Origin of the sequence: Nocardia araoensis NBRC 100135, assembly GCF_000308435.1 — a bacterium.
Lineage (GTDB): Bacteria > Actinomycetota > Actinomycetes > Mycobacteriales > Mycobacteriaceae > Nocardia > Nocardia araoensis.
In genome coordinates, this window is record NZ_BAFR01000206.1 from 56136 (window position 1) to 112203 (window position 56068).

The 56068-nt window shown below is 68.9% G+C and carries 55 protein-coding genes and 1 riboswitch (1 of these 56 running past the window's edge); of the genes, 26 read left to right on the plus strand and 29 right to left on the minus strand.

The window, feature by feature from the left end; genetic code table 11:
- The first annotated feature begins 21 nt into the window (after positions 1–21).
- Together ON21_RS27680 and ON21_RS27685 are read left to right on the plus strand one after the other, a co-directional pair.
- Positions 22–1266: a KasA/KasB family beta-ketoacyl-ACP synthase gene (locus ON21_RS27680; protein ID WP_039802551.1), complete on the plus strand. Its 1245-nt coding sequence runs from the start codon at positions 22–24 to the stop codon at positions 1264–1266.
- Between the two features lie 153 nt (positions 1267–1419).
- The gene (locus ON21_RS27685; RefSeq protein ID WP_039802553.1) at positions 1420–2214 is read left to right on the plus strand and encodes a thioesterase family protein; all 795 of its coding nucleotides are present in this window, start codon (positions 1420–1422) and stop codon (positions 2212–2214) included.
- Positions 2215–2340: 126 nt separating this feature from the next.
- Here the strand turns inward: ON21_RS27685 and ON21_RS27690 are convergent, their stop codons facing one another.
- A complete protein-coding gene (locus tag ON21_RS27690) occupies positions 2341–3567 on the minus strand; it encodes a helix-turn-helix domain-containing protein (RefSeq protein WP_039802555.1) in 1227 nt (408 codons plus the stop codon).
- Positions 3568–3799: 232 nt separating this feature from the next.
- Here ON21_RS27690 and ON21_RS39700 point away from each other — a divergent pair, with 232 nt between their 5' ends.
- The 4 genes from ON21_RS39700 (at position 3800) to ON21_RS27710 (ending at position 5532) form a co-directional block, all read left to right on the plus strand.
- A complete protein-coding gene (locus ON21_RS39700) occupies positions 3800–4069 on the plus strand; it encodes a hypothetical protein (RefSeq protein WP_039802557.1) in 270 nt (89 codons plus the stop codon).
- Positions 4070–4139: 70 nt separating this feature from the next.
- Entirely contained in the window at positions 4140–4334 is a 195-nt protein-coding gene (locus ON21_RS27700) for a hypothetical protein (RefSeq protein WP_039802559.1), read from the plus strand.
- 124 nt (positions 4335–4458) lie between these two features.
- A complete protein-coding gene (locus ON21_RS27705) occupies positions 4459–5259 on the plus strand; it encodes an inositol monophosphatase family protein (protein ID WP_039802561.1) in 801 nt (266 codons plus the stop codon).
- A gap of 87 nt (positions 5260–5346) precedes the next feature.
- Positions 5347–5532: a hypothetical protein gene (locus tag ON21_RS27710; RefSeq protein WP_157170986.1), complete on the plus strand. Its 186-nt coding sequence runs from the start codon at positions 5347–5349 to the stop codon at positions 5530–5532.
- 254 nt (positions 5533–5786) lie between these two features.
- On the opposite strand, the gene ON21_RS27715 is transcribed toward ON21_RS27710, so the two are convergent.
- Entirely contained in the window at positions 5787–6563 is a 777-nt protein-coding gene (locus ON21_RS27715; protein WP_039802565.1) for an MBL fold metallo-hydrolase, read from the minus strand.
- 51 nt (positions 6564–6614) lie between these two features.
- On the opposite strand from ON21_RS27715, the gene ON21_RS37410 reads away from it, so the two are divergent.
- Positions 6615–7001: a MerR family transcriptional regulator gene (locus ON21_RS37410; protein ID WP_157170987.1), complete on the plus strand. Its 387-nt coding sequence runs from the start codon at positions 6615–6617 to the stop codon at positions 6999–7001.
- A gap of 76 nt (positions 7002–7077) precedes the next feature.
- Here the strand turns inward: ON21_RS37410 and ON21_RS27720 are convergent, their stop codons facing one another.
- Complete coding sequence (locus tag ON21_RS27720; protein WP_039802567.1) at positions 7078–7485, minus strand: VOC family protein; 408 nt, start codon at positions 7483–7485, stop codon at positions 7078–7080.
- Between the two features lie 57 nt (positions 7486–7542).
- Entirely contained in the window at positions 7543–8187 is a 645-nt protein-coding gene (locus tag ON21_RS27725; RefSeq protein ID WP_039802569.1) for a TetR/AcrR family transcriptional regulator, read from the minus strand.
- An 85-nt stretch (positions 8188–8272) separates the two neighbouring features.
- Here ON21_RS27725 and ON21_RS27730 point away from each other — a divergent pair, with 85 nt between their 5' ends.
- Positions 8273–9355, plus strand: coding sequence for an epoxide hydrolase family protein (locus ON21_RS27730; RefSeq protein WP_039802572.1), 1083 nt, complete (start codon positions 8273–8275; stop codon positions 9353–9355).
- A gap of 106 nt (positions 9356–9461) precedes the next feature.
- Complete coding sequence (locus ON21_RS27735; protein ID WP_039802574.1) at positions 9462–10085, plus strand: NAD(P)-dependent oxidoreductase; 624 nt, start codon at positions 9462–9464, stop codon at positions 10083–10085.
- A gap of 23 nt (positions 10086–10108) precedes the next feature.
- Here the strand turns inward: ON21_RS27735 and ON21_RS27740 are convergent, their stop codons facing one another.
- Positions 10109–11245, minus strand: coding sequence for a GTP-binding protein (locus tag ON21_RS27740; RefSeq protein WP_039802576.1), 1137 nt, complete (start codon positions 11243–11245; stop codon positions 10109–10111).
- Between the two features lie 89 nt (positions 11246–11334).
- Between ON21_RS27740 and thiD the strand changes: the two genes are divergently transcribed.
- Positions 11335–12180 (plus strand): bifunctional hydroxymethylpyrimidine kinase/phosphomethylpyrimidine kinase, encoded by an 846-nt coding sequence (thiD, locus tag ON21_RS27745; protein WP_039802578.1) that lies wholly within the window; start codon positions 11335–11337, stop codon positions 12178–12180.
- A 156-nt stretch (positions 12181–12336) separates the two neighbouring features.
- Here thiD and ON21_RS27750 read toward each other — a convergent pair whose 3' ends face one another.
- On the minus strand, positions 12337–13083 hold the full coding sequence (locus ON21_RS27750) for a TetR/AcrR family transcriptional regulator (RefSeq protein WP_245562758.1): 747 nt from the start codon (positions 13081–13083) through the stop codon (positions 12337–12339).
- A 110-nt stretch (positions 13084–13193) separates the two neighbouring features.
- Here ON21_RS27750 and ON21_RS27755 point away from each other — a divergent pair, with 110 nt between their 5' ends.
- From ON21_RS27755 to ON21_RS36095, 4 genes are all read left to right on the plus strand, one after another.
- A complete protein-coding gene (locus ON21_RS27755; RefSeq protein ID WP_051021409.1) occupies positions 13194–14456 on the plus strand; it encodes a bifunctional glycosyltransferase family 2/GtrA family protein in 1263 nt (420 codons plus the stop codon).
- Positions 14453–16597, plus strand: a complete 2145-nt coding sequence (locus ON21_RS27760) for a glycosyltransferase family 39 protein (protein ID WP_039802580.1) — start codon at positions 14453–14455, stop codon at positions 16595–16597. Before ON21_RS27755 ends, ON21_RS27760 begins: the two co-directional genes overlap by 4 nt.
- Before the next feature lie 284 nt (positions 16598–16881).
- Positions 16882–17247, plus strand: coding sequence for a hypothetical protein (locus ON21_RS27765; RefSeq protein ID WP_039802582.1), 366 nt, complete (start codon positions 16882–16884; stop codon positions 17245–17247).
- A 418-nt stretch (positions 17248–17665) separates the two neighbouring features.
- Positions 17666–19006: a glycosyltransferase 87 family protein gene (locus tag ON21_RS36095; RefSeq protein ID WP_051021410.1), complete on the plus strand. Its 1341-nt coding sequence runs from the start codon at positions 17666–17668 to the stop codon at positions 19004–19006.
- On the opposite strand, the gene ON21_RS27775 is transcribed toward ON21_RS36095, so the two are convergent.
- The 7 genes from ON21_RS27775 to ON21_RS27805 are packed head-to-tail and all read right to left on the minus strand — an operon-like array spanning position 18977 to position 28059.
- Positions 18977–19591, minus strand: coding sequence for a TetR/AcrR family transcriptional regulator (locus tag ON21_RS27775; protein ID WP_039802584.1), 615 nt, complete (start codon positions 19589–19591; stop codon positions 18977–18979). The genes ON21_RS36095 and ON21_RS27775 overlap by 30 nt on opposite strands.
- A 5-nt stretch (positions 19592–19596) precedes the next feature.
- Complete coding sequence (locus ON21_RS27780) at positions 19597–20373, minus strand: enoyl-CoA hydratase family protein (RefSeq protein ID WP_039802586.1); 777 nt, start codon at positions 20371–20373, stop codon at positions 19597–19599.
- 10 nt (positions 20374–20383) lie between these two features.
- Complete coding sequence (locus tag ON21_RS27785; protein WP_051021411.1) at positions 20384–21598, minus strand: acyl-CoA dehydrogenase family protein; 1215 nt, start codon at positions 21596–21598, stop codon at positions 20384–20386.
- Positions 21595–23592 (minus strand): acetyl/propionyl/methylcrotonyl-CoA carboxylase subunit alpha, encoded by a 1998-nt coding sequence (locus ON21_RS27790; RefSeq protein ID WP_039802588.1) that lies wholly within the window; start codon positions 23590–23592, stop codon positions 21595–21597. The genes ON21_RS27785 and ON21_RS27790 overlap by 4 nt, the downstream gene beginning before the upstream one ends.
- 8 nt (positions 23593–23600) lie before the next feature.
- On the minus strand, positions 23601–25199 hold the full coding sequence (locus ON21_RS27795; RefSeq protein ID WP_039802590.1) for an acyl-CoA carboxylase subunit beta: 1599 nt from the start codon (positions 25197–25199) through the stop codon (positions 23601–23603).
- The gene (locus ON21_RS27800) at positions 25196–26347 is read right to left on the minus strand and encodes an acyl-CoA dehydrogenase family protein (RefSeq protein WP_039802592.1); all 1152 of its coding nucleotides are present in this window, start codon (positions 26345–26347) and stop codon (positions 25196–25198) included. Before ON21_RS27800 ends, ON21_RS27795 begins: the two co-directional genes overlap by 4 nt.
- A complete protein-coding gene (locus ON21_RS27805) occupies positions 26344–28059 on the minus strand; it encodes an acyclic terpene utilization AtuA family protein (RefSeq protein ID WP_039802594.1) in 1716 nt (571 codons plus the stop codon). The genes ON21_RS27800 and ON21_RS27805 overlap by 4 nt, the downstream gene beginning before the upstream one ends.
- Before the next feature lie 179 nt (positions 28060–28238).
- Between ON21_RS27805 and ON21_RS39340 the strand changes: the two genes are divergently transcribed.
- A complete protein-coding gene (locus tag ON21_RS39340) occupies positions 28239–28397 on the plus strand; it encodes a CG2302 family histidine operon protein (RefSeq protein ID WP_169332738.1) in 159 nt (52 codons plus the stop codon).
- A gap of 13 nt (positions 28398–28410) precedes the next feature.
- Here the strand turns inward: ON21_RS39340 and ON21_RS27810 are convergent, their stop codons facing one another.
- From ON21_RS27810 to ON21_RS27825, 4 genes are all read right to left on the minus strand, one after another.
- On the minus strand, positions 28411–29331 hold the full coding sequence (locus tag ON21_RS27810; protein WP_086006494.1) for an adenylate/guanylate cyclase domain-containing protein: 921 nt from the start codon (positions 29329–29331) through the stop codon (positions 28411–28413).
- A 354-nt stretch (positions 29332–29685) separates the two neighbouring features.
- Positions 29686–30447, minus strand: a complete 762-nt coding sequence (locus ON21_RS27815) for an ABC transporter permease (RefSeq protein WP_039802596.1) — start codon at positions 30445–30447, stop codon at positions 29686–29688.
- Positions 30447–31421 carry an ABC transporter ATP-binding protein gene (locus ON21_RS27820; RefSeq protein ID WP_039802668.1) on the minus strand — a complete coding sequence of 325 codons (975 nt, stop codon included), beginning with the start codon at positions 31419–31421 and terminating at the stop codon, positions 30447–30449. Before ON21_RS27820 ends, ON21_RS27815 begins: the two co-directional genes overlap by 1 nt.
- 221 nt (positions 31422–31642) lie before the next feature.
- Positions 31643–32335, minus strand: a complete 693-nt coding sequence (locus ON21_RS27825) for a MerR family transcriptional regulator (RefSeq protein ID WP_039802598.1) — start codon at positions 32333–32335, stop codon at positions 31643–31645.
- Positions 32336–32419: 84 nt separating this feature from the next.
- Here ON21_RS27825 and ON21_RS27830 point away from each other — a divergent pair, with 84 nt between their 5' ends.
- On the plus strand, positions 32420–32872 hold the full coding sequence (locus tag ON21_RS27830) for a DUF6194 family protein (protein WP_039802600.1): 453 nt from the start codon (positions 32420–32422) through the stop codon (positions 32870–32872).
- Positions 32873–33022: 150 nt separating this feature from the next.
- Positions 33023–34000 carry an aldo/keto reductase gene (locus tag ON21_RS27835; protein WP_373281158.1) on the plus strand — a complete coding sequence of 326 codons (978 nt, stop codon included), beginning with the start codon at positions 33023–33025 and terminating at the stop codon, positions 33998–34000.
- A 170-nt stretch (positions 34001–34170) separates the two neighbouring features.
- Here the strand turns inward: ON21_RS27835 and ON21_RS27840 are convergent, their stop codons facing one another.
- Genes ON21_RS27840 through thiO form a run of 3 tightly spaced genes read right to left on the minus strand, consistent with a single transcriptional unit; the run spans position 34171 to position 36231 of the window.
- The gene (locus tag ON21_RS27840) at positions 34171–34950 is read right to left on the minus strand and encodes a thiazole synthase (RefSeq protein ID WP_039802604.1); all 780 of its coding nucleotides are present in this window, start codon (positions 34948–34950) and stop codon (positions 34171–34173) included.
- A complete protein-coding gene (gene thiS / locus ON21_RS27845; protein WP_039802606.1) occupies positions 34943–35161 on the minus strand; it encodes a sulfur carrier protein ThiS in 219 nt (72 codons plus the stop codon). The genes ON21_RS27840 and thiS overlap by 8 nt, the downstream gene beginning before the upstream one ends.
- Positions 35158–36231 (minus strand): glycine oxidase ThiO, encoded by a 1074-nt coding sequence (gene thiO, locus ON21_RS27850; RefSeq protein ID WP_083880935.1) that lies wholly within the window; start codon positions 36229–36231, stop codon positions 35158–35160. Before thiO ends, thiS begins: the two co-directional genes overlap by 4 nt.
- Before the next feature lie 57 nt (positions 36232–36288).
- Here thiO and thiE point away from each other — a divergent pair, with 57 nt between their 5' ends.
- Positions 36289–36987 carry a thiamine phosphate synthase gene (thiE, locus tag ON21_RS27855; RefSeq protein WP_039802608.1) on the plus strand — a complete coding sequence of 233 codons (699 nt, stop codon included), beginning with the start codon at positions 36289–36291 and terminating at the stop codon, positions 36985–36987.
- 9 nt (positions 36988–36996) lie between these two features.
- Here thiE and ON21_RS27860 read toward each other — a convergent pair whose 3' ends face one another.
- Positions 36997–37689: an NUDIX hydrolase gene (locus tag ON21_RS27860; RefSeq protein WP_039802610.1), complete on the minus strand. Its 693-nt coding sequence runs from the start codon at positions 37687–37689 to the stop codon at positions 36997–36999.
- A 184-nt stretch (positions 37690–37873) separates the two neighbouring features.
- On the opposite strand from ON21_RS27860, the gene ON21_RS27865 reads away from it, so the two are divergent.
- From ON21_RS27865 to ON21_RS27875, 3 genes are read left to right on the plus strand one after another with little or no spacing between them, the layout of a single operon-like run.
- Positions 37874–39238, plus strand: coding sequence for a GlnX family signal transduction membrane protein (locus ON21_RS27865; protein WP_039802672.1), 1365 nt, complete (start codon positions 37874–37876; stop codon positions 39236–39238).
- Positions 39235–40206: a glutamate ABC transporter substrate-binding protein gene (locus ON21_RS27870; protein ID WP_039802611.1), complete on the plus strand. Its 972-nt coding sequence runs from the start codon at positions 39235–39237 to the stop codon at positions 40204–40206. The genes ON21_RS27865 and ON21_RS27870 overlap by 4 nt, the downstream gene beginning before the upstream one ends.
- Before the next feature lie 7 nt (positions 40207–40213).
- Positions 40214–43111, plus strand: a complete 2898-nt coding sequence (locus ON21_RS27875) for a serine/threonine-protein kinase (RefSeq protein ID WP_245562760.1) — start codon at positions 40214–40216, stop codon at positions 43109–43111.
- Here ON21_RS27875 and ON21_RS27880 read toward each other — a convergent pair.
- Entirely contained in the window at positions 43108–44313 is a 1206-nt protein-coding gene (locus ON21_RS27880; protein ID WP_039802613.1) for an acetate kinase, read from the minus strand. The genes ON21_RS27875 and ON21_RS27880 overlap by 4 nt on opposite strands.
- Positions 44314–44415: 102 nt before the next feature.
- Entirely contained in the window at positions 44416–46488 is a 2073-nt protein-coding gene (pta, locus tag ON21_RS27885) for a phosphate acetyltransferase (protein ID WP_039802675.1), read from the minus strand.
- Positions 46489–46854: 366 nt separating this feature from the next.
- Between pta and ON21_RS27890 the strand changes: the two genes are divergently transcribed.
- Positions 46855–47361: a nitroreductase/quinone reductase family protein gene (locus tag ON21_RS27890; RefSeq protein ID WP_039802615.1), complete on the plus strand. Its 507-nt coding sequence runs from the start codon at positions 46855–46857 to the stop codon at positions 47359–47361.
- Between the two features lie 67 nt (positions 47362–47428).
- Here ON21_RS27890 and fgd read toward each other — a convergent pair whose 3' ends face one another.
- Complete coding sequence (gene fgd, locus ON21_RS27895; protein ID WP_039802617.1) at positions 47429–48439, minus strand: glucose-6-phosphate dehydrogenase (coenzyme-F420); 1011 nt, start codon at positions 48437–48439, stop codon at positions 47429–47431.
- A 220-nt stretch (positions 48440–48659) separates the two neighbouring features.
- On the opposite strand from fgd, the gene ON21_RS27900 reads away from it, so the two are divergent.
- Positions 48660–49418: an HAD-IIA family hydrolase gene (locus ON21_RS27900; RefSeq protein WP_174372213.1), complete on the plus strand. Its 759-nt coding sequence runs from the start codon at positions 48660–48662 to the stop codon at positions 49416–49418.
- A gap of 51 nt (positions 49419–49469) precedes the next feature.
- Here the strand turns inward: ON21_RS27900 and ON21_RS27905 are convergent, their stop codons facing one another.
- Positions 49470–49916 carry a MarR family winged helix-turn-helix transcriptional regulator gene (locus ON21_RS27905; protein ID WP_039802620.1) on the minus strand — a complete coding sequence of 149 codons (447 nt, stop codon included), beginning with the start codon at positions 49914–49916 and terminating at the stop codon, positions 49470–49472.
- Positions 49917–49974: 58 nt separating this feature from the next.
- On the minus strand, positions 49975–50598 hold the full coding sequence (locus tag ON21_RS27910) for a type 1 glutamine amidotransferase family protein (RefSeq protein WP_039802679.1): 624 nt from the start codon (positions 50596–50598) through the stop codon (positions 49975–49977).
- An 87-nt stretch (positions 50599–50685) separates the two neighbouring features.
- On the opposite strand from ON21_RS27910, the gene ON21_RS27915 reads away from it, so the two are divergent.
- Together ON21_RS27915 and ON21_RS27920 are read left to right on the plus strand one after the other, a co-directional pair.
- Positions 50686–51138 carry an RpiB/LacA/LacB family sugar-phosphate isomerase gene (locus tag ON21_RS27915; protein ID WP_039802622.1) on the plus strand — a complete coding sequence of 151 codons (453 nt, stop codon included), beginning with the start codon at positions 50686–50688 and terminating at the stop codon, positions 51136–51138.
- Between the two features lie 82 nt (positions 51139–51220).
- Positions 51221–52780, plus strand: a complete 1560-nt coding sequence (locus ON21_RS27920) for a serine/threonine-protein kinase (RefSeq protein ID WP_051021412.1) — start codon at positions 51221–51223, stop codon at positions 52778–52780.
- Positions 52781–52791: 11 nt separating this feature from the next.
- On the opposite strand, the gene ON21_RS27925 is transcribed toward ON21_RS27920, so the two are convergent.
- The 3 genes from ON21_RS27925 to ON21_RS27935 all read right to left on the minus strand — a co-directional run bounded on the left by ON21_RS27925 (position 52792) and on the right by ON21_RS27935 (position 55063).
- Positions 52792–54006 (minus strand): O-succinylhomoserine sulfhydrylase, encoded by a 1215-nt coding sequence (locus tag ON21_RS27925; RefSeq protein WP_039802624.1) that lies wholly within the window; start codon positions 54004–54006, stop codon positions 52792–52794.
- Complete coding sequence (locus ON21_RS27930; protein WP_039802625.1) at positions 54003–54419, minus strand: rhodanese-like domain-containing protein; 417 nt, start codon at positions 54417–54419, stop codon at positions 54003–54005. The genes ON21_RS27925 and ON21_RS27930 overlap by 4 nt, the downstream gene beginning before the upstream one ends.
- A gap of 14 nt (positions 54420–54433) precedes the next feature.
- A riboswitch (SAM riboswitch) is annotated at positions 54434–54550 on the minus strand.
- Between the two features lie 63 nt (positions 54551–54613).
- Complete coding sequence (locus tag ON21_RS27935) at positions 54614–55063, minus strand: Rv0361 family membrane protein (protein ID WP_039802682.1); 450 nt, start codon at positions 55061–55063, stop codon at positions 54614–54616.
- A 379-nt stretch (positions 55064–55442) separates the two neighbouring features.
- Here ON21_RS27935 and ON21_RS27940 point away from each other — a divergent pair, with 379 nt between their 5' ends.
- Positions 55443–56068 carry the beginning of an FAD-dependent oxidoreductase gene (locus tag ON21_RS27940; RefSeq protein ID WP_039802627.1) on the plus strand. It continues 763 nt past the right edge of the window, so only the first 626 of its 1389 coding nucleotides appear in the window; the start codon lies at positions 55443–55445; its stop codon lies beyond the right edge, outside the window.

Genomic DNA, 56068 nt, shown 5'->3' on the forward strand with positions numbered 1-56068 from the left:
GGTACAGGTATTCATGACATCGTGACTGTAACAATCGCTTCAGAAACTCGGGATTCGGTCGTGGTCACCGGATACGCGGCGACCACGTCGCTGGCCGATGACATGGACACGACCTGGTCCGAATTGCTGGCGGGGCACAGCGGGATCGGCGCGCTCGAGGACGATTTCGTGGCCGAGTACGACTTGCCGGTCCGCATCGGCGGCAAGTTGCGGTCACAACCCGGCGCGGAACTGAGCCGGGTCGAACAGCGCAGGCATTCCTACGTCGAGCAGATGGCACTGGTGCTCGGCCGCCGGGTCTGGCGCGCGGCGGGCGCGCCGGAGGTTGACGGCGACCGCTTGGCGGTGGCCATCGGCACCGGGCTCGGCGGGGGCGATGCGCTGATCTCCGCGGTCGACGCGATGCGCGCGGGCGGCTACCGCAAGGTGTCGCCGATGTCGGTGCCGATGGTGATGCCGAACGGTCCGGCCGCCACCGTCGGGCTCGAGATAGGTGCCAGAGCAGGGGTTTTCGCGCCGGTCTCGGCGTGCTCGTCGGGTTCGGAGGCGATCGCGCACGCCTGGCGGCTGATCACCACCGGCGAGGCGGACGTGGTGGTGGCGGGCGGGGTCGAAGGACACATCGACGCCGTGCCCATCGCGAGCTTCGCCATGATGCGCGCCATGAGCACCCGCAACGACGAACCCGAACGCGCGTCCCGCCCGTTCGACCGGGACCGCGACGGGTTCGTCTTCGGCGAGGCCGGCGCGCTGCTGGTGCTCGAGTCCGAGCGGCACGCACGTGCGCGCGGCGCGACCGTGCACGGGCGGGTACTCGGCGCGGGCATCACTTCCGACGCCTATCACATCGTCGCCTCCGAACCGGAGGGGCTCGGCGCGGCCCGCGCGATGCGCAAGGCCATCGACACCGCGGGACTGCGCGCTTCGGACATCCAGCATGTGAACGCCCACGCCACGTCGACCTCCATCGGCGACGCCTCGGAGGCCAACGCGATCACCTCCGTCGTACCCGACGCCTCGGTCTACGCTCCGAAATCCGCGCTCGGTCACTCGATCGGGGCGGTCGGCGCGTTGGAATCGCTGATCACCATGCTCACCCTGCGGGATCAGGTCGTCCCGCCCACGCTGAACCTCGACAACCCCGATCCGGAGATCGATCTGGACATCGTCGCGGGAACGCCGCGCACTCAGCGCATCGATTACGCGCTGAACAACTCGTTCGGGTTCGGCGGTCACAACGTCGCGCTCGCGTTCGGCCGGGTCTGAGGACAAGTCCCGTTATGGTGCGGGTTACCGTCGTTGTACAACCGACCGATCGGCCCGAAGGACGGACAGCGACGTGAGCGAGCGCCAGCGAACGAACCGAGGACACGGCACAAGGCCGCGGACCGGGAAGCCGAGCGCCGGAGCAGCGCAGTCATGAGTGACGCCTTCTACCTCCCCGATCCCGATCGGCCGGACCGATTCGTCTCCACCGAGCTCACCCGCGGCCCTTGGTCGCCGGACGCCCAGCACGCGGGCCCGCCCTCGGCGCTGCTCGGCCACGTGATCGAGCGGTGCGAGCCGCGGCCGGGGTTCCAGGTCGGCCGGGTCGCGGTCGAGATCCTCGGCCCGGTGCCGCTGGAACCGCTCACCGCCCGGGCGCGCGTCGCACGTCCCGGCCGCAGCGTCGAACTCATCGAAGCGACGCTGTCCACCGAGCGCGGGCCGGTGATGCGGGCGAATGCCTGGCGATTCAAGCTGGCCGAGCCGGAATTGCCACTGCCGAACCACTTCTTGCCGACCGGCACCCGCCCTGGCCCGGAGCAGGCGGACGCGCCCGAGCCGTTCCCGTCCACCCAGCCGATCGGCTTCCACACCGCCATCGATTACCGCTTCGTCAGCGGATCCTTTGCCGAGCCCGGCCCGGCGATCTGCTGGATCAGGATCAAGCACCCGATCGTCGCCGGAACCGATCCGAGCCCGCTGGAGCGCACCCTCGCGGCCGCGGATTCCGGCAACGGCGTCAGCGCGGTCCTGGACTGGTCGAAGTACCTGTTCATCAACACCGACCTGACGGTCACCCTGCACCGCCAGCCCGCGGGCGAATGGGTCTGCCTCGACGCCGTCACCTACCCCCAACCCCATGGCATAGGTATGGCGGAATCAGCGCTCTACGACGAAAAGGGCCCCTTGGGCCGCAGCACGCAAACCCTCTTCCTCGGCACCCGATAACCGAGGCAGACCCACTCGGCGTTCGTCACCGACGCGTTCACGGACGGGTCTGGATCTGCTGGATTGCCCAATCTTGTGGTTGTAGCTTCGACGCGACTGACAGCCGTCAGGGCGAGAGGTCGGCAGCTACACGAGTACGCCGACGCGGCGGCTCAGGTTCCGCACGTCGCGGCTCATCCCCGTCGGCGGGTGCTGCACCAGGTCGTGGATCATCTCCCGCGCGAACCCGTTGTATCGAATGGTCTCCGGCGCTGTCTGCTCCGACCTCTCCAGCATCGCGAACACCGCTGCGGACTCCCGCCGCTGCGCATGTGCCCGTGCGACCTCGATGTAGTGGCGGCTACGGCGCGGCACCGACACGATCGTCTCCGCATCCACATTCCCCGCCGCACGAAGAGCCTCTGCCGAACGCCGCAGCTCCACACCGAGCGTCGTCGCATGGGCCGTCATCACGGGCATGGAAAACGATGACTGCACATGCCGATACTCTCGACCCAGATTGCGGGCCATCGCGTCGGCCGACTCCCAATGCGCCCACGCCTCCCCATAGCGGCCGCGGCGACCGTGCACATACGCGGCTTCGGCTTCGAGAGCACCTGCGATCCCCCGCCAATCATCCGGTGTCTCATCCCTGCTCAGATAGGGCTCCAACTGGCCCAGCGCATCGCGGATCAGGTCGAGCGCTTCCTCCCAGCGGCCGGAGTCCCGCAGCGCCTGCGCCATCGCCCATGTGCTGCACGCGATCACATACGGATCATCGGCTTCGAAGCCCTCGTTCATGGCACGGTCGGCGACCAGCCAGACCAGTTCGGGCGCAGGCTGATAAGCGACGAAGAAGTCCGCGAGCTGATACACACCTGCGAGCACACGACGCGCTTCTCTACGACCCGCCCCTGGAATGCGCGCCGCCTGCTGCGCGTCGCGGATAAGGCCGGGCAGCAGCGCCCCCAACTGGGTGCGGTGGTCGGGGCTACTGTGGCGAATCTTCCACGCCTGAGCCAATCGGATCGCCAGGTGCTCGACGCTGGCCGGGCGTGGGCTCGATGTCATCCGGTAGTCGGTGAGTGCGCGACGCACCTCGGCGAGCGCTTCATGTTGCGCACCGGCGAAGACCGCCACCGACACCGCATGTCCGTTGCCGGTCAACTCGGCTAGGTCCTTCACCTCGAGAGCTTGCGCGATTCGCAGCAACATCGGCAGCTTCGGAGGTTGAAGGCGACCTGCCTCAACAGCTTTGATCCACTCCGCCGACCGGCCGACAAGTCCGGCCAGGACAGGCCGCGACATGCCCGCACGCTCCCGCAGGGCCTTGATCCGCTTACCGACAGGTGCTTCATCCCAGGGGTCCTGCATGGCGCCCTCCTACGCGACGTGCCCGTGTGAGTAAAGAGTATCGGACCAAATGCGAACGGATGGTACGAAATGTACCCGGCCCCGCCTGGCGCATCCCTACCGTAAGTCGCAGCACTCGATATCGGGTCCACGACCACGACACCGGACTCCAGGTCGTAAACGGTTCAACCGAAAGCCACCCGCATTGAGTGCCTATTCGATTCGACAGAACAAACGCGCAAGGGGGTATCAGATGTCCGCGGATATTTCAGCGGTTTTGATTATGGTTGCCGCCGTCGTGGGCGGATTCATTCTCTTGTTTTGGGTGCTGCCATGGATGATCGACCATCGGCCCCAGGAGCCCGATCACGCCGCACCATCCATTCCCTACCCTGTGGATGAAGCCCACTTGGTCATGCAAGACCACCTCGACTGCGACGCCACCTCATGCGAGGCGCGGGCGCACGCCGTTCGCGTACTGCGTGAGGCGGGGCGCATGGTGCCCGCGAGGGACGACCGATGATTGCCCGGCGGGTTACCTGGGGAGCGGATCTACTTGCGGGCGTCTCGAGCACCGCATCGGTGGCGATGACATGAGCGAACCCATCGGGATGATGCAGTCGCACATCGACGGCTCGATGTACATCGTGGGCCCGGATGGAATGCCATACACGGCTGAGGAGTACCTCGACCTGCTCAGGGAAGCGAACGATCGGTCACCGGAGCATCTTCAGCGCATCGCCGACGCAATCCGGGAATGGGCAGGTCTATCGAATGACACTCGGTGAAGCGAACCCACGGAAAGGTCGAGATCTGTCGCATCGACTAGCCGTTGCCAATCCGGGCAGATAAATTGCAGGCCATGCGGCAGTCCGAAAGTAATGTCGTCCAGCGCTAGGAGGTCGCTCCGGTATGACAGCGAGTCTAATCGAATTACTCGAAATCGCTCGTTCGGCCGTTGAGCGGGGGGCTGAACTTCTCCACACCGCCGATCGAGGAACCATCCACACCAAGGGCGATCGCGACTACGTAACCGGCCTGGACCATCGAATCCAAGATGACATCAGGCGGTATCTGGCCGACGCGACACCCGAGTGCGGGTTTCTCGGTGAGGAGCTCGATGACAGGTCGCCCGCACACAAGGCGCGGTATATGTGGGTTCTGGATCCGATCGACGGAACATCCAACTTCATTCACGGGCTGCCGCTGTGCGCTGTATCGCTGGCTCTCGTGCACAACGGCGAACCGGTGATCGGAGTCATCGGCGCACCGTTCCTCGGCCTGGAGTACTACGCGGCCGTTGAGCGCGGCGCGTGGAGCAATGACAAGCCGATCCGAGCTAGCGACACCAAAACTCTCCGCCAAGCGATCGTTTCCATCGGAGACTATGCGGTCGGGCAGGGGGCGGAGCCGGAGAACGAGCGCCGCATCGCTCTCACCGCCGCGCTGGCGGCAACTGTCGAGCGGGTACGAATGTTCGGATCCGCCGCCCTCGATCTGGTGTGGGTTGCCGAGGGGCGGACCGACGCCTGCGTCATGCTGTCCAACAAGCCTTGGGACACGGCGGCCGGCGTGCTCATCGCCCGGGAGGCGGGCGCTGTTGTCCTCGACTCGAGCTCTCGCCGCCACAGCCTCGACTCTCCGGACACGATCGCCGTCTCGCCCGCCATCGCCGACGAACTCATGAACTTGGTCAACGAATCGATCTATTGATCCTGACGAGCCCGACCAGGAGCAATTTTGATTATCGCCGCCGCCGTTGTGGGCGGATTCATTCTCTTGTTTTGGGTGTTGCCATGGATGATCGACCCTGAGCCTCAGGAGCCCGAGCACGCCGCACCATCCATTCCCTACCTGGTGGGTGAAGCCCATTCGGCCATGCAAGACCACCTCGACTGCGACGCCACCTCGTGTGGGGCGCGGGCGCACGCCCTGCGCGTGCTGCGTGAGGCCGGGCGCATGGTGCCCGCGAGGGACGACCGATGATCGCCCGGGTTACCCGAGAGCAGACCTACTTGCGCGAGATGGGTTCGCACGGTGGCGATGTCGAGTTAGAAGAAAAGGAAAATTGACAGCATCGAGGGGGTCGAGCATGGGGTCGATTTCGACCGATCACGATGCCGTCGTCGTGGAGTCGAATGCGATCCGGGATGCAGACCATTTTTTGGTGCGGCGAAGGTGCTCCGTCCGAGCGAGGACGTCGGCCTTGGTGGCAGTGGGCTGGCGGCTGGGGAACCACCTCAGTCGCCCACCGCCGCGATACCCGGGTCGTGTGCGTTGACGAGCCGAACCGACCCCTCTGCGGCCAGTTCGGCCAGCAGCCGCTGCGTGTGCAGTCTTGCTACTTCATCGTGCTGCGTAGACGCGGCGAACGCCTCGACCGCCGCGGGTGCGGTGCAAGCGAGTTGGGCGTGGTGGTGGATCGCATCACCGACGTGCAGAAGTTCCCGACCGGCATTTGGGTCGGCGATCACTACGCCGGCGTGGCCCGGCGAGTGGCCCGGCAGAGCGACCAGCCGGACCGATTCCGGAATGTCTTCCAGCGTCCAGGTGGAAAACCCCCGCCAATCGGCAGCCGGCTTCGGTGTCGGAGCCCACAGCACCCCATGGGACCACTGTGCGGGGATGACTCGGTCCTTGCCCTCGTCGACTACGGCTCGGCACGCGGGGCTGGCGTGCACGCGCACCCACGGGAAGTCGGCCAGGCCGCCGACGTGGTCGCGGTGGTGGTGGGTGAGGACCACGTCGGATAGATCGCGCGGATTGCGCCCCAACGCCTTCACCTGGGCCAGCAGGGTCTCGCTGGGGTCCAGCGCCGGGTTGACGCGGCTCAGCCAGTCCTGCCCCAAACGTTCCTCGGGAGACTCGATGTCCTTGTGGCCGATACCTGTGTCGACAGCGACCAGGCGGTCGTCCACCTCGATGAGCAGGCAACGGCAGATGAAATGAGGAACGCCGAAGACAGCCTCGCCGCCGGGGACGTTGAGGGTTCCGCAGTTGATTTCATGGATTTGCACTCACCAGATGCTAGAAGTTCGTGTCGACACGAAGTCAACGACAATGGTCCCGTGCCCAAGGAACTACTGAGCATCGGTGACGCCGCCGAGTACCTCGGGGTATCGACCCACCTTCTGAGACATTGGGAAACCGTGGGAATAGTCACCCCGCATCGCACAGCGGCCGGGGCTCGACGTTACGACGCGCAATCACTGGATGCACTATCCATCGCCCTCAGGTGCCAACAGGCGGGCATGCCGCTCGACGTGATCGCTCGCCTGCTCAATGGCGACCGCGGACAACGCCGACAGCTGGTCGCCGAGCAGCGCGAGGCAATCAACCGGCAACGCGCCCGACTCGCACAGACCGCCAACTACCTCGACCATGTCTTGGAGTGCTCGCATCCGATCGTGCGTGATTGCCCCGCATGCCGGGACTTCGCGGCATCAACGTCCTGACCCGCAACAACTAGGGAGGCGGTCGGGCAGGAGGCGCTGCCGGAGAACGAGCGCCGCATCGCCGGTCGAAATCAGGTCACGGGCGGGTCGAGATCTGCTGGACCCCCCAGCCGTTGCCGTCCGGGTCGGTGAAGAAGAAGAATCCGACGTTGTCCAAGGGGTCCGGCATGGGGGTCGGGTTTTCCCCGAGGACTTGGATTTCGGTGACCTCGACGCCGCGCGAAGTCAGCTCCTCGTGGGCTTTGCGCAGGTCGTTGACCACGAGTTGCAGGCCTTGTTGCGATCCGGGCGTCATGTCCGGCACAGCGCCCTTGCCGATCACGACCGAGCAGCCCGAGCCGGGCGGGGTGAGTTGCACTATGCGCGCGTCCTCGCCGATCTTCGTATCGTGGTCGACGGCGAAGCCCAGTTGCTCCGCGTAGAACCGCTTGGCCCGGTCGATGTCCGACACGGGCACGATCACGACCTCGAGCGTCCAGTTCACGGCACTTCCTTTCGGTGGACTATTCGTACCAGTGCGGACGGGTTCACACCGGGAGATTCATCGCCGTGCCCAACGCCAGGAGAACTCGTCGGGCGCGGGTGGCGGGCCGGGGAGTTCGCCGTCGGCGCTCAGTCCGGCCAGCAGCATGGCGAGTACGCGGCGGCGCAACTGGGCGGTGCGCTCCGGACTCGGGACCGCGACGGCCGCGCAGGACTCCAGAATGAGGCCCAGATCTTGCGGGGTGACGTCGGGACGCAGCTTGCCGGTGGCGTGGACGCGGCGGACGATCTCCTCGGTCGCTTCGCCGGAGCGCCGCACGTCGGGCAGCATCGAATCGTCAGGGGTGAAGGTGCCCGCAAGGTGCACGGTGAGCGAGTGGACGTCCGCGTCCACCACGCGCTCCAAGAAGCCGACGAGTCCGCGCCACCCGTCCGGATCCTCCAGCGCCGCTTCGGCTTCCGCGTTGTACCTGCGCAGGCCGCCATGGCAGAGCGTGCGCAGCAGCACCTCCTTGCTGGGATAGCGGCGGTAGAGCGCGCTGATCCCGACGCCGGCGCGTTCGGCGACGGCGGAGATCGGGGCCGTGGCGTCGGCGAGGAACACCGCGCGGGCGGCCTCCAGGATCAGCCCGTCGTTGCGGGCCGCCTGCGCCTTACGGCCGGGTAGACCCTTCTGAGCTGGGGCGTCGGATGTCTTCGGCATGGATCAAGGATATCACTTGAAACGGAATGATCCGTTCTGATACAGTTCAAACAGAACAGAGCATTCCGTTTCAAAGGAGCCGCACATGACCGCGATCACCCCCTTCCGCATCGACATCGACCAGGCCGAGCTGGACGACCTGCGCGACCGGCTCGCGCGCACTCGCTGGGCCGAGCAGATCCCCGGCTCGGGCGACACCTACGGGGTGAGCGTCGAGCGGGTGCGTCACCTGGTCGGATACTGGCGCGACGGGTTCGACTGGCGCGCGGTCGAGAACGCGGTGAACGCCTACCCGCAGTTCACCACCGAGATCGACGGTCAGAACATCCACTTCCTGCACGTGAAATCCGCGCGAGAGGACGCCTTTCCGCTGATCCTCACGCACGGCTGGCCCGGCACCTTCGTCGAGTTCGTCGGCATCATCGAGCCGCTCACCGCGGCCGGATTCGATCTGGTGATCCCCTCGGTGCCGGGCTACGGATTCTCCGGTCCCACCACCGAGGCGGGCTGGAACGATGCCCGGATCGCCCGCGCCTGGGCGGAGCTGATGCGGCGGCTCGGGTACAGCCGCTACGGCGCGGTGGGCAACGACGGCGGATCGCAGATCTCGCCGCAACTCGCACGCGTGGCGCCGGAGCACGTGGTCGGCGTGCACGTCACGCAGGTGTACTCGTTCCCCTCCGGGGATCCGGCCGAGCTGGCCGATCTCGACGAGGACGAGCAGCGGTCGCTGGCCACCCTGGACTGGTTCGTGAAGAACAAGATGGGCTTCAACGTGCTGCAATCACAGCAGCCGCAGACGCTGGCGCATGCGATCACGGATTCGCCCGCCGGACTGGTCGGCTGGAACGGGCAACTGCTCGGCCCGGACCTGGACGACGACTTCGTGCTGACCAACATCGCGATCCACTGGCTCACCCGCACCGCGGGCTCGGCGATCCGGCACTACTTCGAGAAGGACAAGGCCGAGCACCCCACGGCGCCGAGCACGGTTCCGCTCGCGCTGTGCGGCTCCACCGGTGACTTCCACGGCATCCGGCGCTTCGCCGAGCGGGACCACAACATCGTCTCGTGGCGCACGCACGACGTGTTCACCCACTACCTGCACCATGTGGCGCCCGCGCTCATGGCGGAGGAGATCACGGAGTTCTTCGCCCCGCTGCGCTGAGACAGTCGCTTATGGCATCGAGAGTCGCGGCCATGGTTCGTCTCGATTCCCGCTGATGTACTGGATTCATCAACAGCACAACAGCTTTCGAACCAGGAGAGAAACCATGAGAATCGCGGTCTTCGGAGCCACCGGTACCGTCGGTCGTCTCGTCGTCGAGCGGGCGCTGCGGGAGGGTCACGAGGTGACGGCCTTCACCCGCAGCGCCTCGAGCGTCACGCAGCGGCACGAGCGGCTGCGCGTCGTGGAAGGCGATGTGCTGGACACGAATTCGGTGCAACGCGCGGTGGAGGGGCAGGACGCGGTGCTGGTCTCGCTCGGCAACGGCCGCAACGGCGTGGTTCGGGCCGGGGGAACAAAAGCGATCATCGACGCGATGCGGCGCACCGGCGTGAAACGACTGATCTGCCAGACGACGCTCGGCGTGGGCGACAGCAGGGGCAACCTGAACTTCCTGTGGAAGTACGTGATGTTCGGGCTGCTGCTGCGCCCCGCCTACGCCGATCACGTCGTTCAGGAGGAGCACGTCATGGCCAGCGACCTGGATTGGACGATCGTGCGGCCCAGCGCGTTCACCGACGGCCCGGCCACCGGCAGCTACCGGCGCGGGTTCCCGGCGGACGAGCGCGGGCTCACCCTGAAGATCGCCCGCGCCGACATCGCCGAGTTCATGATCGAGCAATTGACCGACACCACCTACCTGCGCCAAGCGACCGGCATCTCGAATTGAGCGCACCGTGCGGGGAGCAAACCTCACACGTGCTCGTGTAGTTCGCCCCAGGCCGGGAAGGGATCGGGATACTCCGCCCAAGCGCCCGGCCCGTCGGCGAACTCCGCATCCGTGAGCAGCGCGCCGTCCAGCAACGCGCGCACCTTGTCGCAGTCCAGCTTTATCCCGATGAACACGATCTCCTGCCCCGGCGGCACCTCCAGCGACGACCACCAGGCGGCGGGTTCGAATACCAGGTTCGGTCCCGCTTGCGACCACACCGCGGCCAGCGTCGAGCGGCTCGCGATCCAGCAGAACCCCTTGCTGCGCAGCAGACCACGCAACCGCTCCAGCGCGTCGGAGAGGCGCAGCGGATGGAACGGCCGATCGGCGGTGTAGGTGAGACTGCGGATGCCGTACTCCTCGGTCTCCGGCGTGTGGCCGCCGGCGAGTTCCTCCGCCCAACCCTCGGCCTCCGCGGCGATCAGCGGGTTGTAGCGGCCGGTGCCGAGCACCTCGGACAGGTCGACCACGCCGTTGCTGGTGCGCAGCACGTGAGCCCGCGGATTGAGCCTACGCACCGTGGCCTCCACCGCGCCGGCCGCCGCGGCGCCGACCAGGTCGGTCTTGTTGACCAGCACGACGTCGGCGAATTCGACCTGATCCACCAGCAGATCCGCGATGGTGCGCGCGTCGCCGTCGCCCGCTTCCAGATTCCGCTCGGCCAGCGCTTGGCCACGGGCCACTTCCGCGAGGAAGGTCGAGGCGTCGACCACGGTCACCATGGTGTCCAGCCGGGCGATGTCACCGAGCCGGAATCCGTCCTCGAACTCCCAGTCGAAGGTCGCGGCCACCGGCATCGGCTCGGAGATGCCGGTGGACTCGATCACCAGCTGATCGAACCGCCCCGCGCGGGCGAGCCGCGCCACCGCCTCGATCAGATCCTCGCGCAGGGTGCAGCAGATGCAGCCGTTGGTCAGCTCCACCAGCTTCTCCTCGGTGCGGTCGAGGTGGCCTTGGCCCGCGACCAGCGCGGCGTCGATGTTGACCTCGCTCATGTCGTTGACGATGACCGCCACCCGGCGGCCCTCCCGGTTGGCCAGGATGTGGTTGAGCAGCGTCGTCTTGCCCGCACCGAGGAAGCCGGACAGCACGGTGACGGGAAGCGGATCGGAGTTCATGCGATTAATGATAACGATTTTCATTTGCTATCGGTCGGCGGGTCCGGTTGCCCGTGGCGAGAGGACGACGTCGCCGTAGGGTTTGTGTCGTGAAATTGCTGCCATTGCCCGCCGAGGGGCAGACCCCCGTCCGGGCGCTCACCATTGCCGGTACCGATTCCGGCGGAGGCGCCGGAATCCAAGCCGATACCCGCACCATGGCGCTGTGCGGCGTGCACGCCCTGGTCGCGGTCGCGGCGGTGACCGTGCAGAACACGGTGGGCGTCAGCGGTTTTCACGAGATCCCGCCACAGGTGGTGGCCGATCAGGTGCGCTCGGTCGCCGGGGATATCGGCGTCGGCGCCGCGAAGACCGGCATGCTGGCCTCCACCGCGATCATCGAGGCGGTCGCGGCGGTGTGCCAGGAGGTCGGCATCGGCGGCGACGGTGAGATTCCGCTGGTCGTCGATCCGGTGGCGGCCTCGATGCACGGCGACCCGCTGCTGCACGCCGAGGCGCTCGACGCGCTGCGCGGCACCCTGATTCCGCTCGCGACCGTGGTGACCCCGAACCTGGACGAGGTCCGCCTGCTCACGGGCATCGACGTCGAGGACGACAATTCGGCGCGACGCGCGGCGGAGGCGCTGCACAAGCTGGGACCGCGCTGGGCCATCGTCAAGGGCGGGCATCTGCGTTCCTCCGAGTACAGCACCGACCTGCTGTTCGACGGCGAGCAGTTCCTGGAGTTCACCGCGCCGCGCATCGCGACCGGCAACGACCACGGCGGCGGGGACACGCTGGCCGCCGCGATCGCCTGCGCGCTGGCCCACGGCTATCCGGTGCCCGAAGCGGTCGAGTTCGCCAAGGAGTGGACCTATCGCTGCCTGGCCGCGTCCTACGATCTCGGCGCGGGCCACGGGCCGGTGTCCCCGCTGTGGCGGTTGCATCGGGGCTGAACGCCGACCGCTCGGCGCACGCCGTTTCTTGTCGGTGGGCGCTGCGATACTGAGAACGTCGCCGATACGGATGGCCTCAACGGCGAGGCGATCGGAACAACGAGGTTCGGCGTGGACGCGGCAAGACCTCGGCGCCCGGCCCGGGGGGCGCTCCGGTCACAACGTGGAAAAAGCGAGGTGCAGCGGACGATCGGCCGCGATGGCGATGCCGTGCAGCCGAGCGCTCGCCGTCACCAGCGCGAAGATGATCTCGCTCAGATAGGCGGCGAACTGCTCGACCGTCAGGGCAGGCGGTTCCAGCCGGTTCACGCCCAGCCACCAATCGGTGGCCGAGGCCACCGCGCCGAAGATCGAATAGATCACCAGCTCCATGCTCTCGACCCGCACCGACTCGTCGTCCACCACCCCGGCGAACAGCTCCGCGGCGCGCCGGGCGGACTGCCTGGCCGATCGCAGCGCGCCATCGGCCTCGTCGGACCGTTGCGTGAAATGGCTGTGCAGCATGAACCGGAAGACGTTCGGCTGCCGCGACACCACGAGCACGTATTCCGACGCGGCGCGGCGCACCAGGTCACCGGCCGAGTCGCCGGTCAGGTCGAAGCTGGTCATGACCTGTTCCCAGAGCAGGTCGCGAACCCGGTCCACGATCGCGTTGTAGAGATCGGCCTTGTCCTCGAAGTGGCGATACAGCTTCGGCTTGGCCGCGCCCGCCTCCTTGGCGATATCGCCCATGCTGACGGCGGGACCGAACTTGTCGAGGGCGCGCAACGCCGCGTCGACGAACTCCTCGCGCACCTTCCTGCGATGCTCGCGCCAGCGCTCGGTGCGCGCGTCCACGCGTTTCGGCGGCTGGTCGTCTTCCGTCCGGCCGCGCAGCATCACGAATCCGGATGCTACCTGCACCGTTCGATAGCCGGGCGGCTGCCGGGCTCGCACCCGCCGATCCCGGGCTACCAGGAACCTCACAGCTGAGCCCCAGCCCGGTGGCAGTGTGGCCATCGACTCTGGTTCGCATGACCGAGACTTCGACCGTCGCGGCGACGGAACGGACCGAGACCACGGGCGCGCCCGTGCTGGACGTGGTGATCCCCGTCTACAACGAAGAGACCGATCTCGGCGTGTGCGTCCGCAGACTGCACGCCTACCTGCGCGACGGGTTCCCCTTCCCGGCGCGTATCACGGTCGCCGACAACGCGAGCACCGACGCCACTCTCCAGGTCGCGCGACTGCTCGCCGAGGAACTGGACGACGTGCGCGTCGTACACCTGGACGCCAAGGGGCGCGGGCGGGCGCTGCGCGCGGTGTGGGAACGCTCGGACGCGCAGGTGGTCGCCTACATGGACGTCGACCTGTCCACCGACCTGAACGCCTTGCTCCCGCTGGTCGCCCCGCTGATCACCGGGCATTCCGACCTGGCCATCGGCACCCGGCTCGACGCCGCGTCCCGCGTGGTGCGCGGGCCCAAGCGCGAGATCATCTCCCGCTGCTACAACCTGCTGCTGAAGGCCTCGCTGCGCGCCCACTTCTCCGACGCCCAGTGCGGTTTCAAGGCGATGCGCGCCGATGTGGCGCGCCGTCTGCTGCCGCTGGTGCACGACGGGGAATGGTTCTTCGACACCGAACTGCTGGTGCTCGCCGAGCGGGCGGGTCTGCGGATCCACGAGGTTCCGGTGGACTGGATCGACGATCCGGACAGCCGCGTCGACATCATCGACACCGCGCGCAAGGACCTGCTCGGGATCTGGCGGCTGGGGCGGGCGCTGGCGACCGGCGCGCTGCCACTGGAGGAACTGCGCCGCTCGGTGGGCCGGGAACCGCTGGTGCCGGGCGTGCCGTTGGGCATGGTGGGACAGCTGGTGCGGTTCGCGATCGTCGGTGTGCTGAGCACGCTGGCCTATCTGCTGCTCTATGTGGCGCTGCAACCAATGACCGGCGCGCAGGTGGCGAACTTCGCCGCCCTGCTGATCACAGCCGTCGGCAACACGGCGGCCAACCGGGCCTTCACCTTCGGCGTGCGCGGCTCGAACGGGGCCGTGTCGCACCAGTTCCAGGGCCTGGCGATCTTCGGCATCGGGCTGGCGCTCACCAGCGGTTCGCTGTTCGCACTGCATCGGTGGGCGCCGGACGCCTCGGTGCAGCTGGAGCTGTTCGTCTTGGTGGTGGCCAACCTGGTGGCGACGCTGTTGCGCTTCGTCGGGCTGCGCTGGGTGTTCCGCGACAGCGCAGGCAATCGTGAGTCGAACGCATCGGCGCCCACTGTGGGGGGCGGCCGATGACCGCGACTCTGACCGCGCAACCGGTCGCAGCCGAACCTTCGCCACGGGCCGAGCGGAACTGGGAGTATCCGGCGCTGGCTGTGCTCCTGCTCGGCACGGCGGTGGCCTATCTGTGCAACTTGAGCTCGAACGGATGGGCCAATTCGTTCTACTCGGCCGCGGTGCAAGCGGGCTCGGTCTCGTGGAAGGCGTTCTTCTTCGGATCGTCCGACGCGGCGAACTCGATCACCGTGGACAAGCCGCCCGCCTCGCTGTGGTTGATGGAGCTGTCGGTGCGGGCCTTCGGACTCAACAGCTGGAGCATCCTGGTGCCGGAGGTGCTGCTCGGTGTGGCGAGCGTGGCATTGCTGTGGGCGACAGTGCGCAGGCCGTTCGGGCCCGCGGCCGGATTGCTCGCCGGGTTGGCGCTGGCGGTGACGCCCGTCGCCGCCTTGATGTTCCGGTTCAACAATCCCGAAGCGCTGTTGGTGTTCTTGATGATCGCCGCAGCCTGGGCGATGACCCGGGCGGTCGAGGACGGCCGCTGGCGCTGGCTGGTGCTCACCGGAGCGCTGATGGGTTTCGGCTTCCTCACCAAGCAGTTGCAGGTGCTGCTGGTGGTTCCGCCGCTCGCGCTGACCTATCTGCTCGCGGGCCCGCCGAAACTAGGCAAGCGCATCCTGCAACTCCTCGCGGCCGGAGCCGCGATGGTGGTGGCCGCGGGCTGGTGGCTGCTGGCGGTGGAGCTGTGGCCCGCCTCGTCCCGTCCGTGGATCGGCGGTTCGCACGAGAACTCGATCCTGGAGCTCACCCTCGGCTACAACGGGCTCGGCCGGCTCAACGGCCACGAGCGCGGCAGCGTCGGACCGGGCGGTGATCTTCCGCCGGGCGGCAACGGCATGTGGGGCGAAACCGGCATCACCCGGATGTTCGAGCCGGCGCAGGGCGGTCAGATCGCCTGGTTGATCCCCGCCGCGCTGGTCGCGCTCGTCGTCGGGATCCTCCTGCGCGGGAAGGCTGCTCGCACTGATCGGCAGCGCGCTGCGCTCGTTCTCTGGGGCGGATGGCTGCTGGTGACCGGGCTGGTGTTCAGCTTCATGGCCGGGATCTTCCATCAGTACTACACCGTGGCCCTGGCTCCGGCCATCGCCGCGCTGGTCGGCGCGGGCGCGGCGCTGGCGTGGCGGGGACGGCATCGGCTGTGGGTGCGACTGGCGTCGGCGCTCGCGGTCGGCCTCACCACGGCGACCGCCTGGATGTTGTTGTCCCGCAGCCCGGAATGGCAGCCGTGGCTGCGCTGGACGGTGCTGGTCGTCGGAGTGCTCGCGACGCTCGCCGTGCTCTTCCCCGCCCCACGCAAGCCGGCCGTGGCGTCGGCGCTGGCCGTTGCGTTCACTTTCCTGGCCGGACCGGTCGCCTACGCCGTCGACACCATCGCGACGTCGCACGCCGGTTCCATCCCCTCCGCCGGACCGAATGTCGCGATGCGCGGCAGGCCACCGTGGGGCGAGGGCATGCCCGGAATGGGCCGGCGCATGCAGGACGGAACGGGGACCACCGGCCGCGACGGCGCCGGGCAAGCGCCGGGCGGTACGCCGCCGGATGGCGGCGCGCCGGGGATGGGTCCGCAGGGCACGGCCCCGGACGGCCGAATGCCGCAGCCGGGCAGTCATTTTCCGGGAATGGGTCCGCAGGGCAACGCACCCGGCGGGCAGGCACCGAACGGCGCGATGGTTCCCCAAGGGCAGGGTATGCCCGGCGACGGCGGTCCGGGCCCCAATGGCGGCGGTGGCATAGGCGGCCTGCTCGGAGCGAGCGAACCGAGCGCGCAGATCGTGTCCTTGCTCGAGCAGAACGGCGGCGACTACACCTGGGTCGCCGCGGCGATCGGCTCGAACAGCGCCGCGGGGTTGCAGCTGGCCACCGAACTTCCGGTGATGCCGATCGGCGGCTTCAACGGCAGTGATCCGTCGCCCACGCTCGAGCAGTTCAAGCAGTATGTCGCCGAAGGGAAGATCCACTACTTCGTCGGCGGCGGCCGTGGCGGACCCGGTTCATCCAGTTCCTCGCCCAGTGCGCAGATTTCGCAGTGGGTCGAGGAGAACTTCACCGCCATCCAGGTGGACGGGGTCACCTTGTACGACCTGACCGCCACCCGCTGAAACCACGCGGTGCGGTCCCGCCGCCCTGCATTCCCTCGGGACCACACCGCCTTCGCAGTGTTCAGCGCATTCCCCTGCGTCCGCTGAACACCGCATCCGCACCGGCGTCAGCCCTCGGCGCCGGTGCGGATCGCGACCGGCACGGCCGATTCGGCTTCCCGCTCTTGGCATCCCACTATTGGCATCCCGCAAAACTCCGGCGATGATGATCGGACGTCCGACGGCTCCGGCCGGGAGTCCGGACCATCAGGTCTCGTGTCCACCGCGAAGATGCAGGGAAACAGTTGAACGCTTTCACGAAGCTGGCCGTGACGGTGGTCAGCGCACTGGTCGCGACCGCGCTCACCGTCGGATTCGCCGCCACCGCGTCGGCCGCGCCCGCCGATCACGCCGAACCGATCGCCGCGGCGACCAGCGAGGCCCCGCAGGTGAGCTACATCAAGGCGTGCCTGCCGCCCGGCGACACGATCGAACTGCGTACGGGAATCGGCGCGGCGATCGGCGCCGCCATCGGCGCGCTGGTCGGCCTGCCCGTCTTCTTCGTCGGCGCGATCCCCGGCGCGATCATCGTCGGCCTCATCGGCGCCGCCATCGGAGCCTCCTCCTACGCCATCGATTCCGGCCGCCTCGAGCAGCAAGGACTGTGCTGATCAGTTCCGGCGTGCGAGCGCGCATCAGCCGCGTATAGCGCGATCGACGGGTCTCGCGTTGCGCGGGAACGCCACTTCGCCCGCGAGGCACGAGGCACGAGGTGGCAGGGTGAGCGCCCGGTCGGCAAGCATGGCGGAAGTAGCTGAGCCGTAAGTTGATACGTGGTTCGTGCCGGGCGTGGGTTGTCTATAGCGCCCACGCGGAGTTACGTGGTCACGCGGATCGGGACATCTGGCAGCGCTACACGGCACCGAAGCCAAAAGTGATACAAGTTACAGTTCCAAACGGTACTACTACTTTTGTAGTAACCGTATCTTTAGACGAGCTCACGGTTTCAGCGTTGCCCTCGGGACCGCGCCGATCACGTTCTCCGGCAAGGGTTCCGCCGATTCGATCGCACCTGATGAAGGAAAGTTCATGGCAACTGTCGCACCGGCGACAACTGTCGTTGTCACGCAGGCGACGGAACTATCGACCGCGCGTAGCCGGCCGCCGCGGGCCGGGCTCGCACTGGGCGCGGCCATCGTGTTCACAGCGGCCTCCCTGACGGCCTGGTTGCTGTTCTTGCGGCCGAACTGGGAAATGTATTGGCACCAAATAGACTTGCAGGTCTATATGTGGGGCGGCAACGCCGCCGCGCTGCACCCGGCCCAGCTGTATACCGCGCGTGGCCCGATGTTCCTGCCGTTCCTCTATCCCGTCTTCGCCGCGTGGGTCTGCGCCGAACTGGCGCGATTCCCGATCAACTACATCGGCACCGGCATGGTGGTCACGACGCTGCTCTCCTTGTATGTCAGCGTCTGGTGCACCGCTGTGCTGATGCGGTACCGCCGTGGACTCGGCATGGTGGCGATGACGCTGGCCGTCGGCAGCGCCGCGCTCTGGCTCGAACCCGTGCAGCAGACCTTCCGCTTCGGGCAGATCAGCATGATCCTGATGGCGATGGTCCTGGGCGACCTCGCCCTGCCGAAGCACCACTGGAGTCGCGGCATCCTCATCGGCATCGCCACCGGCATCAAGCTGACGCCCGCGGTGTTCGTCGTCCATCTGGTGATCACCCGCCAATTCAAGGCCGCCGCCGTCGCCGTGGGCGCGTTCGCGGCCACGGTCGCGGCCGGTCTCTGGTACCGGCCGACCGAGGCGATCCAGTTCTGGACCACGACAGTGGCGTCGCAGAACCGGATCGGCTTCGCGTATGTGCAGAACCAGTCCCTCAACGGTGTGCTCGGCCGCCTGCAATGGACCACGTGGGACAGTCACGTGCTGTGGCTCTTCGGCGCCGGTGGGCTCGGTCTGGCCGGGTTGGCCGCGGCGCGGATCGCCCACCAGCGGGGGGACGAGATGCTCGGCATCCTGCTCGCGGCCGGTGTGACGCTGCTGTGCTCACCGATCTCCTGGACCCACTATTGGGTGTGGATGGTGCCCGCGCTCGTCTGGGCGGTGCACGCGCTGTCCCGCCGATCCTGGCGAGCCGGGATCGCCGTGCCGGCGGCGATCACGCTGTTCGCCTTCGCTTGGCCGATGCAGGTGGACTCGATCGGATCATGGGACCGGACGCTACCGCTGCTTCCGCAAGGCCTGATCTGGTTCGTCCCGCAGACCAACGGCCGGGAATTCCATTGGACCGTGATGCAATTCCTGGTCGGCAACTCCTACGCCCTGCTCACCCTCGCGGCCATGGTCGCCGCGATAGCCCTGCTCCTGTGGAGACCGAACCAGGACTCCTGCTCAGCGAGGCGCGTGCAAGGCGGCGTGTAGCGTGGCCGCCCACTGCTCGACTATCCGCTTGCGGCGGGCCGAATCGTCGGTGAGGACGTCGGCCAAGCCCAGGCCGCGGGCCATGTCGAGGGTCGCTTGGACCAGGTGGTGGGTGACGGGATCGGAGTCGTCCACGCCGAGGGCCTCGATCGCGCGACGATGCGAGGCACGCCCGAAGCGGGCTTCCAGCGGCACGATCCGTTCACGCAGGACCGGGTCGGCGGCCGCGTGCGTCCACACCTGCAACGCGGCTTTGAACAGCGGACTGGTGTACGACTCGACCAGCCCAGCCACCACCGCCTCCGTGCGGGCGACGCCGTCGCCGAGCTCGGTCAGCGTCGACGCCTCCTGGACCGCCTGCCCGCTGCGCGTGTCGAACATGTACTCCAGTGCGGCGGTGATCAGATCCTCCCTGGTGGGAAAGTGATGCTGCGCCGCGCCACGCGACACCCCGGCCCGTTCGGCGACGACCGCGACCGTCGCGGCCGCCCAGCCCATCTCGGCCAGACAGTCGATGGTCGCCTCGAGCAGGCGCTGCCGGGTGGCTCGGCTGCGGTCCTGCTTGGGTTCGTGGGGTGTCGCCATGGTCGTTATTCTGCCCAGCTCGGCGGACGGCGCTGCAAAAAGGCCAACATGCCCTCGTGCACTTCGGGGGTGCCGAAGAAGCTCGCCGAACGCCGCGCGAGCTCCTCGGCGGAGGCGTCGAACTCGGCGAGGATGCCCGCGTTGACCAACCGCTTGGCCTCGGCCAGCCCCTGCGGTGAGCCCTTGCGCACCTCCCCGCACAGCCGCGCCACCTCGGCCGCCGGGTCCTCGGCGGTCACCGTGACCAGTCCGATCTCCGCGGCGACGGCGGCGTCGAACTTCTCGCCGGTGAGGTAGTAGCGGCTGGCCGCGCGCGGATCGAGCCTGGGCAGCAGGGTCAGCGAGATCATGAACGGCGCCAGCCCGATCCGCACCTCGGTGAGCGCGAAACTGCTGCCCGGCCCGGCCACGACGATGTCGCAACCGGCCACGATGCCCATGCCGCCTGCCCGCACGTTGCCGTCGATCCGCGCGATCACCGGCTTCGGGATCTCCACCAGCCTGCGCAGCACGCCGATCATGACCCGGGTGCGCTCGTCGGCGGCCACGGCCGGATCGGCGTCGCTCGCCTCGCTCAGATCGGCGCCCGCGCAGAAGGTGTTGCCGGTGTGCGCGAGCACGATGACGCGCACCTTCTCGTCGGCGGCCGCGTCGTCGAGTCCGCGCAGCAGCTCGGCGACCAGCCTGGACGACAGCGCGTTGCGGTTGTGCGGCGAGTCGAAGGTGAGCGTCGCGACGCCGTCGCTCACCTCGTAGCGGACGAACGGAGCCGTCTCGGTCATGCGCGTCCTCTCAGTACGACTTCGGCAGGCCCAGCGAGTACTGGGCGACGAAGTTCAGGACCATCTCCCGGCTCACCGGCGCGATGCGTCCGATGCGCGCGGCCGCGAGCATGGCGGCCAGCCCGACGTCCTTGGTCAGGCCCGAGCCGCCGTGGGTCTGGACGGCCTGGTCGAGCGCCTTGATGCTGGCTTCCGCCGCGGCGTATTTCGCCATGTTGGCGGCCTCGGCGGCGCCCATCTCGTCCCCGGCGTCGTAGAGGGTGGCGGCCTTCTGCATCATCAGCTTCGCCAGCTCCACTTCGACCTTCACCTGCGCCAGCGGATGCGAGATGCCTTGGTGCGCACCGATCGGCGTCTTCCAGACCGTGCGCTCCTTGGCGTATTCCACGGCGCGGTCGATGGCGTAGCGGCCCATGCCGATCGCCATGGCCGCGCCCATGATCCGCTCCGGGTTCAGGCCCGCGAACAGCTGCATCAGTGCCGCGTCCTCCTTGCCGACCAGCGCGGTGGACGGCAGCCGGACGTCATCGAGGAACAGGTTGTACTGGTGATCGGGCTCGATGATGTCCATCTCCTGCGCCGTCTTGGTGAAGCCTTCGGCGTCGGTCGGCACGATGAACAGGGCGGGCTTGAGCTTGCCGGTCTTGTGGTCGGAGGTGCGGGCCACGATCAGCACGGCCTCGGCCTGGTCCACGCCGGAGATGAAGATCTTGCGGCCGTTGAGGATCCAGTCGTCACCATCGCGGCGAGCGGTGGTGGTGATCTGGTGGGAGTTGGAGCCCGCGTCGGGCTCGGTGATGCCGAACACCATCTTGCCGGAGCCGTCGGCGAGCTTGGGCAGCCATTCCCGCTTCTGCTCGTCGGTGCCGTACTTGGTGATGATGGTGCCGCAGATGGCCGGGGAGACCACCATCAGCAGCAGGCCCGCCCCCTGCGCGGACAGCTCCTCCATCACCAGCGACAGCTCGTACATGCCCGCGCCGCCGCCACCGTATTCCTCCGGCAGGTTCACGCCGAGGAACCCGAGTTTGCCCGCCTCCTGCCACAATTCGTCCAGCGGCTCGTTCTTGCGCGCCTTCGGCAGCACGTAGTCGCGGTAGTTGTACTTCGCGGCCAGCGCGGCGACGGCGGCCCGCAACGCCTTCTGCTCGTCGGTTTCGATGAAAGGCCCACCCGCCGCCCGGCCGCCGCCCCTCACCGAATCGCTGCGCGATGCTGTAGTCATAACTTCTCCTGGTGTTCTACGGGTTCGACGACCGCGAGCACGGCGCCGACGTCGACCTGCTGGCCGACGGTGACGTTGACGGCGCTGAGCACGCCCGCGGCGGGCGCGGCGATGGTGTGCTCCATCTTCATCGCCTCCAGCCACAGGATCGGCTGGCCTTGTGCGACGTGGCTGCCGACCTCCGCGCCGAGCCGGATCACGCTGCCCGGCATGGGCGCCAGCAGGGAGCCGGTGGCCACCTGATCGGCCGGGTCGCTGAAGCGCGGCAGCCTGCGCAGGGCCACCGGGCCGAGCGGTGAGTCGACGTAGACCTGCTCGCCGTAGCGGGCGACCTCGAACTGCCTGCGCACCGGGCCGCGTTCGCCCGGGACCGACAGCACGACGCGATCGGGAGCCGACTCGACGAGAGCGAGACCTTCGTGACCGTCCACGGTGACGCCGGTCCGGCCGAACCGGTAACCCACCTCGTGCGTTCCGGTGGCCCGGCTTGCATAGGACTTGCGCTGCGACTGCGAGGGCAGGTTGCGCCAGCCGCTGGGCAGCCCGCCGCCCACCCGCGCGCCGCCGCGGTTGGCGGCGGCTTCGGCGAGCGCGGCGGCCACGATGGACAGCGCTTCGTCGGACTCCGACACCAGCGGCGCGGCGAGGGCGTCCAGCCCGTGCGTGGCGAAGAACGCGGTGTCGGTGTCACCGGCCAGGAACGCCGGATGACGCAGCACGCGCACCAGCAGGTCCCGGTTGGTCACCAGGCCGTGGATCTTCGCGCGGTGCAGCGCCGAAGCCAGCAATCGCGCTGCCTCGCCCCGGGTTTCGGCGTAGGAGATGACCTTGGCCAGCATCGGGTCGTAATGCACGCCGACCACCGAGCCGTCCACCACGCCCGTGTCCAGCCGAACGCCAGGGCGGTCGAGCAAGTCGAACTCGGTGCGCACCGCCGGGATATCGATCCGGTGCACGGTCCCGCTCTGCGGCTGCCAGTCGTGCGCCGGGTCCTCGGCGTAGAGCCGGACTTCGATCGAATGTCCGCGCATCGCGGGCGGTTGTGCGGGCAGCGCCCCGCCCGCGGCGACGTCCAGTTGCAACCGGACCAGATCCAGCCCGGTGGTGCATTCGGTGACCGGATGCTCCACTTGCAGGCGGGTGTTCATCTCCAGGAAGAAGAACTCGCCCTGCTCGTCGGCCAGGAACTCGACGGTGCCCGCACCGGTGTAGCCGATCGCGCCCGCCGCCAGCCGCGCCGCCTCGAACAGCCGCGCCCGCATGCCCTCGGTGCGCTCCACCAGCGGCGACGGAGCCTCCTCGATCACCTTCTGGTGGCGGCGCTGGATCGAGCACTCGCGCTCGCCGACGGCCCAGATCGTGCCGTGCGTGTCGGCCATCACCTGGACTTCGATATGCCTGCCGGTCTCCAGATAGCGCTCGCAGAACACCGTCGGATCGCCGAAGGCGGATTCCGCCTCGCGCCGGGCGGCCTCGATCTGCGCGGTCAGGTCCGCCAGCTCGCGGACCACGCGCATGCCGCGCCCGCCGCCGCCGGCGGACGCCTTGATCAGCACCGGCAGGTGCGCCTCGGTGACCTCGGCCGGGTCCAGTTCGGCCAGCACCGGCACGCCTGCGGCGTCCATCATCTTCTTCGCGGCGACCTTCGAGCCCATCTGCTCGATCGCCTCGACGGGCGGGCCGATCCAGACCAGCCCGGCGTCGAGCACGGCCTTGGCGAATTCGGCGTTCTCGGAGAGGAATCCGTATCCGGGGTGGATGGCGTCGGCGCCCGCGGCGAGCGCGGCCTCGATGATCAGCTCACCGCGCAGATAGGTCTCCGCGGGCGTGTTGCCGGGCAGGCGCACCGCGGCGTCCGCCTCGGTGACGTGCGGCGCGGCGGCATCCGCGTCGGAGTACACCGCGACGGTGCTCAGACCCGCCCGGCGGCAGGTCGCGAAGACCCGGCGGGCGATTTCGCCACGGTTGGCGACGAGAACGTTCGTTATAGCCATCCGCGGCCTCACATTCGGAAGACGCCGAAGCCATCGGCGCCTTTGATCGGGGCGTTGTGAATGGCCGACAGGGACATTCCCAACACGGTGCGGGTATCGCGCGGGTCGATGACGCCGTCGTCGTAGAGCCGCCCGGACATGAACATCGCCAGCGATTCGGCCTCGATCTGCGCCTCCACCATGGCGCGCATCCCGGCGTCGGCCTCCTCGTCGAACGGCAGGCCCTTGGCCTCGGCGGCGGCCCGGCCGACGATCGAGATCACGCCCGCCAGCTGCGCGCCGCCCATCACGGCGGATTTCGCACTGGGCCAGGCGAAGACGAAGCGCGGGTCGTAGGCCCGGCCGCACATGCCGTAGTGGCCCGCGCCGTAGGACGCGCCCATCAGCACCGAGATGTGCGGCACCTTCGAATTGGAGACCGCGTTGATCATCATCGCGCCGTGCTTGATGATGCCCTTCTGCTCGTACTCCTTGCCGACCATGTAGCCGGTGGTGTTGTGCAGGAACAGCAGCGGGGTGTTCGTCTTGTTGGCCAGCTGGATGAACTGGGTGGCCTTCTGCGATTCCTCGGAGAACAGCACACCGCGCGCGTTGGCCAGGATGCCGACCGGATATCCGTGCAGCTCGGCCCATCCGGTGACCAGGCTGCTGCCGTAGAGCGGTTTGAACTCGTCGAAGTCCGAGCCGTCCACGATGCGCGCGATCACCTCGCGCGGGTCGAACGGGATCTTCAGATCCGACGGCACGATGCCGAGCAGATCCTCCGGGTCGTAGAGCGGCTCGATCACCTCGGCGCGCGGGGCCGGGCCCTGCTTGCGCCAGTTCAGCCGCTTGACGATGGAGCGGCCGATGCGAATCGCGTCCTGCTCGTCCACCGCGTAGTAGTCCGCGAGGCCGGAGACCCTTGCGTGCATGTCCGCGCCGCCGAGCGACTCGTCGTCGGACTCCTCACCGGTGGCCATCTTGACCAGCGGCGGGCCGCCGAGGAACACCTTGGAGCGCTCCTTGATCATCACCACGTGATCGGACATGCCGGGGATATAGGCGCCGCCCGCGGTGGAGTTGCCGAACACCAGCGCGATGGTCGGGATGCCCGCCGCCGAGGCCTGGGTGAGGTCGCGGAACATCCGGCCGCCCGGGACGAAGACCTCCTTCTGCGTGGGCAGGTCCGCGCCGCCGGATTCCACCAGCGAGATCACCGGCAGCCGGTTCTCCCGCACGATGTCGTTGATGCGCAACGTCTTGCGCAGCGTCCACGGGTTCGAGGTGCCGCCGCGCACGGTCGGATCGGGCGCGACGATCATGCACTCGACGCCCTCCACGATGCCGATGCCCGCGATGGTGCTGCCGCCGACGTGGAATTCGCTGCCCCAGCCCGCCAGCGGGCACAGCTCCAGGAACGGCGAGTCCTCGTCGACGAGCAGTTCGATGCGCTCGCGGGCGGTCAGCTTGCCGCGCCTGCGATGCCGCGCCAGCTTCTCCGGCCCGCCGCCCGCGATGGCCTTGGCGAACTCCGCCTCGACCTCGGCGAGCTTGGCCGTCATTGCCTCCGCCGCCGCCTCGTACTCGGGCGCGGTGGTGTCCAAGGTGCTACGCAGAGTGGTCATGACTGGTACCCCAATCGCTTCGCCGCCAGTCCGGTCAGGATTTCGGTCGTGCCGCCGCCGATGCCGAGGATGCGCATGTCCCGGTACTGGCGCTCGATCTCGGATTCGCGCATGTAACCGAGACCGCCGAACAACTGGACGGCCTGGTTGGCCACCCACTCGCCCGCTTCCACCGCGGTGTTCTTCGCGAAGCACACCTCGGCGATGAGGTCGGTCTCGCCTTCGGAGCTGCGCTGCACCACGTCCCGGGTGTAGACGCGGGCGACATCGATGCGCCGCGCCATCTCGGTGACCGTGTTCTGCACCGCCTGCCTGCTGATCAGCGGGCGGCCGAAGGTCTCGCGGTTGCGCACCCACTCCAGGGTCAGGTCCAGGCAGCGTTGCGCGCTGGAATACGCCTGCACCGCGAGGCCGACCCGCTCGCTGACGAACGCGCCCGCGATCTGGTAGAAGCCGGAGTTCTCCGGGCCGACGAGGTTCTCCGCCGGCACCCTGACGTCGACGTAGGACAGCTCGGCGGTGTCGGAGGCCAGCCAGCCCATCTTGTCCAGCTTGCGGCTGACGGTGAAGCCGGGCGTGTCCTTGTCGACGATGAGCAACGAGATGCCGCCGGAGCCGGGGCCGCCGGTGCGCACCGCGGTGACCACGAAATCGGCGCGGACGCCCGAGGTGATGTAGGTCTTGGCGCCGTTGACGATGTAATGGTCGCCGTCGCGGCGCGCGGTGGTGGTGAGGTGTCCGACGTCGGAGCCGCCGCCGGGCTCGGTGATCGCGAGCGAACCGATCTTCTCACCGGCGAGCGTCGGCTTCACCCAGCGCTCGATCTGCTCGGCGTTGCCCGAGGCGATGATGTGCGGCACGGAGATGCCGCAGGTGAACAGCGAGGCGAACAACCCGCCGGACGCGCCGGCCTGGTGCATCTCCTCGCAGACGATCATCGCGTCCACGCCGTCGCCGCCGGAACCGCCCGCGGATTCCGGGAACTGCACGCCGAGCAGGCCGAGCGCGCCCGCCTTCTTGTGCAGCTCGCGCGGGATCTCTCCGGCGCGCTCCCAGCCGTCCAGGTACGGCAGGATCTCGCGCTCCACGAATCCACGGACCGTGGAACGCAATTCGCGGCGTTCCGGCGTTTCCCAGAGTTTCGTCATGTCAGCAGCTCCACTGGAATGTCGAGGTGACGAGACCGCAGCCATTCGCCGAGTCCCTTGGCCTGCGGGTCGAAGCGGGCCTGATACGCCACGCCCTGACCGAGCAAGCCTTCGATGATGAAGTTCAGCGCCCGCAGATTGGGCAGGACGTGCCGGGTGACGGTCAGCGAAGCCGCTTCCGGGAGAAGTTCTTTGACGCGCTCCACGGTGAGCGTGTGCACCAGCCAGCGCCATTGCTCGTCGGTGCGCACCCATACGCCGACATTCGCGTCACCGCCTTTGTCGCCGCTGCGTGCCAGCGCGATGGTTCCCAGCGGCGCACGGCGAGTCTCCCCGGCGGCGGGCGGTTCCGGAGCGGGCGGCTCGTCGACGGCGGCGAGTTCGGCCGTCTCCGTCGCCGGGGCGATCTCGACGCGGGCGCCGTCGGGCAGCACCGCCGTGTGCGGCACTTCGGCGGCGTCGACGAACCCGGGCGTGAACACGCCGTAGGGAGAACCGTTGCCAGGCAAGGTGGTGAAGCTGCACCCCGGATAGCTGGCCAGCGCCAGCTCCACCGCGACGTTGGAGAACGCGCGCCCGACCTTGTTCGGGTCCGGGTCGCGCACCACGCAGCGCAGCAGTGCGCTGGCCTGCTCCTCGGTGTCGGCGTCCGGGCGGTCCAGGCGGGCCAAGGTCCAGGTCAGCTCCGACGGTCGGCTCGGCAGCCAGGACTCCAGCTGACGTTGCGCCAGTTCCGCTTTCGCCTCGATGTCCAGTCCGGTGAGCACGAATTCCATCTCGTTGCGGAAACCGCCGAGGGTGTTCAGCGAGACCTTGAGCCGGGGCGGCGGGGCCTCGCCGGCGACGCCGCTGATCCGCACCCGGTCCGGGCCGTCCTGGTCGAGCCGGATGGTGTCCAGGCGGGAGGTGACGTCCGGCCCGGCATAACGCGCTCCCTGGATCTCGTACATGAGCTGGGCCTCGACCGTGTCGACGGTGACCGCGCCGCCGGTGCCCGCGTGCTTGGTGATCACACTGCTGCCGTCGGCGCGGATCTCCGCGATCGGGAAGCCCGGCCTGCCCAGATCGGCGAGTTCGGTGAAGAAGGCGTAGTTGCCGCCGGTGGCCTGGGTGCCGCACTCGATGACGTGCCCGGCCACCACCGCGCCGGCCAGGCGGTCGTAATCCGTTCGGCCCCAGCCGAAGTGCGCGGCGGCCGGGCCGACGATCACCGACGCGTCGGTGACCCGGCCGGTGACCACGATGTCCGCGCCCGCGTTCAGGCATTCGACGATGCCCCACGCGCCCAGGTAGGCGTTGGCGGTCAGCGGCGCGCCGAAGCCTAGGTCGGCGGCGCGCGCGAGCAGGTCGTCGCCCTCGACGTGCGCGATCTTGGCGTCCAGCCCGAGGTCGGCGGCGACCTTGCGCAACCGTTCCGCCAGCCCGGCCGGGTTCAGGCCGCCCGCGTTCGCCACGATGCGAACGTTGCGTTCGAGCGCCAGCCCGAGGCAGTCCTCGATCTGCTTGACGAAGGTCTTGGCGTAGCCGAGGTCCGGGTCCTTCATCCGGTCCCGGCCGAGGATCAGCATCGTGAGTTCGGCGAGATAGTCGCCGGTGAGGACGTCGAGCTGTCCGCCTTCCAGCATCTCGCGCATGGCACCGAGCCGATCACCGTAGAAGCCGGAACAGTTGCCGATCCGGAGCACGTCCGGGTCGGCGGCCAGCATACTCATCAGCGGGAATGCCTCCTGTGCGGCGAACCGTCAGGATGAGCCGCATGCCGCACCCGTGAAGTCCGCGTTCCGCGACCAGCATCACACCAGGGCCAGAAAAAAGCAAGCATGCGTGATTGTTAATTGCCGCCCCCGCCCCGGCTGCTCCGTCACAGATCAGCTTGGAGCAAGATGGCAGCGTGTCCAGCGACGTCACCGTGATCGTTCTGTTCGCCCTGTCGGGCTTCCTGCTCGGCGGCGTCTACACCACGTGGAAGACGGCCCGGCCGCTGTCCGTCGCCTTGGCCGTCTGCGCCGTCCTCGCCGCGGGCGGCGCGCTGGCCTGGTGGCTCGGCTGATCCGAGCGAAGGCTCAGCCCTTCGACAGCCGGAAGATCCGCAGGTCGTCGGGGACGCCATTCAACGGAGCGGCGAAGAAGCTGCGCCGATACTGCTTGACCGCAAGGCCCAGCTCCGCCAGCGTCTCCGGCCGCAACCCCTGGAGCGTGGCCTCCGACAGCATGGTGTTGCCGTTGCCGCCCGCCTCCATGACCCGGGCCGCGATGGTGACATCGACCCCGAGCCAGTCGCCGCCGATCTCGCGCGGGGAACCGGTGTGCAAACCGATTCGCATCTGCGGGGTGTAGCCGCGCACCTGCACGTCGGCCAGGTTGCGCTTGGCGGTGACTGCGGCGCGCACCGCCCGGTCGGCCGAGGGGAACACCGCCATCAAGCCGTCGCCCATGCGCTTGACCACGTGTCCGCCGCGATCGGCGATCGGCGGTTCGATGGCCTTGGCCACCATGCGCAACAGTTCGAGCGTCGCCTCATCACCGGCCGAGAGCGACCAGCGCGAGAAGGCCACCAGGTCGGTGAACATTACAGTTACTTCTTGGCTACCTTTACCGCGTCCCATCCGTTCCAGCGCGGCCTGCCAGACCTGCAGCGCGCCGAAGCCGATCTCGCGCGCGGCGCTCGGGGCGTCGCCGACCAGTTTGTCCGCCGCCCGCGCGACCGCTCGCGCGCCACCGGGCCCGGAAACCGACAGCGGGTCGCCGAAAGCGGGGTCCCCCGGCAGCTGCTCCCGCGCTCTGCGCAGCACGCCGATCAGATCCGCCCGCTGATTCGCCGCGCTCACCAGCGCAGATATCTGGCCACGACGAAATCCGCCGGAACGGCGGGGAGCATCGGCCGCATCGGACGGCTCCAACGGAATGACCACCTCGGGCGGTACGCCTCCATCGGCCTCCGGCCCCGACCCCGGCTCGGCGCCGCCGGAAGGTGTTTCATGCACGCCCAGAGGGTATCTCAGCCGATCCGACGTCGACAGGTCACCGATCAACACCATGTGCCACCTCCGCTGCGAACCTCGGCGAGCACATCGTCGGGCCCGGCGATGGATAACGAGCTGGTTGCTGAACCGAGGCTACTCGGGCGAGGAGTGGTCTCGGAACCGGCAAGCGGCATAGTTTCCTCGATGTTCACACGCACGATCGGCCCGGCGCGAGCATTCGCACCGGGCCGATCACGGCACCGTCCGCCGGGCAGTGACGGGCAGTGCGGGGAGCGCCGGACCTCCCGACAAGGTCGGCGCCCCGTCAACCCGAGTGGCGAGGGAAGGCGACTCGGGTCGTCAGGGGGACTCGCCTCAAGCGTCGCGCTGGTTCACCACGACCAGAGACGCGCCGAAGACGATCGCGACGAAGACGGTGAAGTACAGCAGGCTGCCCCACGGCCCCCAGTGCCAGTTGGCCGTGGACGGGGAGGCGCTCATGAAACGGTTCGCGTTCGCGAAAGGCAGGAACGGCGTGACGTTGCGCCCGAAGCTGCCGAACGCGCCGAGCAGCCCCTCGATGAGCAGCGGCCACAGCACGATCAGCGAGATCGCGGCGGCGGACTGCCGCACCAGCACACCGACGCCGACCGCGAGCAGCACGCACAGGAACGCGTAGATCGGGATGGCGTAGACCTCGCGCCAGTCGGCCGCGCTGGACAGGGTGAGTGCCGCGCCCGCTTCCGGTCCGCTGATGGCCTTGGCCACCGCGTAGGCGAGGAACGACAGGGCGATGGTGAGCAGCGCGCCGTACACGCTGACCAGCCCGGCCTTGGTGGCGATGACTTTGGCCCGATGCGGGGTCGCCTGGAACGTCGTCCGGATGATGCCGAAGCGATATTCGCTGGTCACGGACAACGTGGCCATGATCATCAGGACCATCACGCCGAAGCCGCTGACCCCGACCACCGCGGTGGCGACGGTCAGGTCGATCGCGCCTTCCGTGCCGTAGGACGCGCGCGCCACCGAGGCGAGCAGGGCGGCCATGCCCAGTGCGAGGGCGATGACGATCGCCGAGCACCACCAAGGCGACCTGGTGGAGGTGAGCTTGATTCGTTCCGCTGCCAGCACGCCCATCAGAGCGCACCTCCCATCGCTGTGTAGGAGCCGCCTGCCGCCTGTCCCGGCGAATCGAAGCCTTCGCCGTGATACTCCACCGCTCCGCCGGTCATCCGCATGAACGCCTCTTCCAGCGACGCGCGCTGCGGGGCCAGCTCGAAGAGCGTGATGTTGTTCTCGCCTGCCAGCTTGCCCACCGCGTCACTGGACACGCCCGCCACCATGAGGGCGGGCCCTTCGGCGCCGGCGCCGTCCTCGCGGACGGTCATGCCGTTGGAAGTGAGCACGCTGCGCAGCTGGTCGAGCTGCGGGCTGCGCACCCGGACCGACTGCTCCGAGGCGCGTTCGATGAACTCCTGGGTGGTGGAATCCGAGATGAGCTTGCCGCGCCCGATCACCACCAGGTGCTCGGCGGTCTGCGCCATCTCCGACAGCAGATGGCTGGAGACCAGCACCGTGCGGCCCTCGGCGGCCAGCCGCTGCATGAACCGGCGGATCCACAGGATGCCCTCCGGATCGAGGCCGTTCACCGGCTCGTCGAACAGCAGCACCTCCGGGTCGCCCAGCAGGGCGCCGGCCAGACCGAGCCGCTGGGACATGCCGAGCGAGAAGCCGCCCGCGGATTTGCCCGCCACCTCCGACAGGCCGACCAGCCGCAGCACCTCCTCCACCCGCGACTTGGCGATGTCGTTGGAGGCGGCCATCCACTCCAGATGGGCGCGCGCCGACCGGTTCGGATGCACCCACTTGGCGTCCAGCAGCGCCCCGACGGTGCGCAGCGGATGGTCCAGCTCGTGGTACGGCCTGCCCTTGATGAGCGCGGTGCCCGCAGTGGGCTTGTCCAATCCGAGGATCATGCGCATGGTGGTCGATTTGCCCGCGCCGTTCGGTCCGAGGAAGCCCGTCACCTGCCCCGGTCGAACGGTGAAGGTCAGATCCTGCACCGCTACGGTCTGCCCGTAGTGCTTGGTGAGGCCTTTCAGCTCGATCATGCCGCCCAGCATTCCGCAAATCGCGGGCGCGCGCGTCGGTAATTAGTGCCGAGTTGGATCATCCTCGAGGATGAGGGGTCCGAACAGGGCACCCCTAGGGGTCGAAGTCTCATCGGCTCTGCGGCTCGGCCACGTGGGAACCGGAACGGGAGACCGGGGCTCGCATCTTCGCGCAGCGCCGGCGAGCGAGAGCCTGGTATCGCGGCAGGATCGGAAGCCGCTCACCCCGCGAGCGCGATCACGGCGGAAAGCTCGGCCGCCGCGTCGAGCAGGGCGCGGGAGCGAGCCGTGATGCTCGCGTCCCTGGCCGCCAGCGCCGCCTCGACGTCCTCGGATCGGTGGCCGCGCGGGAGGTCGGGCATCAAGGTCTTGAGCGTGTCGACGCGGTATCCGGCCCTGCGGAGCTGATGGACGATGCGGGCATCCCGGACCTGTGCGGGCGAGTACCGTCGCGCGGCCTGTGCGGTCGTGCGATCCGGGACCACGAGTCCCTCCGCGTCCCAATGTCGAAGGGTCGATGGACGCACGCCCAGCGCGGCGGCGAGTTCGGCGACGCTCATCGCATCCGAGGGGCGCACATCGACGATCGGCTCGGCGGATATCGCCTCTGCCGCCCGCTCGGCGAGCGCCAGATCGGTGCGCTCGCGGTCCAGCCGGGCGTGTGCCGCGTCGAGCAGCGCCAGCACTTCGGGTAACGGTTTCTCGTGGACGGCACGAACGATGCGCTTGGCCTCGACCGGGCCGACGCCCGCCGCCAGCGCTCGATAGGCGAGTGCGGAACGCAAGTGCAGCTCGTCGTATCCGCGATAGCCCGTCGCGGTGCGCGTCGCCTTCGGCAGAACGCCGTCGCGTTCGAGGTTGCGGATCTGCTGTACGGAGTACCCCGCCCGCAGCGCCACCTCGGACGTGCGCATTCTGGAGTTGCGAGTTGCCACGTCGTTTTCCCTGCATCTCCTACCAGAAGTCTCCACAAGCACCTTAATGAAACGCTGGAACGCATGACCATCGACGAGATCATCGGCTTCGTCTCCGCCCTCGACGGAGTCCTCAGCTTGCGCCCTGGCCCCGGTGACGGCTCACCGGAGATCAGCTGGGGCGATACGTTCTTCTACTACTCACCGGACGGCGTCGTACCGAAGGCGACCCAGCCCTTCGCCACGATCGTCACGAAGAACTACCCAGGCGACGAGAGTTCCGGCCTGGACCGCCCAGAGGCATTCCGCGTCAACATCGCCGCCGGAAAAGAGGCCTTCACCCAGTGGACGGCCCAATCGACCCACCATGACCCGAGCGCGACGGACACGCTCATCCCCCACCCCGTCTACGCCTCCGCCGGTTGGCTAGCGGTCATCAACCCCGGCCCCCGAACCAGCACCCCCACCCGACAACTCCTCGAATCGGCCTACAAACGAGCACGCGCTCGCTACGAACGCCACGCCACCCGCGCCTGAGGAGAAGCGAGTGGCACGTGGTTGCGGCAAAGCGCGAGAAGACTCTCCACCATGTGCCACTCGCGGGGTTGCTCCGTTGACATGGAGTGCGCTCCAGCACCTAGCGTCGGGGCGATGGATTCGAGTGGAGGAGATAGCAGGATGGACGACATTTCGAGGCGGCGGCTCGGTGGGCTGACGGTTTCCGCGCAGGGGCTGGGGTGTATGGGCATGAGTCATGGTTACGGCGCCGCCGATGACGAACAGTCGATCGCCACGCTGCGCCACGCGCTCGACCTGGGCGTCAGCTTGCTGGACACCGCCGACTTCTACGGCGCCGGGCACAACGAGGAGTTGATCGGGCGGGCCATCGCCGGACGCCGTGACGAAGTGGTGCTCGCCACGAAATTCGGCTTCGCCAACCGTTTGGGTGAACCCACCCGCATCCGGGGCGACGCCGCCTACGTGCGACAGGCATGCGACGCGTCGCTGCGCAGGCTCGGCGTCGACCACATCGACCTCTACTACTTGCACCGGGTCGATCAGCAGGTGCCGATCGAGGAAACCGTCGGCGCGATGGCCGAACTGGTACAGGCCGGGAAAGTCCGGCACCTCGGGCTGTCGGAGGCGGGCGCGGACACCATTCGGCGCGCGCACGCGGTGCATCCGATCGCCGCGTTGCAGAGCGAGTGGTCGCTGTGGACCCGCGACCTGGAGACGGAGATCGTCCCGGTCTGCCGTGCTCTCGGCATCGGCCTGGTTCCGTTCTCCCCGCTCGGGCGCGGATTCCTGACCGGCCGGTACAGCTCCGTGGAAGGTCTGGCGGACAACGACGTGCGGCGCGGCCAGCCGCGTTTCGCCGCGGGCAACCTCGAACGGAATCTGGCCATCGTCGCGAAGTTGAACGAGCTGGCCGCGGCGAAGGGAGTCACCGCGGGACAGCTCGCGTTGGCCTGGGTGCAGCACCGAGGCGAGGACGTGGTGCCCATCCCCGGCACCCGGCGGCAGCGCTACCTGGAGGAGAACCTCGCCGCGCTGACCATCGAGCTGTCCGCCGACGACCTCGCCGCCATCGAGGCCGCCGCGCCGCCCGAGCAGGTCGCGGGCGACCGCTACGACGCGACGAACCTCACCTTCGTCAACGGCTGAGACGCGGACGCAGCGCTTCAGGACGCGCCTACCGGGTAGTGGCAGCGCTGAAGACCGCCCCGGCTGGGCGCCGCCGACCGGACTCACCCGTGGAGTGATGTCGCCGCATGCGTCGTTCCCCGGCCGGTGCGGGGCTCTGGAGAGCCTTCATCGGCATACCGAGCCCTGCCTCACAGCGACGGGGACGACGCCTGGGCCCAGAACCGTTTGGGGATGCGTCCGGCCAGGCGCGCCGCGTATCCGGCGCGCACCGCGTCCGCCATGGCCGCGGCCATCAGTTCCGGGCGCTTCGCCCTGGTGACAGCCGTGGCCAGCAGGACCGCCGAGCAGCCGAGTTCCATGGCGAGGGCGGCATCGCTCGCGGTGCCGATGCCCGCGTCCAGGATGACCGGGACCTTCGCTTCGGCGACGATCATCTCGATGTTGTGCGGGTTGCCGATGCCGAGGCCGGTTCCGATGGGCGCGCCCAGCGGCATCACCGCCACGCAGCCCGCCTCCTCCAGGCGGCGGGCCAGGATCGGGTCGTCGTTGGTGTAGGGCAGCACCACGAACCCGTCGTCGACGAGTTGTTCCGCGGCGGTGAGCAGTTCGACCGGGTCCGGCAGCAGCGTGCGCTCGTCGGCGACCACCTCGAGCTTCACCCAGTTGGTGTCCAGCGCCTCCCGCGCCAGCTGCGCGGTGAGCACGGCCTCGGCCGCGGTGCGGCAGCCTGCCGTGTTCGGCAGCGGCGCGATGTTCAGTCGTTTCAACAGGTCCAGCACGCCGGTACCGCCCGCGGCGTCGATGCGCCGCATGGCCACGGTGGTCAACTCCGTGCCGGAGGCGATCAGCGCCTCCTCCAGGACGGCCAGATTCTCTGCTCCGCCGGTGCCCATGATCAGGCGGGAACCGAACTCCCGGTCGTCGATCCGCAGCGGAGCGTGCGCGGATGCCGCCGCGGCCTCAGCCACCTTGGACCGCCGTCAGCACCTCGATCTGCCAGCCGCGCCCGACCGGTTCGTCCCAGCGCGATTTGGGGAAGACGGCTCCGTCCACCGCGAGCGCGACGCCCCTGCTCGGCAATTCGAGGCGTTCCAGCAGCTCACGCACGGTGAGCGGCTCGGCGAACTCGTGCTCGTCGCCGTTCACCGTGACACCGATGGGGACGGATGACAGCGTCATCGAATTCCTCCTACAGTCGTCGGAAACCGTTGCGGGTCGGCTACTTCCGCTTCGGGCAGCATCGCCCCGCCGAGCAGGCTCGCCACCGCGTCCACCGTGAGCGGCAGTGTCAGCATGCCGTTGCGGCCGTGCCCGGTGGCCGCGACGATCCGGTCGGTGAGCCGGCCGATCAGCGGCAGGTTGTCCGGGCTGCCCGGCCGGGAACCCGCGCTCGCTTCGGCGAGTTCGTATTCGCCGATGCCGGGGAACACCGCCTCGGCGTCGGCGATCAGGTCGCGTACGCCCGCGACGGTGACCGCGGTGTCGAAACCCGCCTCGTACTGCGTGGCGCCGACGACGATCCCGTCGGCGCGCGGCACCAGGTACACCGCGCGCCCGTGCACTCTGGCTCGGATCACCCGGCGCGGCGCGGGCGCGACGCCGGGCCGGTGGCGCAGGCGCAGGATTTCGCCCTTGACCGGGCGGACCGGCAGCTCCGGCCACAACGCCGCCGACGCGGCTCCCGCGGCGAGCACGACTTGGTCGTGCGGAAGTTCCGTCAGCGAGTCCACGGACTCGGCGCGCACCACGACGCCTGCCGCCTCGGCGGCCTGCCGCAGCGCGGCGATCAGCTTACGGTTGTCGATCGCGGGTTCGGCGGGTGCGAGCAGCGCGGCGCGCACCGTCCTGGCCAGGCCGGGCTCCCGCTCGCGCACGCCGGCGCGGTCCAGCAGGCGCAGTTCGTGCCCGCGCGCGCCGACCCAGTCGGCCACGGTGCGCAGGTCGGCCGCGTCGGCCGCGTCCAGCGCGACGGTCATGGTCTCGTCGGCCACGAAGACCGCGACGCCGGTCGCGGTTTCCAGCCGGGCAGCGAATTCCGGCCAGCGGGCCAGCGACGCGGCGCCGAATTCGAGCACCCGATCCTCGCCGGGCCAGCCCTCCGACAACGGTGCGAGCATGCCCCCGGCCACCCAGGAGGCCCCGGTGGCGATCGCCGGATCGAACAGGGTGACCGACCACCCGGCCTCAGCGGCCCGCCAGGCTACGGCGAGCCCGACGGCGCCGCCACCGACGACGGCCAGAGTCCGCATCCGATCCACCTGCCTCCTGTTTCGCATCCCCACGGTAGCGCGGCTACGGTCGAAGGCGTGCAACCCTCCCACCCCAATCGACCCGCCTCGCCGCGGGAGCGTCTGGCGAACGCGCGGCTGTACCTGTGCACCGACGCCCGTCGGGAGAAGGGCGATCTGGCCAAGTTCGCCGAGGCGGCGTTCGCAGGCGGAGTCGACATCATCCAGCTCAGGGACAAAGGATCACCGGGCGAGGCCCAGTTCGGCCCACTGGAGGCAAGGGCCGAACTGGGCGCACTCGCCGAACTCAAGGCCGCCGCGCGCAGGCACGGCGGCCTGGTCGCGGTGAACGATCGCGCCGACATCGCCCTGGCCGCGACCGCCGACGTGCTGCACCTCGGGCAGGGCGACCTGCCGCCCTGGTACGCGCGCCGGATCCTCGGGCCCGACGTGGTGATCGGACGATCCACGCACAATCGCGCCCAAGCCGGGCTCGCCGCGATCGATGAGCACATCGATTACTTCTGCACCGGCCCCATCTGGGCGACCCCGACCAAACCCGGCAGGCAGGCGGCGGGCCCGGAATTGATCCGCTCCACCGCGGACGCCCATCCCACCCGGCCCTGGTTCGCGATCGGCGGGATCAACGCCGACAACCTCGCCCAAGTGCTGGAAGCCGGAGCCGAGCGGGTCGTCGTGGTGCGCGCGATCACCGAGGCGCGCGATCCGGAAGCCGCGGCGCGCGAGCTGAAAACGGCGCTGCTGGCGAACGCGTGAGCGCCGCGGTCAGGAAAGCACCTGCTCGCGGGTGAACGAAAGCGCGGTCTCCACCGCCGTGTTTCCGTTCGACGCGGGTTCGGCGGCCTGCGCGCCCGGCTCGCCGACGATCCTGGCGTAGTCGCCCGGCCCGGCCGGATCCGAATGCAGCCAGACGAAACCGAGATCGGCGAGATCGAGCGTGCGCGGCAGCGCGGCGGCGACGGCTCGGTCGTCGCCGAGTTCGGCGAGCAGCACCCGCGCCGGTGCGGCGCGCAGGATCGGCCAGGAGGCGGCGAAGCCGGGGTGCAGTGGACGGGCGTCGACCTCGTCCTCGGGAACCCAGGCCAGTTCGGTGCTCTCGCGATTGCCGGTGGTCGGCAGGGTCATCACCGCGTCGGCGACGACCGTGGTGTAGGTCCAGCCGCTCAGGGCCGACGCCGTCACCCGCTCGCCGCGCACCCGGACGTCGGCGGGCTCGATACCCGCCTCTTCCCACGCCTCGCGGACCGCCGCGTGCACGGGCGTCTCGTGACTGTCCCGCGCGCCGCCTGGCAACGCCCAGGTCCCGCCTTGATGACTCCACGGCGCGCGGTGTTGCAGCAGCACCGCCGAACCGCCACCGGCCAGCGGAGCGCGCAGGAGAAGTCCGGCGGCGCCGAAGCGCCCCCAGTGCCGCAGTCCGTCCGGGCCATGCGACCAACCATCACCGTCACCACGCATGTCCTACCCATCCTCGTCCAGCCGCGGCGGCGTCCACCGCCGTCTCCTCCCAATCGAGGGTGTTTCACACGCCGCGGCGCCCGTACGACCACAATAAACTCCGCACCAACACGCACGGATCGATCGGATATCCGGTCCAGCCGTCGAGAAATCCGCGTACGCGGCCCAAACTGGGGAGGTGGACATGGCTAGCTCCGAGCCGACGACGGCCGAACTCCGGCCGTCGTCCGCGCCAGAGCCCGCCGGTCGGGACGATCCGGGCGGCCTGAGCGTCGCGGTGGTGCGCGAACGTCTCGACCTGGCAGATCTACGTTCGTTCGCCAATTCCTCACCGGGACGGCTGATCGCGCTCGGGCTGCTGCTGATCGGGTTGTGCCTGGCCGCGGGCTCGGTGACCGCGGGGACGGTCGGTGATCGACAGCAGGGGCTGGAAGTGTTGCTGCGCGACACCGAACCGGACGCGCACTCCGCGCTCCGGCTCTACACTTCGCTGTCGATCGCCGACGCCGCGGCGAGCACCGCCTTCATCTCCGGCGGGCTGGAGCCGCAGGCGGTGCGGGATCGCTACACGCAGGCACTGGGCGAAGCGTCCGCGGAATTGGTCACCCAATCCGACGCGGCGGCCGATCCGGATGCGCGGCTGCGCACCGGCATAGTCACCGGCCTGCCGGTGTACTCCGGTCTGGTGGAGACCGCACGGACGAACAATCGCAGCGGATATCCGGTCGGCGCCGCGTATTTGAGCGAGGCGTCCAACCAGATGCAGACGACGCTGCTACCGATGGCCGAGGAACTGCACAATCATCGCTCGTCGGCGGTGACCGACGCGCAGCGCAACCACGTGCGCCCGCCGTGGTCGGCGATCGGACTGCTCCTGCTCACGCTCGGCGTGCTGGTCTGGGTCCAGCGCGATCTGGCGCGACGCTGGCGGCGGGTGCTCAATCCTGGCCTGGTGCTCGCGTCGGTGGCCATGCTGATCCTGCTGGCGTGGACGGTGATCGCGGGTTCGGTGTCGGCGGCGGCGATGATCAGCGCCCGCGACGACGGTGCGGTGCCCTCCTCCCGTCTGACCGAGAGCCGGATCCTGGTGCAGCAGGCCCGTGCCGCGGAGACCTTGAAATTGGTGCGCCGCGACGCGACCGGCGACTACGACCGCACCTATGACGCGGACATCGAACGGCTCGCCGATCTGATCGGCAAGTACCCCGGTTCCGCACCGGCGGCGAACGAGGTCCGCAATGCCGTACCGGCGCTGGCGCGCTGGCGGGTGGCGCATCAGCGCATGAACGATGCGCTGGCGAAGGGCGATTTCAACAGCGCGGCCGTGGTGGCGACCGGCCCCGGCTCGGCGGACGCCACCGTGCAGGTGGAGGCGCTGGACCGGTCGCTGGAGCAAGGCGTCGCCGCGACCAGGGACAAGTTGCGCGACAAGATCTCTCAGGCGGCGCGCATCCTGGACTTCCTCGGCGCGGGAGCGATGGTGCTCGGCATTCTGGCGGCAGGCTATGTCGGACTGGGCATCTGGCCCCGGCTTCGGGAGTATCGATGAGATCCGCGCGCGGCATTCTGGTGGCCGCCCTCCTCGTGGTGACGCTGGCGAGCGGCTGTGCGAGCGATGCCGGCGCGCCGGTGTCGGGCAAGACGCCGAAGTACACCGATCCCCCGTTGCCGGCCAAGGCCGTTCCCGTGCTCACCGATTCGCCGGTCCCGCCCGCGCCGGGCACGCCGCGGTGCGGAGACCCGACCGCCAGCCTGCGTCCGACCGGAGCGGGCGGCTCGGCGATCGACGCGATCCGAGCGCGAGGCAGGTTGCTCGTCGGTTTGGACACCGGCAGCAATCTGTTCAGCTACCGCGACCCGGTCTCCGGCGCCATCGTCGGTTTCGACGCCGACATCGCCAGGGAGGTGGCCCGCGACCTGCTCGGCAGCCCGGATCTGATCGAGTTCCGCAGCCTGGGCTCCGCCGAACGGGAGACGGCGTTGCAGAACCGCACCGTCGACCTGGTCGCCAAGACCATGACGATCAACTGCGAGCGGCGCGAGAAGGTCACGTTCTCCACCGTCTACCTGCGCGCGAACCAGCGGGTGCTCGCGGTGAAGAACTCCGGGATCCGCAGCCTGGCCGATCTGGCGGGCCGACGGGTGTGCATCGTCTCGGGCACCACGTCGCTGGAGCACATGCGCCGCAAACAGCCTGCCGCGACCATCCTCACCGTACCGAGCTGGGCCGACTGCCTGGTCGTTCTGCAACAGCGTCAGGTGGACGCGGTGAGCACCGACGACGCCATACTCGCCGGCTTGGCCGCGCAGGACCCGTACACCGAACTGGTCGGCGGCAGCATCAGCGAGGAGCCGTACGGCCTCGGCATCACCAAGGGCAATGACGATCTGGTCCGATTCGTCAACGGCACACTGGAACGCATCCGCAACGACGGAACCTGGGTGGGGCTGTACCAGAAATATCTCACCGTCCTCGGCCCCGTACCCGCTCCACCCGCCCCTACCTATCAGGACTGACGGGTCGATGAACACACGGCCCGCCCCCGAGCCCGACCCGGACGAGAACGCCACGGGAGGGCCCGGCCGGGCCGACGTGTACGAGGGTGAATCCACCGCGTCGGCCGAGCGGCAGCAGAACCCGAAGGCGGCGAAACCGTCGCGCGGAGACCACGCGTCCCCGCGCCACCTCGGGACTCGCTCCGCGGCGGCAGGGCGGCGCGCGACGACGGGCGATCCGGAACCGATCGCACCCGAAGAATCTCAGCACACCACGTACACGCCGATCGGTCGCGCGCCCACCTCGTTCGGCACGGTCGCCTGGAACCGCGCCGAGCACACGGACCGGCCCGACGGCGCGCAGGCGACACCGAACCCGGCTGCGCGCGACGCCGGGGAACCGACATCCCTCACCGACGACGCACAGGCCACACCGAACCTGCCCGCCTCCGACATCAGGGAACCGAACTCCCCAACCGACGACGCGCCGGATCGCACCCGCACGGAGCAGCACGGCACGGCCACGCAGGACAGGGCACCGGACGCGAAACGAGCTGTATCGTCCGCAAACGAACAGGCCGAGGCCGATTCGGACGCGGCCAGCTTGCAGCTGAACCGACCCGAAACGACGTCGAGCACCGCCGCAGGGACGCGCGATCGCACCGGACGCCAGGAGCCATCGGCAGCGGACGAGGCCCAGGGCACGGCGGTGCACGAGATGACCATGGCGGCATCGGACGAGACCCGGCGCACGGATTCCGAGCCCGCGTCGGCGCCGCAGCGCACCTCCGGTCGCAGCGTGCGCACCGCGCGGACCCGCCCGGCGGTGCGGCGGCTGGGCGCGGGGCTGGTGCCGATCCCGACGGTGACGCCCGCGGATCCCCGCGACGCCGTGCTCACCGACGCGGTGGTCTCCGAGGGAAAGCGATTCTGCTGGCGCTGCGGCAAACCGGTCGGCCGGGCGACGGCGACCCGGCCCGCGACCACCGCGGGCACCTGCGCGACCTGCGACGCGCCCTTCGACTTCCGCCCCACGCTCTATCCGGGCGACATGGTGACGGGGCAATACGAGATCCAAGGCTGCATCGCGCACGGCGGACTCGGCTGGATCTATCTGGCGATCGACCGCAATGTCAGCGACCGCTGGGTCGTGCTGAAAGGGCTGCTGCACGCGGGTGACGCCGAAGCGCAGGCGGTCGCCATGGCCGAACGCCAATTCCTCGCCGAAATGGCGCATCCCAGCATCGTCAAGATCTACAACTTCGTCGAGCACACCGGCCCGGACGGCATACCCGTCGGCTACATCGTCATGGAGTACGTGGGCGGCCGGTCGCTGCGCGACATCCTCGACTCCTACGAACGCCCCGAACGCATGCCGGTCACCGAGGCGATCGCCTATCTGCTGGAGATCCTGCCCGCACTGGACTACCTGCACTCGACCGGGCTGACCTACAACGACCTCAAACCCGACAACGTGATGGTCACCGAGGACCAGGTCAAACTGATCGATCTCGGGGCCGTGGCCACCATCGAAGCGTACGGAAACCTGTACGGCACCCGAGGGTTCCAGGCACCGGAGATCGCGCGCACCGGCCCGACCATCGCCTCCGACATCTACACCGTCGGGCGCACGCTGGCCGTGCTCACCCTCGATATGCCCTCGGAGCACGGACGCTACCTCGACGGCATACCCGACCCCGCCGACCAGCCGGTGCTGGCGCGCTACCAGTGCTTCCACCGCCTGCTGCTGTGCGCCACCGACCCGGACCCACAGCGCCGCTTCCCTTCCGCCCGTGCGATGTCCGCTCAGATGGCGGGTGTGCTGCGGGAGATTCTCGCGCTGGAGACCGACACCGAGCACCCGCAACTGTCCACCGTCTTCACGCCGCCGCGGGCCAGTTTCGGCACCGAGGAATTGGTCAGCCAGACCGACGCCTACACCGACGGCCGCCCGCGCAGCAGCATGCTGGACGCCCTGGATGTGGTGGCCGCGTTGCCGATTCCGCTGCTCGATCCGGCCGACCCGGCGGCGCCCCTGCTCTCGGCCGCCGTGCACCCCGACCCCGCCCACGCGCTGGAGGCGCTGCGACACGTACGTGAGCGAGCCGAGGCCGATCCCGGCAACGCCCCGGCGACGCTCGATCTGGAACTCACCCTCGCCGAGGCGCGGGTGCGGCTCGACCTGCGCGAGTCCGCCACGGTGCTGGACCTGCTGTCCCGGCTGCCCGAGCGGGAGTGGCGGGTGAGCTGGTATCGGGGCATGGCCGAATTGCTCGACCGGGAATACGAGCGCGCCTTCACCAACTTCGACGAGGTCTTCCGCGTGCTCCCCGGCGAGCTCGCTCCCCAGCTCGCGCTCGCCGCCACGGCCGAACTCGTACTCCAACACTGGGATTCGCCGGACCCCGAACAATGGCGCGGCTATGCCGAGCAGGCTTACGAGACCGTCTGGCGCACCGACCGCACCGTGGTGAGCGCCGCCTTCGGGCTGGCCAGACAACTGGCGGCGGACGAGCGCGTGGACCGGGCCGTGCAGGCGCTCGACGCCGTGCCCGCCGCGTCACGGCATTTCACCACCGCGCGGATGACGGCCGTGCTGCTCATGCTCACGGCCGCGCCGGTGGCCGATCTCGACGAGGCGACCCTGCACATCTCGGCGTCCCGGGTGCTGAGCCTGCCCGCGGGCGAGAGTCGCGCGGTGCAGATGCGGGTACTGGTGCTCGGCGCGGCCCTGGCGTGGCTCCAGGCGGGCAACACCCCGAAGCGTCCCGACGCGACACTGTTCGGCGCGCCGTTCACCGAACGCGAACTGCGGGCGGGCGCCGAGGCGGGCCTGCGCTCGCTGGCTCGCGGAGCGCCCAACCGCAGGCACCGCTACGCGCTCGTCGACCTGGCCAACTCGATTCGCGCGAAGACCTGGATCTAGCCGTCGACCACGTGCCGGGCGGCACGGGCGATGGCCAATTCCTCGTTGGTCGGCACCACGAGCACCGCGACCGGTGCGCCGGGCGGGGAGATACGCCGCGCGGCACGGTCTTGCGCGGTATTGGCCGCCGGATCGACTTCGATGCCGAACCCGCTGAGACCGGCCAGGGCGTCGGCGCGCACTTGCGGGCTGTTCTCGCCGACTCCGGCGGTGAAGGTGATCGCGTCCACCCCGCCGAGTTCGATCAAGTACGCGCCCAGATAACGCCGCAGCCGATGGATGTACACGTCGTAGGCCAGCCGCGCGGCCTCGTCCCCGTCCTCGATGAGCCGGCGCAATTCGCGGAAATCGTTCACGCCGGCCAGACCCTTGATCCCGGAATCCCGGTTCAGCAGAGTGTCGATGGCATCGATGTCGAGGTGCGCCGACCGCGCCAGGTGCGCCATGATGCCGGGATCGAGATCACCGGACCTGGTGCCCATCACCAGACCCTCCAGCGGCGTGAGCCCCATGCTGGTGTCGATCGGATGCCCGCCGCGGATCGCCGACGCCGACGCGCCGTTGCCGAGGTGGAAGACGATCTGGTTCAGCTCGGCGGGGTCGCGCCCGAGCAGCTCGGCCACGCGGCCGGACACGTACTCGTGCGAGGTGCCGTGGAAGCCGTACTTCCGGATGCCGTGCGCGGCAGCCACTTTGGCGTCGATGGCGTAGGTCTTCGCGGCGGCGGGCAAGCCGTGGAAGAACGCCGTGTCGAACACCGCGACCTGCGGCACCCCGGGCAACAGCGCCCGCGCGCTCTCGATCCCGGCGACGTTGGCCGGATTGTGCAGCGGCGCCAGCGCGGCGAGCTCGGTGATCGCGGCCACCACGTCGTCGTCGATCAGGGTGGGCCGGTAGAACACCTCGCCGCCGTGCACCACCCGGTGCCCGACCGCCCGCACGCCTTCGCGTACCAGGTCGTGGCCCGTCGCGGCGAACGTGTCGAAGATCAGTCGCAGCCCGGCGGCGTGGTCGGCGATCCGCTCGCGGCGCTCGGTGGCCGAGCCGTCGGCGCGATGCTCGATCCCGCCTTCGTCCTCACCGATCCGCTCGACCATGCCCGAGGCCGCGACCACGCCCGAATCCGGGTCCACCAGCTGGTATTTGATGGACGAGGAGCCGGAGTTGATCACCAGCACCATGCCCTCGGCCGTCTTGCTCATCCCGCCTCCTGTGTCCCGTGGGACCGTCACACTCGCTCGGCAACCACGATCACGACGCGCTTGTTCCGCGACGCGCCCGCGTCGCGGCGGCGACCGGGCGCATCAGTTGTCCTGCGCCTGGATGGCGGTGATCGCCACCGTGTTGACGATGTCGGCCACCAGCGCGCCGCGGGACAGGTCGTTGACCGGCTTGCGCAGACCTTGCAGCACCGGCCCGATCGCGATCGCGCCCGCGCTGCGCTGCACCGCCTTGTAGGTGTTGTTGCCGGTATTGAGGTCGGGAAACACGAACACCGTCGCGCGCCCGGCCACTTCCGAATCGGGCAGCTTGGCGTCGGCGACGGTCGGTTCGATCGCGGCGTCGTATTGGATCGGCCCCTCCACCGGCAGCTTCGGTGCGCGCTCCCGCGCCAGCTTGGTCGCGACGCGCACCTTGTCCACATCCGCCCCGCTACCCGATTCGCCGGTGGAATACGACAGCATCGCGACACGTGGCTCGATGCCGAAGCGTTCGGCGGTCGCCGCGGACGAGATCGCGATATCGGCCAGCTGCTGAGCCGTCGGATCCGGCACGACCGCGCAGTCGCCGTACGCGAGCACCCGATCGGCCAGGCACATCAGGAACACGCTGGAGACGGTGGAGACGCCCTCCACCGTCTTGATGATCTCCAGCGACGGGCGGATGGTGTGCGCCGTGGTGTGCGCCGCGCCGGAGACCATGCCGTCGGCGATCCCCTTGTACACCATCATGGTGCCGAAATAGGAGATGTCGGCGACGGTTTCGCGGGCCCGATCCAGCGTCATGCCCTTGTGTTTGCGCAGTTCGGCGTATTCGGCGGCGAACTCGTCCAGGTAGCCGGAGCTGCGTGGGTCGAGCACCTGCGCGGCGGAGATGTCCACCCCGAGTTCGGCGGCACGGGCGCGCACCGACGTCTCGTCGCCGAGGATGACGAGATCGGCGATCTTGCGCTGTAGCACCCGTCCCGCCGCGCGCAGGATACGGTCGTCGTCGCCTTCCGGCAGCACGATGCGCTTGCGATCGGCGCGCGCGCGTTCGATGAGCTGGTATTCGAACATCTGGGGCGTGACCACCGGACTATGCGGAACATCGATGCGCCGCAACAGTTCCACGGCGTCCACGTGTTCCTCCATCAGCGCCAGAGCGGTGTTCACCTTCCGCGGGTTGCCCGCGGACATGCGACCGCGGGTGCGGTAGGCGGCGCCCGCGGTGTCGTAGGTGCCGAGCTCGGTGGTGAGGATCGGCAGCTTGGGCTTCAGGCCGGTCATGAGCCGCGCCACCGCGGGATGCGGCAGCAGGCCGCCGTTCATGATGATCCCCGACAGCGACGGAAAGCCTTCCGCCTCGTGCGCGTTCACGACACTGAGCAGCACGTCGGACCGATCGCCCGGCGCGATCACCACCACGCCCTCGGACAGCCGTTCCAGGATGTGCTCCGCCGTCATACCGCCGACCATGACCTTCAGCGCCTCGCGGTGCAGCAATTCCGGATCGCCGCTGTACATCTCGCCGTCGATGGCGGCGCACAGCTCGGCCATGGTGGGGGCGATCAGCAGCGGCACCTCGGGCAACGTCCAGGAGGGGACGTCGAAGCCGCGCAGCGCCGCGACGACCTCGTCCAGGCGCTCCGGGTCGCAGCGGTTGGCGATGATCGCGACCAACTGCGCGTGCTCGTGGGCCAGCTCGGCCGCGCACAGTTCGGCCAGCTGCTTCACCTCGTCCGGTGTGCGCCCCGCACCGCGCACCACCAGTAACACGGGTGCGCCCAGATTGACCGCGATCCTGGCGTTGAAGCGCAGTTCGCTGGGGCTGGCCACGTCGGTGTAGTCGCTGCCGACCACGACCACCGCGTCGCACAGCTTGGCGACCTCGTGGAAGCGCAGGACGATCTCGCTGATCGCCGCGTCCGGGTCGGCGTGCACCTGCTCGTAGGTGGTGCCGATCGCCTGCGCGTAGTCGATGTCCGCCGTGCTGTGCTCGAGCAGCAGTTCGAGGATGTAGTCGGGCTCGGTGGTCGAGCGGGTGATCGGCCGGAACACCCCGACCCGCGCGGTGGTCGCGCACAGCGTCTGCAGTACCCCGAGGGCCACCGTCGACTTGCCGGTGTCGCCTTCGGGCGAGGCGATGTACACGGCGGATGGAGCGTTGTCGGCCATGTCCGAGAGCTTAGTGAACCAGCGGCAACCGGATCCCGCCGCGCGACGATCGTCACCCGAGGCGGATCCGACGCACTGCTCCTCGCCGCTGAGCGGGCGCATGTCCCTCGCGATTCACGGTGAGTCACCGAAGTCCCATGTTGCGCGGCAGTCCCGTAACCCACACCGGCCGCTCGACCCGCCGCAATCGCGCGCCACTGCCGTCCATGCCCCATGGCGGTGGCGGCGGCGGCGTTCATGCGATCGCAGACGTCAACACCCCGGCTGTAGCGGGCACCACCGCCGTGGCATCGGCGAGGTCGGCGGGCTGACGCATTCGGTCGCGAAGCCCCCGTGCCTCGTTCACAGCGCCGCTATAGTCCGGGCATGGCTGAGCAATTTCCGGACCGGCAGTGGGGTTCGCGGACCAATCTATTCGCCCGAGCGGCAAGCAGATTCGCTGCCACCAAGCCCGGCTCCCGACTCGTGCGGGCCCTCACCCCACTGGATCGGGCGGTCCTGGAGCGCACCCACGCCAAGTACACCGTGCTCGGCCCGATCGGCGCGCCGGTCATCCTGCTCACCACCGTCGGACGCAAGTCCGGCCGACCGCGCACCCAGCCGCTGCTGTACGTGCACGACGGCGACACGCTCTACGTGATCGGCAGCAACTTCGGCCAGGCGCACCACCCCGCCTGGACCGCGAACCTCCTGGCGAACCCCACCGCGACGGTGGCGATCGCAGGCGAGCGTATCCAGGTAACCGCCACCCCCGTAGCGGACCCCGACAAAGACGCCATCTTCCAACGCTTCGTCGACATCACCGGCGCCTACGCCGCCTACCGCTCCCGCACCACCCGCGACCTCCGCATCTTCGCCCTCCGCCGGGCATGACTCGCGAGCGGCACACCACTGCGGCATCGGCCGAGAAGACCTCTCCGTGGTGTGCCGCTCGCGGATGTCAGGCCAGCGCGCGGAGGCGGGGGGCCAGGTCGCGTTGGAAGAGGTCGAGGAAGCGGCGCTGGTCGTGGCCGGGGGCGTGGAAGACCAGGTGGTTGAGGCCCGCGTCGAGGTAGGGCTTGATCTGCTCCACCGCCTGGTCGGGGTCGTCGGCGACGATCCAGCGCTTGGCGATCTGTTCGATGGGCAGCGCGTCGGCAGCGGCCTCCATCTCGATCGGGTCGGTGATGCTGTGCTTCTGCTCCGCGGTGAGCGACAGCGGAGCCCAGAACCGGGTGTTCTCCCTGGCCAGCTCCGGGTCGGTGTCGTAGGAGAGCTTGATCTCGATCATCCGGTCGATGTCGTCGACGCTGCGCCCGGCCTTCGCCGCGCCCTCGGCGACCGCGGGCATCAATTTCTCGGTGTAGAGGTCCATACCCTTGCCCGAGGTACAGATGAAGCCGTCGCCCGCGCGTCCGGCATACCGCGCGACCAGCGGTCCGCCCGCTGCGACGTAGATCGGGACGCCGCCCTTGGGCACGTCGTAGATGGAGGCGCCGACGGTCTTGTAGTACTCGCCGTCGAAGTCGACGCGGTCACCGGTCCACAGGGCGCGCATCAGGTCGACCGCCTCGCGCAGGCGCGCGAAACGCTCCTTGAATTCGGGCCATTCGCCGGTGTACCCGGTGGCGATCTCGTTGAGCGCCTCACCGGTGCCGACGCCGAGCATGACGCGATCCGGGTACAGGCAACTCATGGTGGCGAACGCCTGCGCTATCACCGCGGGGTTGTAGCGGAACGTCGGAGTGAGCACCGACGTGCCGAGCTGGATGCGCTGGGTGCGCTCGCCGACCGCGGCCAGCCAGGCCAGCGAGAAGGGCGCGTGTCCGCCCTTGTGCCGCCAGGGCTGGAAATGGTCGCTCACGGTGGCGCTGTCCATGCCGTGTTGCTCGGCCAGCACCGCGATCTCGACGAGTTCACGGGGACCGAACTGCTCCGCCGACGCTTTGTATCCGAGCTTGAGTCCGCTCATCTGCCACGCTCCTCGCGTTTCGTTTCGCCGCCATCGCGATCCGTCATCGACAGTAGTCAACACTGCCGCCCTCCGCGCCGGCGGCCTGACGCGGATGATCTTCACGGCGGAGAACGTCCCGCCGGGGGCGAAATGTTTCCGCGGTGGCCGTTGCGGGGTGATAACGCATAATGGCCGCGTGACCGCAGACGACGAGCCGATCCTGTCCTACCTGACCGATATGGACGGCGTGCTGGTGCACGAGGACCACCTCATCCCGGGCGCCGACAAGTTCCTCGCCGAACTGCGCGCCAACGACACGCCCTTCCTGGTCCTGACGAACAATTCGATCCGCACGCCGCGCGATCTGCAGGCGCGGCTGCGGCACACCGGGCTCGACATCCCGGAAGAGGCGATCTGGACCTCCGCGCTGGCCACCGCTACTTTCCTGAACGAACAGCGTCCCAACGGCACCGCGTACGTGGTGGGCGAATCCGGCCTCACCACCGCATTGCACGAGATCGGCTATGTGCTGACCGACAGCGACCCGGACTACGTCGTCCTCGGCGAGACCCGCACGTACTCCTTCGAGGCGATCACCACCGCGATCCGGCTGGTCGAGCGAGGCGCTCGCTTCATCGCGACCAACCCGGACCCGACCGGTCCGTCCCGCGAGGGCTCGCTGCCCGCCACCGGCTCGGTGGCCGCGCTGATCACCCGCGCCACCGGACGCGACCCGTACTACGTCGGCAAGCCGAACCCGCTGATGATGCGCTCCGCGCTGCGTCGCATCGGCGCCCATTCCCAGTCGACGGTGATGATCGGCGACCGGATGGACACCGACGTCATCTCCGGCCTGGAAGCAGGCATGCGCACCATCCTGGTCACCTCGGGCATCTCCACCCGCGCGTCCTTCGAGGCCTACCCCTACCGCCCCACGATGGTGGTGGACTCCGTCGCCGATCTGATCGGGAAGACCGGAGCCCCGTTCACGGACTGATCGATCTGCCCGGGAGCGGGCGAACGCCTGCGCCCGAACGCGCTTCCGGTCTCAGTCGTCCGCGGTGATCGCGTCCAGCGCGGCGGACAACCTGGTGAGCACCTCGACGGTCAGGGCGAGCTGCTCGCGGCCGAGTTCTTCGGCGAACCGCCGCGCCATCACCGCGTGCTGCGGGTCGATCCGACGAACCGCGGCCAGCCCCGCGTCGGTGATCGCGACGAGTTTCGCGCGGCGGTGCGCGGGATTGGGACGGTATTCGGCAAGTCCCTTGTCCACCAGAAGATCCGCGATGCGCTGCACGCTCTGGCGGGTGATGCCCATTTCGCGGGCGATCCCCGCTACGGGCAACGGCGCTCGCAAGATCGCGCCGAGCACCTGCCACCAAGCGGCGGTGATACCCGCAGGTCGCGCCATTTCCTCGGCAATCGCGAGGAATTGGCCGTTCAGGCGGAACGACGTGATCGCCGCCGCGGCGAACAGCTCCTGCTCAGCGTTCATGCTTCATCTCCCGAGGCCCGTCGGCGATCCGCCCGTCCGGACCCCGAACGATTCTCGCTCACACGTGCTGCGCGTCGTATTCCGCGAGCACCGCCCATCCGGCCGGATCCGAGTGCGCGAACAACCGGTACCAACCGTCCAGCACATGCGGCTCGTACACGCCCAGCCTGCCGAGCACCTCGCGGGCGAATTCGAACGGCGCGCTCGCACCGGCGGTGATCACGTCACCGTCGGTGACGGCCGGTTCGTCGACGTAGTGGTCCGCGCCCGAATACCCGCTGTAGCGAAGGTATTCCGCGACATTGCTGGTGTGCGCGCGAGTATCGAGCAGTCCCGCCTTGGCCAAGCCGAACGTCGCGCCGCAGATCGCGGCGACCGGAACACCGGCGTCCACGAACTCGCGCGCCTTGTGCGCGAACGGATCCAATTGCGGCCCCTCCCAGGTCTCCGCGCCCGGCAGGATCAGCATCGCGCTGTCCGCAGGGGTCAGATCGGCGAGCACGACGTCCGGCACGATCCGCATACCGCCCAGCGTGACGACCGGCTCCTCGGTCCGGCCGACCGTCCGCACCTGCCACGTTCCCGGCTCCCGATGCCAACTCGGCTTGTTGATGTGCGCGGTCGCCGCGCCCACCTCCCAGTCGGCGAGCGTGTCGTAAACGGCCATGTGCACTGTTTTCATCATGACAGTATCCTGTCATGATTGACAGGATACTGTCAATCAGTCGATCGGCGGACCTGCCCGCGAAACGGCAACTACGCTGGACCCATGCGAATTTCGGTGGCGGCGGACGAGCGGGTGGGTGTGGCCGCGGAACTGGTCGACGAGCTGGTCGAGCGCGGCCACGAGATCGTGCCGCACGGCGCACTGTCCGATGAGGAACGCGACGACTGGGCCTGGGCCAGCGAAGCGGCCGCCCGCGACGTCGCCTCCGGTCACGCCGACCAAGCCGTCGTCTGCTGCTGGACCGGCACCGGCGCGTCCATCGCGGCCAACAAGGTCGCAGGCGTGCGCGCCGCGCTGTGCGCGGACGCCTCGACCGCGGCGGGCGCCCGCACCTGGAACGACGCCAATGTCCTTGCCTTGAGTCTGCGTTCGACCTCCAGCGCCGAACTCCGGGAGATCCTCGACGCCTGGTTCACCACCGAACCGAGTTCCGCCCCGGACGACCGGGCGAACATCGCCCATCTCGCCGACATCGAACGCGCCACCGATTCCTGACGAAGTCTGCTCCGCGTCGGAGCACGCGAGGCGACACGCTCCCGGCCGTGCCCGCCACGAAACCCGGCGATACGGTCGAGATATGTCTGCGCAGAGTCCCGGTGGCACGTTCGGGAACTACTTCCTCGAACGCCTGCTCGGTCGCGGCGGCATGGGTGAGGTGTGGTTGGCACACGACCATGACGGCCGCGCCGTGGCGCTCAAAGTGCTGTCCGCGGCATACACCGCCGATTCGATCTATCGGCAGCGCTTCGAGCGGGAGGCGCGGCTCGGGGCTCGGGCGCGCAACCCCCACATCGTGCCCATCCACGCCTTCGGCGAGGTCGACGGCCACCTGTTCTTGGAGATGGCCTACATCGAGGGCGTCGACCTGGGCACCCGACTGCGAACGGGCGCACTGCCGCCGGCTCGGGCCGTCGACGTCATCGCCCAGGCCGCCGAGGCGCTGGATGCCGCGCACGCGGCCGGACTCGTGCACCGCGATGTGAAGCCGGGCAATATCCTCCTGCACACCAGCGGTTTCGTGTATCTGATCGACTTCGGTATCGCTCGTGCGGCCGACGGAACCGCGCTCACCGCCACCGGGCTGGTGGTGGGCACCCTGGGCTACATGGCGCCGGAGCGCTTCACCGGAACGGTGGACGCCAGGTCCGATGTCTATTCGCTGGCCTGCGTGCTCTACGAAACCCTCACCGGACAACCGCCCTACGGTACGGGCGATCCGGCCCAGCAGATGCGCGCGCACCTGATGAGCGAACCGCCCCGCGCATCGCGGGCCGCCCGCGGCGTCCCAGCCGCTCTCGACGACGTCATCGCCAGGGGAATGGCCAAAGCGCCGGACGCACGCTACGACAGCGCGGGGGAATTCGCCGCGGCGGCGGCAGCAGCCCTGAACCGTTCCACGCCCGCACGACCGAGCCCGTCGGTCCGTTCCACGCCCGCACGACCGAGCCCGTCGGTCCGTTCCGCGGCGCCTGCCGGCCGCACGCCGACCCGGATCATGACCGCCGCCACCCCGGCGCAACCACCGCTCGAGGTCCGGCCACCCGCCCCGCCCGGGCAGCACGGTCCTCGGCCGAAGCTGCGGTGGCTGACCGCAGCGGCGGCGGCGCTGGTGGCCGCGGCGGCGCTGTGGCTGGTGATCAGCGGCATCGACATCGGGTCCGCGCCCGTCGCGGGAACGACGACGACCAGTGCGGCCGCACCATCGAGCGAATCGCTGCCACCGGCCGGCGGGCAACCCGCCAGTTCCGTTCCCGCCGTGCGCGACGGAAACTTCGCATTCACCGTGACCGACGTGGTTTCCGACGCGGCAGCCGCCAGTGGCGCCCGCACGATCGTGACGCTGACCGTCACCAACGTGTCCGACCGCGAACAGACCCTCGCCGTCGCCGACCAACGGCTGGTCACCACCGGCGGCCACTCGCTGCCGCCCGACGCGGCGGGCACCGCCCAACTGAACCCGCCCGGCGACGACTTCGCGCGCGTCGCTCCCGGACGCGTCAGCACGATCCGGCTGGCCTTCGACCTGCCCGGCAAGAACAAGAACGGCAAGAAGAACGACAAGAAGGACGAGGTCCCGACCCACTTGGTGCTGCACGGCGCGCCGTCGTCACCCGGCGTCACCGTGCCGATCCGCTGATCGGTTCGCGCTCAGGCGAGGGCTTGCTCGAGGTCGCCGAGCAGGTCTTCCACGTCTTCCAGGCCCACCGAGATGCGCACGACGCCGTCGGACAGGCCGATCGTGGCCCGGCCTTCGGGGCCCATGGCCCGGTGCGTCGTGGTGGCCGGATGGGTGATCAGGCTCTTGGCGTCACCCAGGTTGTTGGAGATGTCGACGATGCGCAACCGGTTGAGGACTTCGAACGCACGCTTCTTCGCCTCGTTCTCGGGCGCGTTCAGCTCGAAGGTGACCACGGTGCCGCCGCCGCTCATCTGACTGGTGGCCAGCGCGTACTGCGGATGCGATTCCAGGAACGGGTATCGCACCCAGCTGACGGCCTGGTTGCCCTCCAGGAAGCGGGCGATGCGCAGGGCGGACTCCGCCGAATGGCGTACCCGCAGCGGCATCGTCTCCAAGCCCTTGAGCAGGGTCCACGCGTTGAACGGGCTCAGCGCCGGACCGGTATGGCGCATCAGCGTTTTCACCGGGCCGTCGATGTAGTCCTGAGGGCCGAGGATGGCGCCGCCGAGCACCCGGCCCTGGCCATCGATGTGCTTGGTGCCCGAATAGACCACCACGTCGGCGCCGAGCTCGAAGCCGCGTTGCAGCAGCGGGGTGGCGAACACGTTGTCCAGGACGACTTTGGCGCCCGCCGCGTGCGCCAGCTCGCTCACCCGCCGGACATCGACCAACGTCTGCATCGGATTGGCCGGGGTCTCGAAGAAGACCGCCTGGGTTGGCACCGACAGCGCCTCTTCCCATTGGTCGAGATCCTCGCCGTCGACGAAGACGGTCTCCACGCCCCAGCGCGGCAGGATCTCGTTGCACACCACGAAGCACGAGCCGAACAGGCTGCGCGCCGCGACCAGCCGGTCGCCCGCGCCGAGCAGGGCGCCGAGCGCAGTGAACACCGCGGCCATGCCACTCGCGGTCGCGAAGCACGCTTCGGCGCCGTCGAGCAGCCGCATCCGCTCCTCGAACATGGCCACCGTCGGGTTGCCGTAGCGGGAGTAGACGAAGTGTTCGACCTCCCCGGTGAACGCGGCCTCGGCGGCTTCGGCGCTCTCGTAGACGAAGCCGGAGGTGAGGTAGAGCGCCTCCGCGGTCTCCTCGAAACCGGAACGCCGCAGCCCGCCGCGCACGCCGAGCGTCGCGGGGCCGACGCCGTCGGGCAGCGGCTTGTCGAACGCGCCGCCGGTGATCACGACTGCCGCCAGGGCAGTCCGAGGGCACGCCAGCCGGAGCCGCCGCGATGCCCGAACTCGTCGAGCGGGCCTTCGAAGCCCTCGAGCACGTTGAAGGAGGTGCGGTAGCCCGCCGAGGTGGCGGCGATCGCCGCGCCCACCGAACGCTGACCCGAGCGACAGAGGAAGACGACGGGCGCCTCCGGGTCGTGGCCGTCGAGCGCCTGCTTCAACTGCTCCACGAACCTCCCGTTGCGCGCGCCCGTGCTGTCGACCCATTCGATCAGCACGGTCGGCCGTTCGATCGAGCTCGTGTCGGGAACGCCGACGAACTTCCATTCCGCTTCCGTCCGCACGTCCACGAGGACGGCTTCGGGATTGTCCCGCAGCAGCTCCCAAGCCTGCTGCGGGGTGATGTCACCGGCATAACTCATGTGCACCTCCTGCGAATCCGCACTTGCCGCGCCCGGGACCGAGGCGCCGCCAGGTCGTCACCCGGAGCACCCCACCGCGGAGGAGGGTTGCCGACCAGCAATGCCGGGGCTTGACACTGGTTCTCATGACCTTCGACTGAGATTGCACCGACCCGGGTCACCGTGTCAAACGGTGGCGCACCCTGCGCGAACGCTCAGGTGCAGACCAGCCACTTGTCGCCGGACCTGGTGAGATTCCAGGTCGTCGTCTTCTCCTGCCCGTCCACCTTCGTGGTGACGGTCGCCTTGCCCCGGTCGCCGTCGACCATGGGCGGGTCGATTTTCGTGATTTCGACGGGCTTTCCGGCGCCGTCCTGGCCCGCCAGCGGTGAGCGGCTCGCGTCGAAGCCCTGGCACGCGGTGCCGGGCGGCGGCACGGCGTCACTGCGGTTGGAGCCGTCGACGAAGTTGCGGACGGCCGCCGTGATGCGGTCGGCGTCTGTGACATTTTTCTCAGCGGGCGACAACACACCGCCGAGCACGATCGCGATCAGCACGATCACCGCGACCACCGCGGCCGCGACGAACGGGACCGCCGAACGTTTGTCGGTCTGATCGACCCGGATGATCTCGTCCTCACCCGCGGCAGGCTGCTGTTCGGTCATGGCTCGATGATCCCTGGTCGGCGCCGGTATCGAGCGCTCGGCCCCCGGCTGCGGACCGTCGCCGCGCGACCTCGGAGCGCGCAGCCGCGATAGAGCGCGCGCGAGCGGGTAAGCGACGATGGTGGCCGTCCACGGCATCCGCCGAGTGCACGCACCGACGTGGGAGGGCGTCAGCCATCCCGATAGAATCGCGGGACGGCGGCCTGCTGTCATAGCGAACCGGCAGCTCTACGCCGCGGCGAACGGAGCACCGTGCAGCCACGAGCCGGCAACGCCGGCGTCCGCACCGGAAGGGTGCGGCCGAGCCGGTGCGTCAACTTAGCCTAAGCTAAGCCCAGACGTCATTAATTGTTTCGACCATAAAGGTGCGCGTAAAGAGATGACCGAACAGAGTGCAGCGACCCGCCCGCTCCGCATCGCGATCGTGGGCGCCGGACCGGCCGGGATCTACGCCGCCGACGCATTGATGAAGTCCGATGCCGAGGTGTCGATCGACCTCTACGAGCGCATGCCCGCGCCGTTCGGCCTGATCCGCTACGGCGTCGCGCCCGATCATCCCCGGATCAAGGGCATCATCACCGCCCTGCACAAGGTCCTCGACAAGCCGCAGGTGCGCCTGCTCGGCAACATCGACTACGGCACCGACATCACCCTCGACGATCTGCGCGCCTTCTACGACGCGGTGATCTTCTCCACCGGCGCCAACGCCGACCGCGCGCTGCCCATCCCCGGCATCGACCTCGACGGCTCCTACGGCGCCGCCGACTTCGTCTCCTGGTACGACGGCCACCCCGACGTTCCACGCACCTGGCCGCTGGACGCGGAGAAGGTCGCCGTCCTCGGCGTCGGCAACGTCGCCCTCGATGTCGCCCGCGTGCTGGCCAAGACCGGCGACGAGCTGCTGCCGACGGAGATCCCGCCGAACGTCTACAAGGGCCTGAAGGCCAACAAGGCCGTCGAGGTGCACGTCTTCGGCCGCCGCGGTCCCGCGCAGGCCAAGTTCAC

Bases quoted from the DNA above. Each gene is read 5' to 3' on its own strand.
- ON21_RS27685 (WP_039802553.1), top strand. From the start codon at position 1,420: ATGAGTGACGCCTTCTACCTCCCCGATCCCGATCGGCCGGACCGATTC.
- ON21_RS27690 (WP_039802555.1), bottom strand. From the start codon at position 3,567: ATGCAGGACCCCTGGGATGAAGCACCTGTCGGTAAGCGGATCAAGGCC.
- ON21_RS39700 (WP_039802557.1), top strand. From the start codon at position 3,800: ATGTCCGCGGATATTTCAGCGGTTTTGATTATGGTTGCCGCCGTCGTG.
- ON21_RS27700 (WP_039802559.1), top strand. From the start codon at position 4,140: ATGAGCGAACCCATCGGGATGATGCAGTCGCACATCGACGGCTCGATG.
- ON21_RS27705 (WP_039802561.1), top strand. From the start codon at position 4,459: ATGACAGCGAGTCTAATCGAATTACTCGAAATCGCTCGTTCGGCCGTT.
- ON21_RS27710 (WP_157170986.1), top strand. From the start codon at position 5,347: ATGATCGACCCTGAGCCTCAGGAGCCCGAGCACGCCGCACCATCCATT.
- ON21_RS27725 (WP_039802569.1), bottom strand. From the start codon at position 8,187: ATGCCGAAGACATCCGACGCCCCAGCTCAGAAGGGTCTACCCGGCCGT.
- ON21_RS27730 (WP_039802572.1), top strand. From the start codon at position 8,273: ATGACCGCGATCACCCCCTTCCGCATCGACATCGACCAGGCCGAGCTG.
- ON21_RS27735 (WP_039802574.1), top strand. From the start codon at position 9,462: ATGAGAATCGCGGTCTTCGGAGCCACCGGTACCGTCGGTCGTCTCGTC.
- ON21_RS27740 (WP_039802576.1), bottom strand. From the start codon at position 11,245: ATGAACTCCGATCCGCTTCCCGTCACCGTGCTGTCCGGCTTCCTCGGT.
- ON21_RS27755 (WP_051021409.1), top strand. From the start codon at position 13,194: ATGACCGAGACTTCGACCGTCGCGGCGACGGAACGGACCGAGACCACG.
- ON21_RS27760 (WP_039802580.1), top strand. From the start codon at position 14,453: ATGACCGCGACTCTGACCGCGCAACCGGTCGCAGCCGAACCTTCGCCA.
- ON21_RS36095 (WP_051021410.1), top strand. From the start codon at position 17,666: ATGGCAACTGTCGCACCGGCGACAACTGTCGTTGTCACGCAGGCGACG.
- ON21_RS27775 (WP_039802584.1), bottom strand. From the start codon at position 19,591: ATGGCGACACCCCACGAACCCAAGCAGGACCGCAGCCGAGCCACCCGG.
- ON21_RS27780 (WP_039802586.1), bottom strand. From the start codon at position 20,373: ATGACCGAGACGGCTCCGTTCGTCCGCTACGAGGTGAGCGACGGCGTC.
- ON21_RS27785 (WP_051021411.1), bottom strand. From the start codon at position 21,598: ATGACTACAGCATCGCGCAGCGATTCGGTGAGGGGCGGCGGCCGGGCG.
- ON21_RS27790 (WP_039802588.1), bottom strand. From the start codon at position 23,592: ATGGCTATAACGAACGTTCTCGTCGCCAACCGTGGCGAAATCGCCCGC.
- ON21_RS27795 (WP_039802590.1), bottom strand. From the start codon at position 25,199: ATGACCACTCTGCGTAGCACCTTGGACACCACCGCGCCCGAGTACGAG.
- ON21_RS27800 (WP_039802592.1), bottom strand. From the start codon at position 26,347: ATGACGAAACTCTGGGAAACGCCGGAACGCCGCGAATTGCGTTCCACG.
- ON21_RS27805 (WP_039802594.1), bottom strand. From the start codon at position 28,059: ATGAGTATGCTGGCCGCCGACCCGGACGTGCTCCGGATCGGCAACTGT.
- ON21_RS27815 (WP_039802596.1), bottom strand. From the start codon at position 30,447: ATGGGCGTGCTGGCAGCGGAACGAATCAAGCTCACCTCCACCAGGTCG.
- ON21_RS27820 (WP_039802668.1), bottom strand. From the start codon at position 31,421: ATGATCGAGCTGAAAGGCCTCACCAAGCACTACGGGCAGACCGTAGCG.
- ON21_RS27825 (WP_039802598.1), bottom strand. From the start codon at position 32,335: ATGCGCACGTCCGAGGTGGCGCTGCGGGCGGGGTACTCCGTACAGCAG.
- ON21_RS27830 (WP_039802600.1), top strand. From the start codon at position 32,420: ATGACCATCGACGAGATCATCGGCTTCGTCTCCGCCCTCGACGGAGTC.
- thiS (WP_039802606.1), bottom strand. From the start codon at position 35,161: ATGACGCTGTCATCCGTCCCCATCGGTGTCACGGTGAACGGCGACGAG.
- thiO (WP_083880935.1), bottom strand. From the start codon at position 36,231: ATGCGGACTCTGGCCGTCGTCGGTGGCGGCGCCGTCGGGCTCGCCGTA.
- ON21_RS27860 (WP_039802610.1), bottom strand. From the start codon at position 37,689: ATGCGTGGTGACGGTGATGGTTGGTCGCATGGCCCGGACGGACTGCGG.
- ON21_RS27865 (WP_039802672.1), top strand. From the start codon at position 37,874: ATGGCTAGCTCCGAGCCGACGACGGCCGAACTCCGGCCGTCGTCCGCG.
- ON21_RS27870 (WP_039802611.1), top strand. From the start codon at position 39,235: ATGAGATCCGCGCGCGGCATTCTGGTGGCCGCCCTCCTCGTGGTGACG.
- ON21_RS27875 (WP_245562760.1), top strand. From the start codon at position 40,214: ATGAACACACGGCCCGCCCCCGAGCCCGACCCGGACGAGAACGCCACG.
- ON21_RS27880 (WP_039802613.1), bottom strand. From the start codon at position 44,313: ATGAGCAAGACGGCCGAGGGCATGGTGCTGGTGATCAACTCCGGCTCC.
- pta (WP_039802675.1), bottom strand. From the start codon at position 46,488: ATGGCCGACAACGCTCCATCCGCCGTGTACATCGCCTCGCCCGAAGGC.
- ON21_RS27890 (WP_039802615.1), top strand. From the start codon at position 46,855: ATGGCTGAGCAATTTCCGGACCGGCAGTGGGGTTCGCGGACCAATCTA.
- fgd (WP_039802617.1), bottom strand. From the start codon at position 48,439: ATGAGCGGACTCAAGCTCGGATACAAAGCGTCGGCGGAGCAGTTCGGT.
- ON21_RS27900 (WP_174372213.1), top strand. From the start codon at position 48,660: ATGGACGGCGTGCTGGTGCACGAGGACCACCTCATCCCGGGCGCCGAC.
- ON21_RS27905 (WP_039802620.1), bottom strand. From the start codon at position 49,916: ATGAACGCTGAGCAGGAGCTGTTCGCCGCGGCGGCGATCACGTCGTTC.
- ON21_RS27910 (WP_039802679.1), bottom strand. From the start codon at position 50,598: ATGAAAACAGTGCACATGGCCGTTTACGACACGCTCGCCGACTGGGAG.
- ON21_RS27915 (WP_039802622.1), top strand. From the start codon at position 50,686: ATGCGAATTTCGGTGGCGGCGGACGAGCGGGTGGGTGTGGCCGCGGAA.
- ON21_RS27920 (WP_051021412.1), top strand. From the start codon at position 51,221: ATGTCTGCGCAGAGTCCCGGTGGCACGTTCGGGAACTACTTCCTCGAA.
- ON21_RS27930 (WP_039802625.1), bottom strand. From the start codon at position 54,419: ATGAGTTATGCCGGTGACATCACCCCGCAGCAGGCTTGGGAGCTGCTG.
- ON21_RS27935 (WP_039802682.1), bottom strand. From the start codon at position 55,063: ATGACCGAACAGCAGCCTGCCGCGGGTGAGGACGAGATCATCCGGGTC.